General features: G+C 35.3%; 41 protein-coding genes, 3 tRNA genes and 1 other RNA gene. 21 read left to right on the forward strand and 24 right to left on the reverse strand.

The window, feature by feature from the left end; translation table 11 throughout:
• The 3 genes from NZ579_04705 to NZ579_04715 form a co-directional block, all read right to left on the reverse strand.
• Positions 1-206, reverse strand: a 206-nt coding sequence (locus tag NZ579_04705; protein ID MCS7299246.1) for a hypothetical protein, incomplete at its 3' end; no start/stop codon positions are given.
• Between the two features lie 10 nt (positions 207-216).
• The gene (locus tag NZ579_04710; protein MCS7299247.1) at positions 217-666 is read right to left on the reverse strand and encodes a hypothetical protein; all 450 of its coding nucleotides are present in this window, start codon (positions 664-666) and stop codon (positions 217-219) included.
• Between the two features lie 10 nt (positions 667-676).
• Entirely contained in the window at positions 677-1126 is a 450-nt protein-coding gene (locus NZ579_04715) for a hypothetical protein (GenBank protein ID MCS7299248.1), read from the reverse strand.
• A 186-nt stretch (positions 1127-1312) separates the two neighbouring features.
• Between NZ579_04715 and NZ579_04720 the strand changes: the two genes are divergently transcribed.
• Genes NZ579_04720 through NZ579_04735 form a run of 4 tightly spaced genes read left to right on the forward strand, consistent with a single transcriptional unit; the run spans position 1313 to position 5189 of the window.
• Positions 1313-2476 carry a hypothetical protein gene (locus NZ579_04720; GenBank protein MCS7299249.1) on the forward strand — a complete coding sequence of 388 codons (1164 nt, stop codon included), beginning with the start codon at positions 1313-1315 and terminating at the stop codon, positions 2474-2476.
• Between the two features lie 7 nt (positions 2477-2483).
• Positions 2484-3443 (forward strand): 1-(5-phosphoribosyl)-5-[(5-phosphoribosylamino)methylideneamino] imidazole-4-carboxamide isomerase, encoded by a 960-nt coding sequence (locus tag NZ579_04725; GenBank protein MCS7299250.1) that lies wholly within the window; start codon positions 2484-2486, stop codon positions 3441-3443.
• Complete coding sequence (locus tag NZ579_04730; GenBank protein ID MCS7299251.1) at positions 3412-4425, forward strand: bifunctional riboflavin kinase/FAD synthetase; 1014 nt, start codon at positions 3412-3414, stop codon at positions 4423-4425. The genes NZ579_04725 and NZ579_04730 overlap by 32 nt, the downstream gene beginning before the upstream one ends.
• Entirely contained in the window at positions 4422-5189 is a 768-nt protein-coding gene (locus NZ579_04735; GenBank protein ID MCS7299252.1) for a dihydroorotate dehydrogenase electron transfer subunit, read from the forward strand. Before NZ579_04730 ends, NZ579_04735 begins: the two co-directional genes overlap by 4 nt.
• A 99-nt stretch (positions 5190-5288) precedes the next feature.
• Here NZ579_04735 and NZ579_04740 read toward each other — a convergent pair whose 3' ends face one another.
• Positions 5289-6545, reverse strand: a complete 1257-nt coding sequence (locus tag NZ579_04740; GenBank protein ID MCS7299253.1) for an alpha-amylase family glycosyl hydrolase — start codon at positions 6543-6545, stop codon at positions 5289-5291.
• Positions 6546-6574: 29 nt separating this feature from the next.
• Complete coding sequence (gene tsf / locus NZ579_04745; GenBank protein MCS7299254.1) at positions 6575-7402, reverse strand: translation elongation factor Ts; 828 nt, start codon at positions 7400-7402, stop codon at positions 6575-6577.
• A gap of 142 nt (positions 7403-7544) precedes the next feature.
• Here tsf and prfA point away from each other — a divergent pair, with 142 nt between their 5' ends.
• On the forward strand, positions 7545-8645 hold the full coding sequence (gene prfA / locus NZ579_04750; GenBank protein MCS7299255.1) for a peptide chain release factor 1: 1101 nt from the start codon (positions 7545-7547) through the stop codon (positions 8643-8645).
• Here the strand turns inward: prfA and NZ579_04755 are convergent.
• From NZ579_04755 to NZ579_04765, 3 genes are all read right to left on the reverse strand, one after another.
• Complete coding sequence (locus NZ579_04755) at positions 8616-9263, reverse strand: hypothetical protein (protein ID MCS7299256.1); 648 nt, start codon at positions 9261-9263, stop codon at positions 8616-8618. The genes prfA and NZ579_04755 overlap by 30 nt on opposite strands.
• A gap of 24 nt (positions 9264-9287) precedes the next feature.
• Positions 9288-11717 (reverse strand): lytic transglycosylase domain-containing protein, encoded by a 2430-nt coding sequence (locus NZ579_04760; GenBank protein MCS7299257.1) that lies wholly within the window; start codon positions 11715-11717, stop codon positions 9288-9290.
• Positions 11718-11900: 183 nt separating this feature from the next.
• A complete protein-coding gene (locus NZ579_04765; protein MCS7299258.1) occupies positions 11901-12716 on the reverse strand; it encodes an SPFH/Band 7/PHB domain protein in 816 nt (271 codons plus the stop codon).
• Between the two features lie 238 nt (positions 12717-12954).
• Between NZ579_04765 and NZ579_04770 the strand changes: the two genes are divergently transcribed.
• Both NZ579_04770 and argC read left to right on the forward strand, forming a co-directional pair.
• A tRNA-Ser gene (locus NZ579_04770) sits at positions 12955-13042 on the forward strand.
• Positions 13043-13044: 2 nt separating this feature from the next.
• Entirely contained in the window at positions 13045-14073 is a 1029-nt protein-coding gene (argC, locus tag NZ579_04775) for an N-acetyl-gamma-glutamyl-phosphate reductase (GenBank protein ID MCS7299259.1), read from the forward strand.
• Positions 14074-14111: 38 nt separating this feature from the next.
• Here argC and NZ579_04780 read toward each other — a convergent pair whose 3' ends face one another.
• Complete coding sequence (locus NZ579_04780) at positions 14112-14696, reverse strand: hypothetical protein (GenBank protein MCS7299260.1); 585 nt, start codon at positions 14694-14696, stop codon at positions 14112-14114.
• Positions 14697-14780: 84 nt separating this feature from the next.
• Here NZ579_04780 and NZ579_04785 point away from each other — a divergent pair, with 84 nt between their 5' ends.
• Positions 14781-15470, forward strand: coding sequence for a lytic transglycosylase domain-containing protein (locus NZ579_04785; protein MCS7299261.1), 690 nt, complete (start codon positions 14781-14783; stop codon positions 15468-15470).
• A 281-nt stretch (positions 15471-15751) separates the two neighbouring features.
• On the opposite strand, the gene rnpB is transcribed toward NZ579_04785, so the two are convergent.
• The 4 genes from rnpB to NZ579_04805 all read right to left on the reverse strand — a co-directional run bounded on the left by rnpB (position 15752) and on the right by NZ579_04805 (position 19161).
• Positions 15752-16074, reverse strand: an RNA gene (gene rnpB, locus NZ579_04790) — RNase P RNA component class A.
• Positions 16068-17759, reverse strand: a complete 1692-nt coding sequence (gene ilvB, locus NZ579_04795) for a biosynthetic-type acetolactate synthase large subunit (GenBank protein ID MCS7299262.1) — start codon at positions 17757-17759, stop codon at positions 16068-16070. Before ilvB ends, rnpB begins: the two co-directional genes overlap by 7 nt.
• 293 nt (positions 17760-18052) lie before the next feature.
• Entirely contained in the window at positions 18053-18820 is a 768-nt protein-coding gene (locus NZ579_04800; protein ID MCS7299263.1) for an RsmE family RNA methyltransferase, read from the reverse strand.
• Positions 18817-19161 carry a P-II family nitrogen regulator gene (locus tag NZ579_04805; protein ID MCS7299264.1) on the reverse strand — a complete coding sequence of 115 codons (345 nt, stop codon included), beginning with the start codon at positions 19159-19161 and terminating at the stop codon, positions 18817-18819. The genes NZ579_04800 and NZ579_04805 overlap by 4 nt, the downstream gene beginning before the upstream one ends.
• A 514-nt stretch (positions 19162-19675) precedes the next feature.
• Here NZ579_04805 and NZ579_04810 point away from each other — a divergent pair.
• Positions 19676-22768: a DEAD/DEAH box helicase gene (locus NZ579_04810; GenBank protein ID MCS7299265.1), complete on the forward strand. Its 3093-nt coding sequence runs from the start codon at positions 19676-19678 to the stop codon at positions 22766-22768.
• A 79-nt stretch (positions 22769-22847) separates the two neighbouring features.
• Here the strand turns inward: NZ579_04810 and lepA are convergent, their stop codons facing one another.
• Positions 22848-24650, reverse strand: coding sequence for a translation elongation factor 4 (gene lepA / locus NZ579_04815; GenBank protein ID MCS7299266.1), 1803 nt, complete (start codon positions 24648-24650; stop codon positions 22848-22850).
• Positions 24651-24839: 189 nt separating this feature from the next.
• On the opposite strand from lepA, the gene NZ579_04820 reads away from it, so the two are divergent.
• Entirely contained in the window at positions 24840-27758 is a 2919-nt protein-coding gene (locus NZ579_04820) for a hypothetical protein (protein ID MCS7299267.1), read from the forward strand.
• Between the two features lie 11 nt (positions 27759-27769).
• Here the strand turns inward: NZ579_04820 and NZ579_04825 are convergent.
• From NZ579_04825 to rpsF, 4 genes are all read right to left on the reverse strand, one after another.
• A tRNA-Ser gene (locus NZ579_04825) sits at positions 27770-27857 on the reverse strand.
• A 10-nt stretch (positions 27858-27867) separates the two neighbouring features.
• On the reverse strand, positions 27868-28158 hold the full coding sequence (gene rpsR / locus NZ579_04830) for a 30S ribosomal protein S18 (protein ID MCS7299268.1): 291 nt from the start codon (positions 28156-28158) through the stop codon (positions 27868-27870).
• A 23-nt stretch (positions 28159-28181) separates the two neighbouring features.
• Positions 28182-28802, reverse strand: coding sequence for a single-stranded DNA-binding protein (ssb, locus tag NZ579_04835; protein MCS7299269.1), 621 nt, complete (start codon positions 28800-28802; stop codon positions 28182-28184).
• A gap of 9 nt (positions 28803-28811) precedes the next feature.
• On the reverse strand, positions 28812-29162 hold the full coding sequence (gene rpsF, locus NZ579_04840; GenBank protein ID MCS7299270.1) for a 30S ribosomal protein S6: 351 nt from the start codon (positions 29160-29162) through the stop codon (positions 28812-28814).
• A 434-nt stretch (positions 29163-29596) separates the two neighbouring features.
• Here rpsF and NZ579_04845 point away from each other — a divergent pair, with 434 nt between their 5' ends.
• Entirely contained in the window at positions 29597-30127 is a 531-nt protein-coding gene (locus NZ579_04845) for a uracil-DNA glycosylase (GenBank protein MCS7299271.1), read from the forward strand.
• A gap of 78 nt (positions 30128-30205) precedes the next feature.
• Here the strand turns inward: NZ579_04845 and lpxC are convergent, their stop codons facing one another.
• Entirely contained in the window at positions 30206-31027 is an 822-nt protein-coding gene (gene lpxC, locus NZ579_04850) for a UDP-3-O-acyl-N-acetylglucosamine deacetylase (GenBank protein MCS7299272.1), read from the reverse strand.
• A 158-nt stretch (positions 31028-31185) separates the two neighbouring features.
• Between lpxC and NZ579_04855 the strand changes: the two genes are divergently transcribed.
• From NZ579_04855 to NZ579_04885, 7 genes are all read left to right on the forward strand, one after another.
• Positions 31186-31269: transfer RNA gene (locus NZ579_04855), tRNA-Leu, on the forward strand.
• 25 nt (positions 31270-31294) lie between these two features.
• Positions 31295-33061: a hypothetical protein gene (locus NZ579_04860; protein MCS7299273.1), complete on the forward strand. Its 1767-nt coding sequence runs from the start codon at positions 31295-31297 to the stop codon at positions 33059-33061.
• Positions 33062-33065: 4 nt separating this feature from the next.
• Complete coding sequence (locus NZ579_04865; GenBank protein MCS7299274.1) at positions 33066-33797, forward strand: CBS domain-containing protein; 732 nt, start codon at positions 33066-33068, stop codon at positions 33795-33797.
• Between the two features lies 1 nt (position 33798).
• Positions 33799-34809 carry a tRNA (adenosine(37)-N6)-threonylcarbamoyltransferase complex transferase subunit TsaD gene (gene tsaD, locus NZ579_04870; protein ID MCS7299275.1) on the forward strand — a complete coding sequence of 337 codons (1011 nt, stop codon included), beginning with the start codon at positions 33799-33801 and terminating at the stop codon, positions 34807-34809.
• Between the two features lie 39 nt (positions 34810-34848).
• Complete coding sequence (locus NZ579_04875) at positions 34849-35328, forward strand: gamma-glutamylcyclotransferase (GenBank protein ID MCS7299276.1); 480 nt, start codon at positions 34849-34851, stop codon at positions 35326-35328.
• Positions 35329-35611: 283 nt separating this feature from the next.
• Positions 35612-38155 carry a pullulanase gene (locus NZ579_04880; GenBank protein ID MCS7299277.1) on the forward strand — a complete coding sequence of 848 codons (2544 nt, stop codon included), beginning with the start codon at positions 35612-35614 and terminating at the stop codon, positions 38153-38155.
• A gap of 78 nt (positions 38156-38233) precedes the next feature.
• Positions 38234-38917, forward strand: coding sequence for a DnaJ domain-containing protein (locus tag NZ579_04885; protein ID MCS7299278.1), 684 nt, complete (start codon positions 38234-38236; stop codon positions 38915-38917).
• Position 38918: 1 nt separating this feature from the next.
• On the opposite strand, the gene NZ579_04890 is transcribed toward NZ579_04885, so the two are convergent.
• Entirely contained in the window at positions 38919-40325 is a 1407-nt protein-coding gene (locus tag NZ579_04890) for a hypothetical protein (GenBank protein MCS7299279.1), read from the reverse strand.
• Between the two features lie 270 nt (positions 40326-40595).
• Positions 40596-43307 carry a DNA polymerase I gene (polA, locus tag NZ579_04895; GenBank protein ID MCS7299280.1) on the reverse strand — a complete coding sequence of 904 codons (2712 nt, stop codon included), beginning with the start codon at positions 43305-43307 and terminating at the stop codon, positions 40596-40598.
• A gap of 237 nt (positions 43308-43544) precedes the next feature.
• Between polA and NZ579_04900 the strand changes: the two genes are divergently transcribed.
• Positions 43545-44309 carry a pyridoxine 5'-phosphate synthase gene (locus tag NZ579_04900; protein MCS7299281.1) on the forward strand — a complete coding sequence of 255 codons (765 nt, stop codon included), beginning with the start codon at positions 43545-43547 and terminating at the stop codon, positions 44307-44309.
• Here NZ579_04900 and argJ read toward each other — a convergent pair.
• A complete protein-coding gene (argJ, locus tag NZ579_04905; protein MCS7299282.1) occupies positions 44306-45502 on the reverse strand; it encodes a bifunctional glutamate N-acetyltransferase/amino-acid acetyltransferase ArgJ in 1197 nt (398 codons plus the stop codon). The two genes, NZ579_04900 and argJ, sit on opposite strands and share 4 nt — an antisense overlap.
• A 73-nt stretch (positions 45503-45575) precedes the next feature.
• Here argJ and NZ579_04910 point away from each other — a divergent pair, with 73 nt between their 5' ends.
• Both NZ579_04910 and NZ579_04915 read left to right on the forward strand, forming a co-directional pair.
• Positions 45576-46601 carry a hypothetical protein gene (locus tag NZ579_04910; GenBank protein ID MCS7299283.1) on the forward strand — a complete coding sequence of 342 codons (1026 nt, stop codon included), beginning with the start codon at positions 45576-45578 and terminating at the stop codon, positions 46599-46601.
• A gap of 4 nt (positions 46602-46605) precedes the next feature.
• Positions 46606-47481 carry a hypothetical protein gene (locus NZ579_04915; protein ID MCS7299284.1) on the forward strand — a complete coding sequence of 292 codons (876 nt, stop codon included), beginning with the start codon at positions 46606-46608 and terminating at the stop codon, positions 47479-47481.
• A 167-nt stretch (positions 47482-47648) separates the two neighbouring features.
• On the opposite strand, the gene NZ579_04920 is transcribed toward NZ579_04915, so the two are convergent.
• Together NZ579_04920 and NZ579_04925 are read right to left on the reverse strand one after the other, a co-directional pair.
• Positions 47649-49007 (reverse strand): phosphoglucosamine mutase, encoded by a 1359-nt coding sequence (locus NZ579_04920; protein ID MCS7299285.1) that lies wholly within the window; start codon positions 49005-49007, stop codon positions 47649-47651.
• A 10-nt stretch (positions 49008-49017) separates the two neighbouring features.
• A partial coding sequence (locus tag NZ579_04925; protein ID MCS7299286.1) for a DUF3782 domain-containing protein occupies positions 49018-49437 on the reverse strand: 420 nt, incomplete at its 5' end.

Genomic DNA, 49437 nt, shown 5'->3' on the forward strand with positions numbered 1-49437 from the left:
AGTAGTTTTATTTCACTTTTCAGTTCCTGGAACTCTGATCTTACTTCGCTTTTATCCGCTTTGGTTTCTGTTTTATCGTCAAGAGTTTTGTAGACATCGTCATAGATAACTTCTGCTACAGTTTCAATCTGATCTTCTGAGAGAGTATCCTTGAGAGACTTCTTGAGTTTCTGCTTTATTTCTTCCTTTGTTATCACAACTGGCATATCCAACCTCCTAGGAGTTGAAGATTCTCAATAGAACTATGATAGTAGATAGAAACCCCATCCACGGAGAGACTATCCAGATAAGTAGGTTTATCTTCTTGTTCATATCCTCAAATCGCTTGTTCATATCCTCAAATCGCTTGTCAATGTAGTGAATGAGGTCTTCAAATCTTTTATCAATTGCTTCGAACCGCTTATCGACTGCTTCAAACCTTTTGTTTATCATCTCAAATCCAATCTTCATAGTTTCGGCGAGTAGTTTTATTTCACTTTTCAGTTCCTGGAACTCTGATCTTACTTCGCTTTTATCCGCTTTGGTTTCTGTTTTATCGTCAAGAGTTTTGTAGACATCGTCATAGATAACTTCTGCTACAGTTTCAATCTGATCTTCTGAGAGAGTATCCTTGAGAGACTTCTTGAGTTTCTGCTTTATTTCTTCCTTTGTTATCACAACTGGCATATCCAACCTCCTAGGAGTTGAATATTCTCAATAGAACTGTGATGGTTGATAGAAGCCCCATCCACAGAGAGACTATCCAGATAAGTAGGTTTATCTTCTTGTTCATATCTTCAAACCGCTTGTTCATATCCTCAAATCGCTTGTCAATGTAGTGAATGAGGTCTTCAAATCTTTTATCAATTGCTTCGAACCGCTTATCGACTGCTTCAAACCTTTTGTTTATCATCTCAAATCCAATTTTCATAGTTTCGGCGAGTAGTTTTATTTCACTTTTCAGTTCCTGGAACTCTGATCTTACTTCGCTTTTATCCGCTTTGGTTTCTGTTTTATCATCAAGGGTTCTATAGACATCGTCATAGACTACCTCAACTACTACCTCAATCTGGTCTTCTGAAAGAGTGTCTTTTAGTGACCTTTTGAGTTTATCTCTTATCTCCTCTTTGGTTATCGTTGCTGGCATTACCTTCTCCCTAAGAAAATATAACAAACGAATGTTGTTGTTTTCAACAAGTCCAGTTATAAATAGGTAATATGTGAAGTTAATGACGAAATAATCTCAGATTTTTGGACTTTAATTTACTAACACACAGACTTATCTATAGAGGTAATTGTCACTGTCAGAAATGTATTATTTATAATAACTACTATGCGAGATTGTGTTGTTATCACTATACCTCCTATTAACCTAGCAAATTTCTTGTCGTTATCAGAGGATAGAAGTTTTCACGAGATTTATGTTGCCGGCAGATTTAAGGTAATAGATTGGCTAATAGGTAATTTTGAAAGGTTAGGAATTGAAGATTTTGTTGTTATAACTAACAATCCATCAGTTAAAGAACACATAATCTTGTCTTGGGATAATATAAGGTTTGTCTTGCTTATAAAGGTTGAGGATTACTTCAAGTTTGATTATGCTAACTTCGGTGTAGGACAATATATTAGGCAGTTTTCAAACAGTGATAGGAATTACTTTGATTTAGAGAACTTTCTGTATCAAAACTACAAAAAAGTTTTCTGGGCTATCGGATACCCAATATGGTTTCCGCTTGATGATTACTATCACGATATAAGGAACTTGTCAGTTGGTCTTATGTATTCAAGGATAGGCAATATACAGTATTACCATACTGGTGTATTCTCACAGAGATACTTCTCTGAACTTTTTGAAGCGATAAAGAATGAAACCTTCAATACTTTCATTCAGTTATACAAGGAACACAACTCTTACGAGGTTAAGTATTTCATCTTCTACCCATTCTCAAATCTAAAGGAATACTTTAAGATGAACTTGAGTATATTGGATATTAAAATCATAAATGAGTTTGAAGTAATATTCGGTAAGTATCCGATAAGGTCTAAATCAAGATACCTTAACCCTGCTGTTATAGGAAGACATGGTAAGTTTATAAACTCTCTGATAGGTGATGAATCGTTTGTGGATGGCGTAGTAGAAAATAGTATAGTATGCCCAAATGTGAGGATTGAAAAGGATACTAAGGTTAGGAATGCGATAATATACCCTGGCAACTGGATAGGTAAAGGAGTGGAGATGAATAATGTAGTCATTGATGAGACTACGATATCTTTGAAGTTTGCTAACATATCTGATGAGTGCGTTCTGGGAGGTAAAGGATTAGGTGCTCCTAATACAAGATACCCTTCTATTATGAATTTTGATGCTACACTGATAGGTAAAAATGTCATACTTCCTAGAAAGACACAGGTTAGTTTGAATGCTTATATTCCATCAAACATTGATGTAAGCAAACTGAAACTAGGAAAACATATAAAGAGTAGCACAGTCTTTTGAGGTAGTTATGAAGTTAGTTATACCTGCGATTGACATATACGAAGGAAAGGTTGTAAGGCTTACAAAAGGGGACTTCTCTCAACAAACCGTGTATTCTGAAAATCCACTTGAATTTGTAAAATTCTTTGTATCAAAGGGCTTCAAGAGAATACACATTGTTGACTTGAACGCTGCTAAAACTGGTGAGATTAAAATACTAGGCTTGCTCAAGGAGATAAAGAAGGAACATCCAGAAACTATCATTCAGTTTGGTGGTGGCGTTAGGTCTTACAATACCGCACTAGAACTAGTAAATATAGGTGTGGATTTTGTTGTCATAGGGACGATGTTTGTTAAAAATCCAGAAGAGTTTAGAAGAGTTATAAAAGATTTTAGGCAAAAGGTAATACTGTCATTGGATGTTAATTCAGAAACAGTTGTGATACAAGGTTGGCAGTCGCAAACAAATGTCTCAATAAAAGAAGGGATTGAGAGAGCATTGAAAACAGGTGTTTTAAGAATAATGATTACTGATACAACTAGAGATGGAACTCTTTTAGGACCTGATATAAACTTCATAAAATCTCTTTTAGACACGGTTAAAAGTGTTTATATGAGTATCTTGATAGACGAAATTATTAATACTGAAACTTTCAGAAATACGCTAAATCAAGGTATTGATATGATCACTAGAAGTATAAACAGTTTTATGGATACTCTAAAGAGTAAGTATTCTGGGAGCTATGAGTTGAAACAGAAGATTGAGGAGTATGATAAAAGCCTAAGTGAATACAAAGAATCTCTAAAAGACTCCATTCCTTGGGGAGTGTTACTTAAAAAGTATCCAAAACCTTTAGTCATAGTTTCTGGCGGGATTTCTAGCGATGTTGATATTGAGGAGATAATGGAAATAGATAATGGTTTTCTTGAAGGAATAGTTGTGGGGAAGAGTATATATGAAGGGAGAATATCATCATTCAACAGATAGAAATATTCTTGATAGGACAGGTTTATTCTTCACTCCTACGAAAATGGAAGTAATTAGGGATATAAGAAAGATACCTAGAATGAAAAGGACTGCACTGTCAATAGGTGTTTTTGACGGAGTTCATATAGGTCATAGGAAGATAATTACTAGTTCAAAGGAGAAATCAATATGTTCAAAGAAAGATGATTCTGAGTGTTATGTATGTGTTTTAACATTCCAAAATCACCCTGACTGGTTAAGGACAAAAACAATATCACCTAGGCTTATATCGCCTCCTTACTACAAGCTTGAGGTCTTTGAAAAAGAATTTAACATTGATAAAACATTTTTCATAAAATTTTCACCTGCAATTCAGAGGATGGAACCTGAAGAGTTTATAGAACTTCTAGTCTCAAAAATAGACCAACTTGATATTTTCGTTGGATACAACTTTAGGTTTGGATATCAAGCAAAAGGTGATACTGATTTTCTAATAAGGAATGCAACGAAATTTGGATATAGACCATTCATAGCGGATGAGATAACATATAACGGGTTTAAGGTTAGTAGCACCAACATAAGGAGATTGATACACAGTGGTGATATAGATCTAGCAAACCAATTACTTCAAAGGAGGTTTTTCTTGGAGAGTAAAGTTATAAAAGGAAAGGGACTTGGCAAGGAAATAGGTTTTCCAACTGCAAACATAAGGAGTAGGGTTCAGATTTATCCGCCCTCTGGTGTCTATGGAACTGTAACTGAAGTTGACGGAAATAAGTATAAGAGTGTCACACATGTCGGAGAATCGTTTGCGTTCGGTGGAGATCCTGGTGATGTTGAGACACACATAATAGATTTTGAAGGAGATATTTATAACAAGAGAATAAGAGTCCACTTTTGTAAATTTCTAGGTGAAACTAAATTTGTAAGTTCTCTTAACGAACTAAGAAAAGTCATAAAAGAATATGTTGATATGTGGAGAAATGAGGAGGTTGAGATTTGATAATAAGAACACAAAAGATATTTGATGAAGAGTGCTTAATAACTAATATACAAACTCTTGGTGGGTATTTTGAGATTACCTTTGAGTCAGGTAACATATCAAGTAGCATTCTTCCTGGACAATTTGTAAATGTGAAATTGAGGGCTCCCCTTATAAGAAGACCATTTACACTATTTGACAAGACGAATGGAAAGTTTTCAATACTAGTTAAGGTTGTTGGTGTAGGAACAGAGGAACTTTCAAGGATGAAAGTAGGTCAGAGTTTAAGTATTCTTGGACCTTTAGGAAACTCTGTGTTTGATTTTGGGCTTCAAGAAGAGGATAGTATAGATCTCGTTGCAGGTGGGGTAGGGATAGCGAATATGCTCATAGTCGCTAAGTATTTGAGAAGCGAGGGTAGAAAAATTAGGTTATTCTGGGGTGTTAGAACAAAAGATGAGTATTTTGAAAAAGATTTTGAATACTTTGATGAAATCTTTATAAGTTCTAACGATGGTAGTATAGGTGAGAGGGGGTTTATAACGCAAGTCTTTGAAAGACATTACGAGGGTGGGGTAGTGTATGCTTGCGGTCCTATGCCTATGCTCAGTGCTCTTTCAAGATTACCTAAACTTGATGCAAGTAGAACCATACTCTCTCTTGAGACATTTATGGGATGTGGAATTGGTATATGTTACGGATGTAATGTGAGAACGAGAGATGATGGATATATACTAGTTTGTAAAGAAGGTCCTAATATCCTACTAAAAAACATACTGGTCTAACATCTTTGTGTTATCTATCAAGAATATAAATCTAAGAAAATCATTCAAGTGAAATTTATTGAGATATGTATTCTTTTGTTACAAGAAGACTTCAAGGTTTTAGTGTATTCTATTGACGAAGACTTTTATACCTGCTCTCGGTATCTCAACTTCGTAGAACCTTGGCACTACTATGTTATACATCACATCAATTACATCATAATAGCCCATAACCTGTGTGAAGTCAATGTATCTTTTCACTTTACGACTGGTGTTTCTATTCACTACGAACATAGCTACCTGATCCGTGTATTTACCTCGTTTTATGAACATACTTACATCATCATCTATACTGACGAATTCTACGGACTTACCTTCCTCTCTAAGAATCTGGTGTTTTGATTTAACATCTATAACATATCTTATAAACTTTGAGATATCGTAGGATGGTATCTCCCAGTCATTCGGTGTTGTTGAAACAACATCAAGTTTTTTCTTAAAACCAAATTCAAATCCAACGGGTATCATAACACCTTCATTTATGAAGGCTGTGAATATGAACCTCTGCTTTATTCTCATTAGATCCTCTTCATATTCTTCCGATATTCTTGGGGTATCGTGAGACTCTGGGAATGCTACTGATGATGAGTATCTAGCAAAGATAGGATACTGTTCTACAAACCATGATTCAGTATAGTTCCACCATTTTGCACTACTGAATACATAGTCAAACCCTGACTTCGTAACTTCAACATTCTTGTCAAAAGGACCTCCAAGTATTTCTGCCATAAACTTGACATCCGGCTTCTTTGACTTTGCAGATTTTATTACAAACTCCCATAGTTCAGTAGGAACATTGTATGCATAATCACACCTAAAACCATCAACTCCAAGTTCTATATACCACTCTACCAGATCCTTCCAATAATTCCAAAGGTTTATCTTATCAGGAGAACCTTCATTATCTATCTCCGCAAGATCTCCCCACTCAACCCAGATGCCATTATCCCAAGCGCCTGGTCTTTTTACATCTCCATCTTCTCTCAGTTTATACCAATTCTTGTGTTTCTCAATTAACACAGAGTCAATAGCAGTGTGATTGAGTATTAAGTCAACCATTACTTTCATACCTTTTATCTTGCATTCTTTTATAAAGTTTCTGAATTGGTTTTCCGGTGACTCTTTTGAATTCTTATCAACAAATAATGGATTAAACTTGTAATGGTCCTTTACTGAATACAAGCTACCAGAAAACCCAGGATAAGAGACAGGGTTTATGTATATCCAATCCACACCTAGTTCCTTTATTCTATCAAGGTCCTCTATCCACTTGCTAAAAGGTCCATAAATTCTAGGAAACAGATTATAGACAAACATTTATTATCCTCCCTATACAACAAGTTTTTCTACCCTCCAATTTGAAACCGATAAAACTTAACAATCTCAAAGTCCCGTGATTTTCTTTTCTTGTAGTCATTTATAAAATCCTTAACCTTTTTCTCACCTTTTTCATCTTTTATGAATGTTTGTTCATAGAGGCATATCTCGGAATATAGCTTTGATAGTTTACCTTGCGCTGCTTTTTCGGCTATGTTTTCAGGTTTGCCAAGTTCAACAAATTCTTTGATGTATTCTTTTTTCTTTTCCTCAACAAACGAAGGATCAAGATCTTCAACCTTGACAACCTGTGGTCCCATCGCAGCAACCTGTAAAGATATATCGTGTAGCAATGCTATAGCCTCGTTATCAGAAGTGTCAATCTTACCCTCAACAACAACACCAAGCTTATCTCCATGCTGGTAGGTGTCAAAAGTATTACCTTCCGTAAGTTTGAATATTTCCCATCTCTTCACGACTATGTTCTCTCCAAACTTCATAACTGCTTCTTTTCTACTATTCTCAATTTCATCATTTGTAGATGTTATGTTCTTTTGGAATATTGTTTTTGCTAGATTTTTAACGAATAGTCTAAACTCTTCGTTTCTTGCTACGAAGTCCGTTTCACAATTGACTTCTAATATGATACCCTTGTCTTCTTCTATATGTATGTAAATCAGACCTTCGTTCGCCTGTCTTTCTGATTTTTTCTCCGCTGCTGCGAAACCTTTCTCTCTAAGTATTTTCACTGCTCTCTCAATATCACCTTTACTCTCCTCTAGAGCTTTCTTACAGTCCATCAATCCTGCTCCTGTTCTATCTTTTAGTTGCTTTACCAGTTCCATATTTATAGCCATAAAGAGCCTCCTAAATTTTCAAAAGATTATAAAATATGAATAAAAGGTCTTTCAAAAAGGTTTATCTGAAGCTAATAAATTCCAAAATTTGAGAGTCATAGTATTTGAGAGTGAAATTTGAATTTGTATAATATTAATTGGTATGTCAAAGTTTCTTAAGACACTAGAGGCTTACTACAACAGACACAAAGAACTTGAAGAAAAGATATCATCAATGGATCCAACAAAAAAACTAGAAGAGTATTCAAAATCTCTTAAAGAGATGAAGAAACTTGAAGATTATGTTAATCTGTATAAGAGATTAAAGAAAGTGGTTGATATCATAAGCGAAGCAAAGAATGTAATTCAAACTTCTGATGATGAAGAACTGATAGAAATTGCTAAGGAGGAAGTTGCAAAGAATGAAGAAGAACTCAAACGCCTTGAGGAAGAAGCAGAAAACTTACTCCTCTCAACTGATGAGGATGCTAGGAATGTGATAGTTGAGATAAGGGCAGGTGCTGGAGGAGAAGAAGCAGCTCTTTTTGTAGCAGATCTATTTAGACTGTATTCAAAGTTTGCGGAGAAAAAAGGTTGGAAAGTTCAAGTTGCAGATTACAATGAGACTGGTCTTGGTGGATTTAAGGAGATAATATTCACAATCTCTGGTAAGATGGCTTATAAGTATATGAAGTTTGAGAGTGGTGTTCATAGGGTTCAGAGAGTTCCGATAACAGAAGCAAGCGGAAGAATACATACATCAACTGCAACAGTGGCAGTTCTACCTGAAGCAGAAGAGACAGACATATCCATAGACCCAAAAGATATTGAAATTCAGACTTTCAGAGCAGGAGGTAAAGGAGGACAACACGTCAATAAGACTGAGTCAGCAGTCAGAGTAATACATAAGCCAACAGGTATAGTTGTTCAGTGTCAAGATGAGAGATCCCAAATTCAAAACAGAGAGAGAGCGTTAAGTATCTTAAGGTCAAAACTCCTACAACTAGAGAAGGATAAGCAGAAACAACAGGAGGACTCCCAAAGAAGAGCCCAAATAGGAACAGGTGAAAGAGCAGAGAAGATAAGAACTTACAACTTCCCCCAAAACAGAGTAACAGACCATAGGATAAATATGACAATCTATAACCTATCAAGTTTTATGGAAGGAGAAATAGATGAGATGATAGAACAACTTATAGCAGAAGAAAAGAGAAGAATGCTTGATGAAAAATCTCTAAAGACACAAGTTGAGGATAACTCTTAAACCGGTCGGTTGGAATACTGGTGATCCTTCTAAATTAACTCCTTCGTAAGAGTAAGAGTTAGGAAATGCGTAAGAGAAATAACTTTTGATGAAAACATTTCTAAAAGCAATTAGATTAAATCCTACACCTAATGATACAGTCCTAGAATGGATATCTTTAACATAACCTACTGTTATGAAATTCTGAAAATTAAATTGATTGTAGAATTTTAAGGTAGAATTATCTACGGATACTACAATTGAAGGTCCTAAGTAGAAATAATCTCTTACTATGGTGAATACATAAGATATGGAGAAAACATACATATCTACATAATCCATAACTTTGTTGTTATTAAAGTTAATCTCATTTCTAGGTAAAATTTTTGAGAGATAGTCAAACATTAGGACAACTCCTCTTGATGCGAAACCTATATTGAAACCGATCAGAAATCTATTGTTGTCTATATTCGGGCCTATGCTATTTTCAGGACCAAAGTGGTATGTATAGCCTCCAGAAATACCTAAAATAGCCTTTGAAAAAGCTTCCTCATCTCTCAAGGATTGAACATCTTCGTCCTGAGCAAAGCAGAAAGAAGCGAACAGTAAGATAAGAAAAGCAACAATAATGTTTTTCATAGTAGGAAAGTATGATTAAGGTTTTTAGTCATTTTCAACATCGTCGTAGGTATCTTCTTTTTCTTCAATGCCGAGCCTTTCTTGAAGGGATTGTATTTTTAACTTGAGTTCCTCAAGGTTTTTGGTGTCGTTTACGTCAAATTCCTTCTTTACTATATCAAAATTGTATATTGATGAATAGACATTGTAATACTTGACAACTCTCTTTATATAATTCCTTGTCTCTCTAAACGCTAGGAATTCTGAAAATATGATGCTATCGTCTTCTGAAAGTCTATACTTTCGTTTAGTTTTCGTAAACACTCTTGGACCTCCGTTATATGCGGAAATAGCATGGTTTAGATCACCATACGACTCAAGCAACATTGACAGATAGGCGGTTCCAAGAAGTATATTTAGGTCAGTTCGGAATAAATCAACTCTACTGGATAAAACTTCTTTCATTTCAAGTTTTCTAGCAACTAGCTTACCGGTGCTATATAGAACTTGCATAAGCCCTATTGCTCCTGCTCTTGAGTATGCGCCTTCTTGGAAAAAGCTCTCTTGTTTCATAACAGCGTATATCAAGTTAGGATCGACCCCGAACCTTTCGGCAGAGTATATCACATCCGATACATAAGGTATAGGATACAGAACTTCTTGAATGCTAAAAGGTAAGAACTTTGAGTATCCGTCTACAAATTTATTTGCTGTTATGTTATTCCCCTCGTTGTAGATACCTCTTGTTATCTTCATCTCAAGTCTGTTTCTCATAACAACAACATAGGAGAATATATTGGAGAACCCCTTATACACGAGTTTATTTCTTATCATTCTGCTAATCACTATATAGTCATCAGAAAGTCTATAGAATATGTCTCTCAGTTTGGATTTTTCAATTCTGTCAATACTATCAATGATCTGATATGGTATATCTAAAAGAAATGGATTTAAATCCTTCGTATTGTGAAACACGAATGATTTATAGGTTTCCGTATTCTCTCTGTCAAAGTCAAATAATATCTTGGCAATATTTACTTTCTCCGTATTTTGAACTGTAGGATACACAAAATTATTGTAGTAAGACTTTATGTGTCTATCCGAAGCAATTTCACTTATCCTTCTAGTGGATAGAAAGTTGTAATATCCAGATGGTACAGAGTAAGATGACTTCTCGTAGAACAGGATAGCATTATTTGTATCACCTAACGTTTCATGAGCATATCCTCTGAAAAAGAAGAACCTATCAACATCCCTTAATGTAAATTCCGATGGATCTATAACTTGGTTTTCTGAACCAGGGTATATTTCAGATATTGTCTTGTAATTTTTGTTTAGTATTAACTTGTCAATGACCTTGGATGCTATGAAATATCTTCTAGTATCGTTGTATGGACCTAACATGTTCAAAAACTCAACTGCTTTATCTAAATTATGGTTCATATAATGTATTACTAATGATTTTAATAGAGCTTTTCTATCATCACCTACAGATTCATCAATTTGTTTTTCATATCTGTATGGTTCAAAGACAATACTTTCAAATCTTCCAGATAGATAGGATCTAGCCAATGTTTTCCAACCTTTTACTTTAAGCATCTTTAGTTCAAGCAAAACCTCGGCGATAAATGAAGGTCCAAGTCCTGAAAGATGTGCTACTTTGACTGCTTCTTCGTAGAACTTGTAGTCAACAAGTTCAAAAACTATCTCTCTAATTGCTTTCTTCTCTTCATCGCTCAAGTTGTCCATGCTATACTTATTTAAATGAACAAAATAATCAACTACATATCTTATGTAGTCATACTTGTGTGTAAAGTCAAAAATTACAAGGTTTCTTATGAGTTTAATAGAACCAGTTCTGTCTCCGCTATCCAATTGAAGAATAGCTTTTGATACTGTGTATATAGGGCTATATACATTAGCTTTTAGGTTCTCGTAAATTTTTATGTATTCCCTTGCCATCTGGATATTCCCTGAACTTATGTTAGCCTCTACTATCTTTAGTAGAACTTCGTCATAAATGCTAGTGTTTGAAATGGAGTAGAGTAATTTCAGTGCCTCGCCATACCTGCCAAGTTTCATAAGTATATCAGCGTAGACAAGGCCAATATCTGCTTTGTATGGAGATGAGAATGGTGTTGAGTTGTATGCTTTAGAAACACTTGCTAAAGACGATACCTTTACATCTTTTCTAGGAACTAGTATAGACATCCTTTTATATACTCTTCGTCCCCTGAAATCTCTCATTCTTTTAGCGACTCTCTTGGTATCAAAGTAAGCATTTTTATAGACTTGAACTAGTTTATCAAGGTCTTCAATATTATTTAGGGGTTCGTATTTCTGAAATGAGAACTTGCTTAGATTTACAGCATAGTCATATGTGCTTTTAGTAACTACCTTATCGGGAAGGTTCATCTGCGAGAATAGAAATACAAAAACAAAAGCCCCCAAACCTCTCTTAAAGTAGTCAGCCATATTCAAAACCTCTTAGAAATTTTCGGTAATAACAACTTGACCTCAATATTTACCAAGGATAGCATAAACGAACAAGATAAGTTTGTATAAGTACATATACCTGATCCTATTCCTACTTGCGTTATTCTTGAGGCTACTTGAATAACTTCTTTCATTTCAGTTCCAAAAATATAGATCCAAGCGTTAATTTTTGGAACCTAGTAGTTTCTTTACAGTATCCTGTATGTCTGTAGGTATAAAAAGTATAGTTGTATTATTTGACTTGGCTATTTCCTTGATAGCGTTTACATACTCCTTCGCTATGAAATACATCATGGATGCCATTCCACCTTCTATTATAGCTTGTGTAACAAATCTTATTGAGTTCGCATCTGCTTGTGCTAGTCTCTCCCTTGCTTCAGCTTCTCTTTGAGCTGCTTCCTTCAAAGCCTCTGCTTGAAGTATGGTAGCACGCTTCTCCCTTTCTGCTTTCATCTGAAGCGTCATAGCATTTTGTATATCCGCCGGTGGTGATATATCCTTTATCTCAACTCTTGTTATTTTTGTTCCCCACTCATCTGTAGCCATGTCTAACTCTCTTCCTAGTTCCTCGTTTATTTGGGCTCTTGAAGATAAACTCTCATCCAAGGTTAGCTTACCCATTATTGACCTTAGATTAGTCATAGTAAGTTGTTCAATAGCTCTATTAAGGTTTGTAACACCATAAGCTGCTTTTTTGGGGTCTATTACTTTGTAGAATACAACAGCATCAACCTCAACAGTAGCATTGTCCTTGGTAATTATTGTCTGTTTTGGTAAGTCTAAAACCTGTTCCATAACATTTATTTTGTAAGAAATTTGATCAAAAACAGGCATTATTAGGTTTAAACCAGGTTGCAAAACCTTGTTGAATCTACCAAATCTTTCAACCACGTAATTGTACCCCTGCGGAACTGTTTTCAAGCCAGTTATCACTATTATTGCAACTGCAGAAAGTATTACTATTATGAATATCTCCATAATATACTTGACCTCCTTGAGTATAAAAAATAAATCCCTGTATGCTCTTATTTCAACTAGACACAGAAAATGTTAGTAAATACTAATCCCCATTAGGTGAGAAGTTATTCTAGGCTTTTTGCTTGCCACTTCAGTTCTGGATAGCGTTCATAATTACAAAATTTAGACTTTGATTACTATATTCTAACTGACTTTGCCTTGGTAGAAAGTAGTAGTTTATAATCTTATTTGAAAAATCGGAGAGGTGCCAGAGCGGACGATTGGGACAGACTCGAAATCTGTTGTCCTCCTTCGGGGGACCGCGGGTTCAAATCCCGCCCTCTCCAATATGGATAAAATAAGGGTAGGTATAGTTGGTGCTAGTGGATATACTGGTTCAGAACTCATCAGAATCCTACAAAGGCACAGATATGTAGAGATTTCATTCATTACCTCAAGAACACTCGTAGGAGAGAGAATATCAAAGGTATTTCCAGAGTTTCAAGGTCTGAACCTAACATTTTCCAATACCGAAGAAGTCTCAAAAAGGTTGTCTTCAAGCGATGCAGACATTGTATTCCTTACACTACCTCACGAACCAGCTATTGAATTTGTAAATATCATCCATTCAAATAACATTAAAGTCATTGACTTAAGTGCATCTTATAGGTTTAAGAACAAAGGTATTTTTGAAGACACATATAAGATTCATCATCCTTATCCAAATTTACTTGAGAAGTCTGTCTGGGGACTTACTGAAATGTTTAGGAATGAAATAAAGAATACTAGCATAGTTGGAAATCCTGGTTGCTACCCGACGAGTGTCTCACTTGGACTGATGCCGTTAAAAGAGATAAAAGATAAGATAAATCTGAATGATATAGTTATAGACGCAAAGTCTGGTATCTCCGGTAAAGGTAAGAAGGTATCGGAAGATTCAATATTCGTTGAACACAATGAAAACTTCTACGCATACGGGCTACCATTTCATAGACACACACCTGAAATTGAGCAGTTTATAGATTTCAATTTTGGAATGAAGGTAAAAGTAACATTCATTCCTCAAGTTGTTCCTATGGATAGGGGAATATTTTCAACAATATACATCCAAGCAGAAGGAGTAAATCAAAAGATGTTAAATGACCTCTATGTTTCATATTATGAAAACGAGTATTTCGTTAAGGTTATTGAAGACATACCTCAAACTAAATGGGTTTCAAACACAAACAATTGTTTCATAAATGTTAGATACCTCGATAGGACTGGAAAGATTGTGATATTTTCAGTGATAGACAACCTCGTCAAGGGAGCGTCAGGACAGGCAGTTCAGAATATGAATGTAATCTTCGGATTTGACGAAAAAGAAGGACTAGTGTAGTAGATTTTTCTCAATCTTAACTATTCAAAAACATAGGTTTAATACTTAGTTCTAACTTGTTTGTTTGTGTTTGTTATGACTGATATTCTATAGAACTGTTTTCTATAAACACTGTTTGCGTAATCAACCAGTTGCTTTGCCTTTGAGTAGTCGGACTTAAAGAGTATGAGTTTAGACAGATTTGATATTGCCTCTTGTAAGTTTTCATACGACATAACTTCGTTATTCAGCAACGAATATGAGACAGAGAGAGAGGTTAAGAGTTCTATGTAGTTCAGCGTGTAAATGTTCTTTTTATCGGACTTTTTATACACTTTCAAGGCATTTGTGCCATAATATAGTGATAATTCAGGAATGCCTCTTAAGGAGTATATGAGAGACATTCTAGCGAGTGACACAAAATCTTCGGGGAACTTTTCTAGGACGATCTCATAATATTTCATAGATGCAACCTTTGAACTTTCAAAGACCATGTCTGCTATTGCTCTGTACCTAATATGCTCCTCGTATTCACTAACTTTGTCCTCGTCAATTGGAATACCGTTTATGTAAATTTTTTTTGCCAGAGAGATAGAGACGATTAGGAAGACAAAAAGGAAAACTAGGACTATTTTTTTCATCATAATTATTGTCGTCATATTTTTGGGATCCATAATTTTAAGACAGTAAAAATTTGAATTTTTTTAAGTAATTACGATACTTAAGGTATGGTGGAAGGTGTATCTTCTATTTACTCAAGAATTAGGTCAATATACGATAGGATTAACGAGATACAAAGACAAATAGGTTCTGTTTATTCCACCATAAATTTAAACAGCGTTCAGAGAACATATAATTATCAGGTACAGCAAGAGAGTAGTCAAGCGAATCAAGGTAAAACATTTCAGGATGTTTTAAACGAAGTTATTCTTGAGAGTAAGAGTTCCGATAGTGATAACAAGGTTAATATTCTTTCAAAGACAGAAAGTTCTTGGAAGGAAGTTTTACTGAGTACATCGGAAAGTAGAGATAACAAGTTTGATGAAATAATAGAAGAAGCGTCAAAAAGATATGATCTTCCTAAAGAGTTGATAAAAGCCGTTATAAAAGCAGAGTCAAACTTTAATCCGATAGCGATATCACCAAAAAATGCAATGGGACTTATGCAACTTATACCTTCAACTGCGATGGAGATGGGAGTTGAAGATGTTTTTGATCCATTCCAAAACATTATGGGAGGAACGAAGTATTTAAGAAAAATGCTTGATAGATTTAACGGAAATCTATTCTTAGCACTTTCTGCCTATAATGCTGGTCCTGAAAGAGTTTCTAGGTCAGGAGGGATACCAGATATTGAAGAAACGAAGGATTATGTTGATAGAGTTATAAGATTTTACAAAGAGTATTCTACTAGGTAGTATCAAATATTTGACTCTAACTTCCATTATTTATTAAAGTGATGTCATATTCTTCCTATTTTCAGTAGGATTAGAGTTGGTTATTACAAAAGGTTTTGATTTGCTTAACTACCTTGAAGAGTTAGCAAGGTATGAATATGTTTATTATTTTGTATTTTTAAAGCAGTGATGGTAAATCTATTAAAAATCTGTAAATAATGGTTTATGAGGTTATTGAAAAGTTAGGAATTTAGTTAATCCTATTAGTAAATATAGTTCAGAGTCTTGTAGTTTTGAAGATTAAGTGGCGTAGGGATATACCCCGGATTCTGTTATTGAGGTCATCTATCTCTAGCACCGACTTGCGAAGGTGCTTCTGCCTTCTACCCGTGGTATAGGTGTAGCATATCCTACTACCACTGCTTGAAGTTGTATCTTTAGAGGCAGCCAGACACTTAACCTCACGGCTAAGCCGGTGAGCTCTTACCTCACCCTTTCACCCTTACCAGTAGAGACTGGCGGTCTAGTTTCTGTGACTAACCTCTACAATACTGGTTCTTCACCAGTAAAGATGCTACATCTATCCGGAAGTTCCTCTCCGAAGAGCGACCTCTATCCCTACGCCATTGCTTCTATCATCTCCATAAGTCCTCTTCCAGCAGGAACCATAGGCAATACATTCTCTTCTTTCTCAACCCATACATCTAGAAGGAAAGGACCTTTGTGTTGAAGCATCGTTGATATTGCACTCTTTAATTCGCTAGGCTTTTCAACTCTCAAACCTTTGATGTTATAAGCATCAGCGAGCTTGACAAGGTCAGGTAAATATTGGTTTTCAGATAAACCGAGAAACACGGATGAGTATCTTTTACCATAAAACAGTTCTTGCCATTGTCTAACCATTCCTAGATAGAAGTTATTCATTATGATGATTTTGACTGCTAGGTTGTATTCAGAAACCGAAGCTAGGTCCTGTAGAGACATTTGGAAAGCACCATCTCCAACGACTGCAATCACCTCGGCGTCAGGTTTAGCAACTTTAGCTCCTATACCAGCAGGGAATGCATATCCCATAGCTCCAAGACCACCAGAACACAGCCATGTTCTTGGGTACTTGAACTTGTAATACTGGGCTACCCACATAAGATGCTGACCAACATCCGCAGTTACTATTGCATTACCATAAGTCATATCTGAAAGCACTTCAACAAGGTATTGCGGTTTTATAACACTTTCACTACTATTATACCTCAATGGATGCTCTCTCTGCCATTCGCTTATCTGTCTGAGCCAATCTTCGGTATCTAACCTATCAACTAAAGGTATGAGATCCTTTAGAACTTCTTTAACATCACCTACGATAGGAACATCAACAACAACATTCTTACTTATAGAAGAAGGGTCAATGTCTATATGTATTTTAACAGCGTTTGGAGCGAATGTTTCAACTTTTCCTGTAACTCTATCGTCAAACCTAGCACCTATCGCTATCAAAACATCGCAATTGCTTACAGCATAATTCGTAGCAACACTTCCATGCATTCCTAGCATACCAAGGTTAAGTGGATGTTTTGAATCTATAGCTCCAAGTGCCATGAGAGTGGTTGTAACAGGAGCATTCAACTTTTCTGCTAATTCTACCAACTCTTTTGATGCATTTGAAGTGATAACTCCTCCACCACAGTATATTATTGGTCTTTTTGATCTCTTTATAACTTCTACTGCTTTCTTTATCTGTATCGGATGTCCTTTGTATTGGGGTTTGTAGCTCTTTATATCAACCTGATCTGGATAGTTGAATTCGGTCTCCATTACTTGAACATCTTTAGGCAGGTCAATCACGACAGGTCCAGGTCTTCCTGAATTCGCTATATAATATGCTGCTTTCACCGTCCATGCTAAATCTTCAACTCTCTTTACTATTCTATTCCATTTTGTTATAGGTCTCGTTATACCGGTTGTATCAACTTCTTGAAAAGCATCACTACCTATCATAGAAGTAGACACCTGACCGGATATGACAACAATAGGTATAGAATCCATGTACGCACTAGCAATACCAGTAACGGTGTTGGTAGCTCCCGGGCCGCTTGTAACAATTGCTGTTCCGGGATGGCCAGTTACTCTAGCATAACCATCCGCAGCAAAAGCTGCATTCTGTTCATGTCTTACAAGATATACTCTTATATCTTTTTCTTTGTAAAGTTCATCAAACGTAGGTAATATAGCACCACCAGGATAACCAAAGACTATATTCACACCCTCTTTTTTGAGAGACTCAAGGAGTATCTTCGCACCAGAAAGTTTCATACAATTCCTCTCTTTGATAGAAAAATATAAGAAAATCCATACGAAAATCAAATTAACATTATCTAACTAGGGTTTGTTTAGTGATAAACTATCAAATCACTCTACTGTTTGGAAAACCAACTCCTTAACTTCTTGCTTTATTTAGGTTCAACACAAGTAGTCTTAAAACCATATCTCGTATCTTTCATTGAAAGAGATAACTTCGTCATAGTATAAAACTAGATTGGCACACTGAGTGTCTAAACTCAAATACTATCCTTGTTCTAGGATGCTTCTTAACATATATCTCCCTACTATAGGTTTGGTTTTAGAAGTCTTAAAACAAACGAAACACCAACGCAGACAGTATCTGAACGAAGTAGTATTCTTTTACCAAGATTTACAGGCTTGAACCCTAAAGAAATGATACTATCCTCTTCCTCATCGGTGAATCCCCCCTCACTACCAACACAAATAACGATCCTCTCAAAACCTTTCAAGGCAGGTATAATATCTAGAAAGTCAAACGAGACATTATTGATTACTCTGTTTGTAAGCAATAGAAATTCTGTTTTACCATCAAAGTTACTGATGAATTTCTTGAAGTCATTCAGGTTCTTGGTTATGCTAAAGGGTTTTAGAACTGTTGTTGGAAATGGGTTACCTACGGTCTTTGCACCTTCGTAGGATATGCGTCTAAGTCTATCCATATACTTATCGTCAAAGCCGAAGTTTTGGGAATGCCTTGATATTATGGGCTGTAGGTAGTCGACGCCAAGTTCAGAGAGTCTATTAAGTTCATCCTCAAAAGTTCCCTTCTGAACGAGTGCTTGAACGATGAAGATCTCTGGCTTACTTCTTACTAGTCTTTCACTTGATAGAACCCTTAAGATTATACTATCCTTACCGAAATCAACAACCTTTGCCTTGTATTGTGTCTCTTCTTCAACTTGGTAGAAGAGTATTTCCTCACCAATCTTTATTCTTTGAACCTTTTTAAGATGCTTAAAGTCTTTCTGGTCCTCTATCGTAATCTTATCTCCGAAAATTCTGTTCTTTTCGCTAGAAAAGACGATCTTCATATAGCCTCTCTTCCTCTCTCACCAGTCCTTATCCTTATCACCTCTTCAAGAGGTAGAATGAATATTTTACCATCACCAATTCTGCCATCTTCGCTTCTTGCTACTTTAAGTAGAGTGTTTATCGTAGGTTCAACAAATTCGTCATTGACTGCAATTTCAAGTTTGACTTTTCTAACAAACCTTATTCCCTTGTCTATCCCCATGGTCTCATCAAGATACCCTCTTTGTCTTCCATATCCTTGAACTTCTGTAACGGTCATTCTAGAAACATCTATCTCTCTTAATGCCTCCTTGACTTCATCAAGTTTTTCGGGTCTTATAACTGCTATTATATACTTCATACCTCTATTTTGAAAATCGTAGTTATTGACATTCCAACTAGCACAGTTCAAGTTCAGTGAAGTCTGAAAAGGCAAGGTAAGTCTATAAGTTTGTCATTGCTTTTTGGTTTTGTATCTGTAGTTTTGTTAGTTCATTACTTCCTTAACTAGACTCCTCAATAGTTGTAAAAGTTTTCAATAAAATTCTAGGCTTTACTAACTGATGAAAAATAACAATTCTGAATTACAAAACTTAGTTATACTAAAGTTTGTGCTAGAGTTTGGTAAAGATTAGGGTGAAGAAGTATAACAAATAGAGAAACTATTAGAGAAACTATAGACACTTTATCAAAGTATATTCTTCTGCCTTCTAGGCGGGTTTAGCGGTGTTAGGGGAAGAAGGTTTTAAAAGGTACTTCGGTAAGTTATAGAAATGGGTATTCAGAGTACTTCCAACAAAAGACTCTTAACTAAACTTCGTGAGATAGTTATAGAAAACAAAGTTTTATGACATACATAATACTCTAGGTAGCGAATGGATGAAAAACTAAAACTACAGTTTGACATATACTCAAAGTTTGATATAGTTCATGTAAAGCCCTACACGCATCCAGAATACGAGGAAGGTGTTGAATTGTGTGAATATTCAAAAACACTACTTGAGAAACTCGGTATCAAACTTTACAAACATCAAGCAGAAGCAATTAATAAATTTTCAGAAGGTAATAATGTTGCTCTTGTCACACCAACTGCTTCTGGTAAAACATTAGCGTATTTGATATCATATCTAGAAGAACTCTACAAAGACCAAAACGCAGTAGCACTGTATATTGCTCCTACAAATGCACTCATAAATGATCAGGCAAAGAAGGTTGATAGTTACATAGGGAATGTAGTTCCATTCGTTGAAGTATATCCTCTAACTTCAGGTACCAGTGATAGCGTAAGAGCTAGAATAAAAAGTAGAGGAGGATTTGTCTTAACAAATCCTGAGATGCTTGTATATTCGCTCATACTATACAACCGAAGTTGGGAGAGGTTTTGGAAAAATTTAAAGGTAATAATCGTTGATGAGATACATGAAATGTCTGGGATAAAAGGTTCTCACTTCGGGAACATAATACGGTTAGTTAATATGCTTAATCATGTTTATGGAAACAACGCTAGATACTTCGCACTTTCTGGAACGATAGGAAATCCGAAGAGTTTTATAGAAAATCTATTTGGTAAAAAGTTCGTAATTATTGACAAAAGCACATCAGGCAACAAGAAAGTTGAATTTTTACTGCCTAACAGAATCTACCTATCAACTACCAGTAGTAGTGGAAGAATCGTTGATACTCTCAGAACCTTTGTAGATACACTTTCTAAAAAAACTATTGTCTTTGTTAACTCTAGAAGGATGGTAGAGAGGATAACAAAGATTATTAAAAATTCAAAACTATCTCATATCATAAGTCCTTACAGATCAGGGTATAATCATAAGGATAGAGTTGCAATTGAAAACATGTTCAAAGACGGGAAAATCAAAGGACTTATCACTACTTCTGCTTTTGAGATGGGAATTGATATTGGGGATCTTGATGTTGTATGTGCTATTGGCTTTCCATTTTCAAAGATTTCATTGAGACAGAGGTTCGGGAGAACAGGAAGAATAAGGGATGGAACTGTCGTATTCTTTCCTACTGAAAACATTCTAGACAACTACTACTACAACAATCCTCAAGAATTGTTTTCTGATGAAGTTGAAAACTTAAGTGCAAACGTACTAAATGACAGAATCATAGGATACTACATTGCGACATCCATAATTGCGTATAATGAGGCTACAGAGAGTACTAGTAACTACATAACTGATACTCTAATAGAAAAATACTGGGGGCAGGACAGTATATATACCATTGAAAAGTTCATAAAGAATCTTTCAGATAAGCAGAAGGGAGTCCTTTTCGGTGGTGCAAACCATAATAATGAAAAATATTTCTTTACGCAACTCACAAAAAACGATATAAGAAGGATGGTAAATATCCGCGGAATAGGAGTCTCATTTGACATATACGACGTTACAAAAAACAAAAGAATAGGAGAAATAAGTATTGAACGTATCTTCTGGGAGTGTCATCCGGGAGGAATATACATACACATGGGAGACAGTTATGAAGTAGTTAGTCTAGATTTTGACAATAAGATTGTCAGAGTAAAGCCTACTGAAAAAGATTTTTCAACAGAAGTTATAAACGACAAAGACATTGAAATACTAGGTGTTATCAAGACAAAAAAGTATAAAAATCTTTCACTTAACTACTGTAAGTTGAGAGTAAAGGAGATTTACACAGGCTATATCAAGTTTGAATATAGACCTAAAAACGTTAATGGCGAGATTATAAACGAAAAGGTTGTAATAAGCTACACTGAATATCCATCACCATATACTCTTGAATATGAAACTGAAGGAGTAGTTATCCTGTTTGACGGAAGGGAGATTAGAAAGATTATAAAGTATGATGAGGATATAAAATTTGTTAGGAGCAACAGATCAATGCAGAACTACAAGATTAATGAAGAGAATATTCTCAGGGCAGGTCTTCACTCTGCTGAGCACTCCATAATAGGTATGTATCCGTCGGAAATACTATGTAGTAGGAGTGAGATAGGCGGTCTTTCGTATGTAAGCGAAGGTGAAATGCCTGCGATCTTCATATACGAAGGTGTTGAAGGAGGGGTGGGATATTCTGAAATAGCATTTGAAAAGTTTGATAGGATAGTAAGAAGAGCATTCCTAGGTGTTAAATCCTGTTCATGTAAAGAAGATAGTGGATGTCCTGCTTGCATCCAATCACCTAAATGCGGAAATGCAAATAATTTACTATCAAAAAGAATAGGGTTAAAAGTTTTGAGTTTCATACTTGACTCTCTTGAAAGTTCAGTTGTAGAAAACAAAGAGGTTCTAACACCAAGACTCGTAAAATATTCAATAACTCATCTTAGAAAAGATATTCCAGAAGTTGAAGAAAATGAAAAGTATGGTTATTACAACCTCCTTGAGTATCCACTTGAAAATTTTAGAAAACCATTAGTTTTTGATGTTGAGACACAGATGTATTCCTACGAAGTAGGTGGTTGGGATAACGCAAAAGATATGCGTCTATCAATAGCGGTAGTTTATGATATAAAAGAGGACAATTTTCTCATATTCAACGAAAATAATGTCAGAGCACTCATAGATTTACTTTTTTCTTCAGATATAGTAATAGGTTATAACACAAGGAATTTTGACTACAAGGTCCTGTCTAGGTATGATAAACGTTTTGAAGTGAGCGACAATGTAAAAACTTTTGATATTCTTAATGACCTGATCAAGAGATATGTAGGAGAAACAAGAATTTCACTTAACAACCTTGTAAAGAATAATATCAACAAAGTTGGTAAGACGATGCATAGTAAGGATATGCCAAACTTCTTCAGAGAAGGGAAAATAGACCTAGTGATAAAACATTGTGAAGAAGATGTCATTTTCACTTACGAAATAATGAAGAAGATACTCAAAGATAGGTGTCTGAAGTATGAGAATAAAAATCAGGTCTTCACGATAGAATTTGACGAAGTTATTTTCAGGTTCAAACTATAAAACCCAAATTATATCTCCGATGAAACAAACGGAAAATTGTTGATGTTACATATATAGAAAGTATAATTCATTTGTAAATCTACTGATTTATTTTCATCACTTCTAGAAAAGCCTCTTGGGGGATGCTTACAGTCCCTACCATCTTAAGGCGTTTCTTACCTTCTTTTTGCTTTTCTAGTAGTTTTCTCTTTCTTGTTACATCTCCCCCGTAGCATTTTGCTGTTACATCTTTTCTCAAGGCAGATATATCCTCTCTTGCTATCACCTTGCTGCCTATTGCTGCCTGGATAGCGATCGGGAAAAGATGCTTTGGTATAAGTTTTTGAAGTTTCTTAACAAGTTCTCTACCTCTTATCTGGGCGGAGTCCCTATGAACTAGAAATGATAATGCATCAACAGGCTTACCATTAACAAGTATATCAAGTTTCACTATGTCTGACTCTCTGTATCCTATGAATTCATAGTCCATTGAGGCATATCCAGAACTTACACTCTTCAGTCTATCAAAAAAACCGTATATTACCTCTGACAAAGGCATTTCATATTTTAGTTCCACTCTTTTTGTATCTATGTAGTGCATACTTTTTTGCTCACCTCTTTTGTTTCTGATTATTTCCATAACTGAACCTATATACTCCTCAGGCGTTATTACTGAAACCAATGTGAAAGGTTCTTCAATACTATCTATTCTTGAGAGTTCGGGCATCTCCATAGTATTCTCTACATACAATGTGCTACCATCCTTCATATTGATTTTGTATTTCACTGTTGGTATGGTGCTGACAACGGAAACACCAAACTCAGTATCAAGGCGTTCCATAACAATCTGCATGTGTAGCAATCCGAGAAAACCACATTTAAACCCCATTCCCATAGAAGCAGAGTTTATCGGCTCAAATGTTATAGAAGCATCAGTGAGTTTGAGTTTATACATAACTTCCTTAAGTTCATTGAAGTCCTCATTTTCAGTTGGAAATATACAAGCATAGACCATAGGCTTTGGTTCTCTATATCCTGGAAGTGGTTCAGCGGTAGGATTGCTAGCAGAAGTTATAGTATCGCCTACTGTGAAGTCCGATATGGATTTTATATTACCTATTAGATATCCAACTTCACCTGCGGTAAGTTCATCCTTCTTGATAAACTTGAGAGCCATAGTTCCAACTTCTTCTACCTTATATTTTTTCTGTCCTCCCATGAAGAGTATTTCATCACCGGGCTTAACACTACCGTCAAATACTCTTATTTTTGCAACTACACCTTTGTAGTTGTCGTAGAAAGAGTCAAAAACTAGTGCTTTTAGGGGAGCGTTGATGTTTCCTTTCGGCGGTGGTATCCTTCTTATTATCTCCTCCATAAGCGTTTCTATTCCGATACCTTCTTTAGCACTTACGAGTATAGCATCATCGGAAGGAATACCGAGTTCTTTTTCAATCTCTCTTTTAGTTGCTTCAATGTCTGCACTTGGAAGGTCTATTTTGTTTATTACTGGAACTATCTCAAGCCCTTCCTCAAACGCAAGTAGAAAGTTAGTAAGCGTTTGAGCCTGAACACCTTGAGTTGCATCAACGAGTAGCAAAACTCCTTCACAAGCCTTTAGAGACCTTCTTACTTCAAAGTTGAAATCAACATGTCCAGGAGTGTCTATCAGATTGAATATGTAAGTATTTCCATCCTTTGATGTGTATAAGAATGTTGCTGACTGTGCTTTAACTGTTATGCCGTGTTCTCTCTCCACAGGCATAAAATCAAGAGCTGGAGCATCGTCGTTAGTCCTCTCCTTAACACCACCTATTTCAAGCAGTCTATCCGCAAGTGTTGATTTTCCGTGGTCTATGTGAGCGATTATTGAGAAATTCCTTATTTTCTTAAGGTCTATCATGCTATTAATTCTATATGTTTCCAAACAAGTCTATCAAAAACGAAAATTTGTAGTTTGATAGCATAAATACATTACTACTCTAAATGTTTAGATACTGGACACTTTTGGTTTTTTGAACATCTTAAACACTACTTAAGTAGTTTATCATCTATTTGATTAGAATGTTTAGTTTTATTATAATATTTACCAATGAGTATAAAAAAATTTTTGTATTCAGCATTGATAATACTTTTTTTCACTCCGTCTCATGATCTGTTTGGTTTCGGCAAGAACAAGATAACATACCGAAATCACGATTGGTATATTTATGATCTCGGGAACTATAAACTTTTCCTTGATACGAGTCAAACCAATGTTTTAGGTATAGTTATAAGAGCATTAAAGGATTCTGATGAGGATTTGAGAAGTCTTACTCAAAAGGAACTAGGTGAGGTTTTCCCAGTTATACTCTTTCCAAACCAGATTGACTTTCAAGCGAATAATGTAGTAGATGAGTTTATAAGCGAGGATACTGGAGGCTTCACTGAAGGTGTTAAGAACAGACTAGTTATGCCAATAAATGGTAACTGGGGATTTTTCAAGAGAGTCTTGAAACATGAGATGGTACATGTTTATCAGTTTGATGCACTTAAATCACCACAGTTCAGAAGAATCTTGAGGACTAGTGATGTAATAATTCCTCTTTGGTTTATAGAAGGTATGGCTGAATACTACTCCGTTGAATGGGATTTCTCGACTGAAGAGATAATAAGAGATATATCAGTAAATAATAACATTGTCCCTATAAGCAGATTGTCTGACCTAAACCGACTATATCCAAGTGAGTATATACTGATATATAAACAGAGTCAAGCATTTTTAAAATACATCGGCGATAGGTTTGGAAAGCCAACAATATATAAGATATTCAAATCATACCTTACAGGTGCTAAGGAACCTTTCAAGTCTGAAACAGGGATGTCACTTGAGGACCTGGAGAAAAACTTCGTGTATGAAACTAGGAAGAAATATCTCTCTATGCTATCTGAATACGAAGAGGCTGAAGCTTTTGCTAGGTCAATTACTGACGAACCGTATGGTTCTTCAACATACAGCAAGTTTATACCAACATTTGTATCATCAAACCTTGTAGCATTTTTGACATACAAAGACATTTACCCAAAAGTTGTCCTGTATGACACAAAAGACAAGAAGATAGTTAAAACACTAGTGATAGGAGGCTTTAATGAAAACTATCTGGAATTCCATATAACAAGAAACAACATATCTGCATCGGACAATGGTATTCTGGTCTTTGTGTCAAGGTCAGGTGGAAGAGACGCTATAAATGTGTATAGCATAACAAATGACTATACATACCAAATAACATTTGAGAATATAAGAATAATATCTTCTCCCGATATATCTCCTGATGGAGAGATTATAGTTTTTTCTGGATTTGATGGTAAGAGAGAAGATATATATCTATACTATTTAGGTACAAAGAATCTGGTCAGGCTCACGGATGACATTTTTTACGACTCAGAGCCGAGAATATCTCCTGACAAAAAGTATGTTTATTTCATCTCTACTAGGAATAAATCAAGTATATTCTCAACGGATACTGACATATACAGAGTAAGTCTGGAGGATAAAAGTATTGAAAAATTTATAGACCTAGGTGGTGAAGAACAGAATCCGTTTTTATCAAGAGATGGTAAATACTTGCTTTTTGTTTCAACGATTGACGGTGTAAGGAATATATTTGTGTATAACTTTGAGAACAACACCATAAGGAGATTTTCTAGGATCATAAGCGGTGCTTTCTCACCAAAACTGGATTTTACGTCTTCTAACATTATATTCTCATCAATTAACAATTTTACCTATAATCTGTATCAAAAAGAATTTGATATATCAAAGGTCTATACTAACGAAATAAAAAACCAAAAGGAGATACTACTATCAGATATAAGCAACTTTAACTTTGAAAATGAAAGAATATCAGGAATACAGCCAAGAGATGTGAATAGATATACACTAATACCGACTGTTGATTATATAACCGGTGCGTTTTCATTAAGCACTGATATAGGTTTCATAATTCTTCTAGGAGCAGGTTTCAGTGATATTCTCGGGGATCAGAGACTCTCTATACTATTCAATAACGCATATATTACAGGTCCTACATCATTCAGTCTATCCGAAATCAATTTTATAGCGTCATACTATAACTACAAATACTACTTTGACTTCGGTTTTCAGGCATATAACACTAGAGACTATATTTCGTCACTGATGAACTTTTTCTACCTACCATCTATGTTCTACGAAGTTGAGGGATATTACTATTCTAAAGCAGGTTTTGGTGGTATTCTGTCTTATCCTTTCTCAACATTCTCAAGGTTGGATCTATTTCTAGAAAGAACAGAGTATTTTGATATTCCAAGGATAGACTATCAGAACAATACTGTTGTTCCAAGCAGGATGTATTCTCTCAACAATGTTTCACTAAATTATTCATACGACTCTACACTATGGACAGCAGTAGGTCCTGTAAATGGTATAAGAACACAATTTAGGGCATCTTATTATCCTCCACTCTTTGATGGTGATAAGACATTATTTTCTCTCATAGGAGATTTTAGGGGATACTTAATGATAACGCTTATTGACACTGTGGCTTTTAGGATCGTTGGAGGCTTGAAGGAAGGTAAGGATGCAAGAACTATAAAGTTTGCTTTAGGTGGTGTTGGAACAATAAGGGGATACAGATTCAGAGAGTTTGAAGGAACTTATTTCCTTCTATCTAACCTAGAGATAAGGGTAGCACTCATAAGAGCTTTGCTTGGACCTTTTGGTTTTCCACTTCCACCCGTGTTTGCTAGCCTATTCTTTGATGCAGGAATGATAGGAGATAATCCGACACTATGGCAGATAACATACTTTGACGAAAATGAAAATGCTTTTAAACTCAAGGACCTGAAAATAGGTCTAGGAGTAGGTTTTGGTATTCTTTTGGGAACAGGTTTTAAATTAAGGTTAGATTTTGCATCACCGTTTGATGGTAGGAGAGTGCTTGACTACCAAAACTGGAAAGGATATCTGCAGATAGGATATGAATTCTAGAAAAGATCGTTCGGAGAGGGAGGGATTTGAACCCTCGGTAGGGGATACCCCTACACAGCATTTCCAGTGCTGCTCCTTAGGCCGCTCGGACACCTCTCCAAAAAATTATCTACCTGTCAGTGAAAGGTAATAAAGCCATTATCCTAGCAATCTTTATCTCTCTAGTTATTCTTTTTTGAACTTTTTTACAGAGTCTAGTTATCTTTGAGGATCTTATCTTGCCTGTTATCGTGATAAACTGTGATAGGATATCAACATCTTTGTAGGTTACATTAAGAAGTTTCTCAGGACAAGTTCTCTTTTTCTTCCTAACAGAAAAGCCCTTCTGAGTCTCTTGAGTTTTATCTTCAACACTCTGTTTCTCCTCAAAAGACTGATTATCAATCTTTTCTTCCAACATCTCAAACCTCCTCTTGAAATGTTTTAAAATTTTTTATTAGTATCCATATCTTCTACATCATCATCATGATTTCTATTATTATTTTCATCTGACTCATCAAGTCCTTCGTAATCATCCGTTTGATCTTCAATATCTTCAGGGAAACTATCATCAAGAGTATCCCCTTCACTACTTGAATCATCATAAGAATTGTCAATGTGGGGCTGATACTGTACTTCTCTAGACTGTATATCAGACTGAGCTACTTGTTTGCTAGTATCAATATTATGTTTTAAATTGCTGTTTTCTTGAATACTCACTTCTTCTTGAGGCTTTGGAGAAAGCAAAATTAGATCTTCTGCAACTACTTCTGTCTTAACACTTACGACCTTATTACCGTTTTGGTCTTTTTTTTCTCTCCTTATCTGTATTAACCTACCTTCAACTAGTATCTTCGTTCCTTTCTTTGTATATTTTCTGACAACATCACTTATAGGTTCCCAGAAGTTCACATCAAAGTAAAAAGTATTCTTTTTATCTCTATATGTGTCATCAATTGCTAACGTAACTTTAATTAGTTTTTTACCACTTTGTGCCAATAATATTTCCTCAGGGTCTTTCGTCAAGTTCCCGACAAGTATTACTTTATTAAAACTTCTAGCCATAAATATCCTCTAATTAGTGTGTTTTATCTTCAGTATTATATGCCTTATGATGTTCTCGTTTATTCTAACTAGTCTATCTAGGTTTTCTACTGTAGAGTATGTTCCTTCAAATACGATGAATTTGTAGATACCTTCTAGATACTTTTTCCTGTTCTTCCTTATAGGATATGCTAGTGTTCTTCTACCGAGCTCAGACTCATTCAGAACTTTACCGCCATATTGTGTTATTATTCCTTTTACCTTATCCATTACTGTGCCGACAATTTGCTCAATAGGCTCTAGTATAAGACCAATCTCATATGTCTTCAGCTGATTCTGTTTTGACTGTGATATAAGACTTCTTATCTCTTTTACATCCATATATTCACAATTACAGTCTTGATCAAGACTGTAAAACCGAGAATTTTTTTGCCCCCTCGGTCATAGGACATGTTTTTGCAGACTACAATTCTATATAAGAAGTTCGGTATCTTTCAATCTGGTAACATTCTTGTCAGGATGTCTAAAAATTGTTAGGACCTTTCAATGAATTACCTTAATCTAACTAAATCTTAACTTCCGAAATCAACCAAAAATTGCGAAGGATAGTAACGCGATTTTAAACTTGATGCAAATCAATGGAGAAAATAGATTTGGATGGTTTAATAAGAAGGTTAGAACTCCTTGCTAAAGACGAACCATTCTACTCAGGATTATTTTCCAATAGTGGTGATAAAAAAACTAATCAAACAACCATCAAATCAACTACAACATATAATCAAAAGTCAGATGAAAAACTCAAACAGCTTAAGCAGATAGATAAAGAGATAATATCGTGTAAGAATTGTAATCTGCATACTGGTAGGACCAAAGCAGTTCCCGGCGAAGGTAGTTACTACGCGAAGGTTATGATAATAGGTGAAGCACCAGGTAGAGAAGAAGATATACAAGGAAGACCATTTGTTGGAAGAGCAGGGCAATTGCTAACAAAACTCCTTTCAGAGATAGGTTTAAGTAGGAATGAAGTATATATAACAAATATTGTAAAGTGCAGACCTCCTGAAAATAGACAACCATCACAGGAAGAAGCAATTGCTTGTAATCCATTCCTTAAACGACAGCTGGAACTAATATCTCCAAGGGTTGTAGTCCTTCTAGGTGCTACCGCTTCAAAGTATGTAATAGGTGAAGACAAGATAACAAAGATAAGAGGTAGGATTTTTGAGATAGACAACATTATATTTCTACCAACCCTACATCCTGCAGCGGTTCTGAGAAATGAATCGCAATTACCTCTTATAAGAGAGGATTTTGAAAAACTTAGAGAAATACTTAAGAATGTTTAGATGTTATAATTTGGTAAAGATCTACTTAAAAAATACTTTAACTTTCTTCAATTTAGTTATGCAGGTTGTCTATGGGATTTACATATACTCATCGTATATCATAGATATTAATTTGCAGTCAACGAAGTGACCACTTTTTCTTGCTATAAACTCACCTACTATTCTTGGATAAAACAGTGCAATAGCACCAAGAAGGTCCAATACCTTGTGTCTAACACTCTCATTAGAATACCTACTCTCATTCAGAGACCTTCTTTCAGTCCTACTATACACATGTACATTATCTAACCCTGCTCCAAGTGCTAACCCCGACTTTCTCAAAATTTCAGCATCCTCAATAAAACCAAAAGTTCTTGCATTACATATTTCTCTCAAGAAACTATCCTCATTGATTTCAATTCTCATATGTTCCCTGCCTATCACATCAAATTCTATCTCATAATCAATAACAAGCCTATCATTTGGCTTGAATTTGATATACTGGTCTTCATTCTTATGAAAGTAAAATTCAATATCGGGATAGAAATAATTTTTCTTATCCTTTTGCTTAACTATACCCGCTTCCAGCATTCGTTCAACGAAGACCTTTGAACTACCGTCAAGGATAGGTATCTCGCTTCCTCTAACTATTCTTACGATTACATTATCAATCCCTAGACCAAACAGAGATGCTAACAAGTGCTCAACAGTCATGATCTTATAATCACCAAAGCACAACGAAATGTTGTGCAGAGTATCGCATACACTTTTTATACTACATTCAAAAGTTTTATCCTCTACTTGGAACAATATACCACTATTTTCTTCAGCAGGCAGTAGTTCAATGGCGGAGTATTCCCCAGTGTGTAGTCCAATTCCCTCAAAAAATACAGGTCTTGACAAAGTTTTTTGATAATCCATAGACTTATTAACATTAAAAATCTAATAAAAACTGACGAGTATGTAAAATCTTACTTTAGGTTCAACATCCATTTAGCCATTGAATAAACTAGAATTTTTTTGTATCCGAGTGAATTTGATAAAGATTTATACAGGCTTATATACTTTGTATAGGTCCAGCCGAGATGGCGGAACTGGCAGACGCGCCTGACTCAAAATCAGGTGGTGGCAACACCGTGCGGGTTCGACTCCCGCTCTCGGCAATGTAAATGAGAAAGAGGTAGTATTGTGAAAAAAACATTAAAATTCCTTCTATACACTCTAGTCACTATCATCACAATAGCGTTTATAGTAGTTATATCAGCATTCTCAAATTTCTATAACAACTTATCATCACTTGGTATAAGTTCCATAGTGCTATCAAATATATCCATAATAACTATAATAACTGTTCTAGTCTTCTTATTCACACTTATTCCTTTCACTACCAGAACAAGTATATCCTTCTCAAGATACCAACTCAAAACTGACCTTAAGCAAGGTCAAAAAAAGTTTTTTATAGCCCTAGATGTTATAGTATCTCTAATACTAACAGTAATAGTTATACTGAATTACAAAAACATCTATGCGTATGTGAGTCTAGTAAAATCTATGGATAACATACTTGATTTCTATAACTATCCATTCATACTGCAGATTCTAAAGACAATTATAATATACATCTGCTTGTTTGTCATCTATCTCATCCTGCCTATACTATACTTTTCACATAAATCCTACAACATCAGGTTTTTATTTTCGGGAATAGTTCCTCACAAATTCTCACCTTTCATATCACTGTACCTATTCATATCACTCATATTCATTTCTTTGTCAATATTGCTGTTGTCTCTAATCTTTTCCGTTGAGGTATATCCAGACTATTCAATTATTCTAACAACAGGTTTCGTAGCATCCTTGGTAGTTTTACTCTATTCCTTACTACTTTTCACAAACTTATTAAGGAATGTTTCTATACCATGGTATATAAACGTAATACCAGTATTCTTCGTAGTTTTATTTATTGTTGTTAGCACATTCTCAAAAAACATACCTTCAGTGAGTCTTTTGAAACTTGAATTAATAGACACTATACACGAAGAACAATCCTCTTCAAAGTTTATTGTAAAAGTCAGAGAATCTAGTGTAGAAGAACTTTTTGAAAAGATTGACTTGAAGAAACTAGAATACCTAAACACAATTCAGATAACAGATTACTCGCTGCCCAAAAACGAAGATGCTTTCGTTAAGGTTATAAGGAAGTCAAAAATACTTGAGAGATTGTTTTTATTCATAAGTTCAGGAGTTTTAGATTATTTAGTCAAACAAAACCTTACAATCACAAACTACCTAAACCTCTCCGATGTGTTTGAGATTTTAATACCATATTCATTTTCCTTATATTCAAAACTTGGCAATACTAACTTTCTAGAAGTTTCAATACCTTATGAGTTTAACGAGCAAATATTCTTCTATAAGCTTTACTTGCTACTGTGGTATAACAGCGATATGGAGATACAAACCAAAACAACACCAGAAATCCAGAGTGATCTACAACTATTTACTTCCAAAGACTACTATATCATTACCAAGAAACTTAGGATAAGAAAAGGTAATGAATTTGTGTTCTACACGAAGGGCACTAATTATTACTACTACATCTTAAGTGGAGTAGGTTTCTGCGTCATACTTTCAAATGAAAACTACCTCAACTATAAGGTTAAAGATTATGTGAGTGGTGAGAACTTTGTATTTGTTGAGGGAGTTCCATTGTTTATAAGCAATATTTCATTAGGTAGCAAGGTTGTAGGATTAAAAGTAAGATATTTTGATGTTGAAGGAAGGGGTGAAAATATTCAAAGTAGTATTTCAAACCTTATCGGCAACGCAAATTATTACTATAAAGTTATTGAACTTACCAATAGGATTGGAGCTCTAAAGAGATATCTGAAAGACAACGAAGATAAGATACCACCTGATATCCTTGATAAGATAAGATCATTTATACCAGAATAACGCTATGCCAAAGCGTAGAAGTTTTCAAAATCTTCAGAGAACGGTTTCCAAATATTTATCAAATATCTATGCTGGTGAGATGGTTCTTCCTAGACCACATGCAGTTGTTTGCTATAGTGATGATACAATTGACGAAGTGTTAGACAAATTCAAGAAATACATGTATTCAAGACTCCCTCTGATTGATAGAAACACTGACAAGATAGTTGGCTACATTTTCTACAAAGACTTCTTCGGCAAATATATTGAAACGAACGGCAAGTTTGATCTGAATGGAATAAGAAGGAATATCATATTTGTTCCTGAAAATATGAATGCTAGTAATATTCTTTCTCTTATGAAGCAAAAGTTCACAAATATAGCTGTTGTCGTTGATGAGTATGGAAACCACATTGGTATCATAACACTAGAGGACATAGTAGAGAAAGTTATGGGGGAGATGCTTGATGAGACTGATAACAAAGAGGATGAAGATTTTGAGATACAGAAGTTGTCACAAGATGAGTATCTTGTTAGTGCATGGGCACCTATTGAGCAAGTATCTATTGAAATTGGGCTTGATATTGATGATGAACTGCTTGACAAACTTGATGTCAGAACGCTTATGGGCTTCATAATGTTTATAACTGGTAATATTCCAAAATATAACAATGTTTGTGAATATAAAAACTTTATATTCAAGGTTGTTGAGATTGAAAACAACAGACCTTCAAAAATACTAGTAAAGAGAAAGTGATATGCTCGTTCTTGGCATAGAAACTTCGTGTGATGAAACATCAGTAGCAATAGTCAAAAATGGTAAGGAAGTATTGTCAAATGTAGTAATCTCACAAATAGATTTTCATAAGGAATTTCATGGAGTTCTACCGGAGATTGCTTCAAGAAAACACCTTGAGTTTATAAATATAGCACTACAGAGGTCTCTTGAGGAGTCAAGAGTAAGACTTGAGGAGATTGATAGTGTTGCAGTAACATTTGGTCCAGGATTACTATCATCGCTTCTCATAGGAGTGAATGTTGCAAAAACTATTTCGTTCTTTCATAACAAACCACTCATTAAGGTTGATCACGTTGAAGCACATCTTTTTTCACCATTCATTGAATATGATGTAGAATTCCCTTTTATTGGTCTTGTTGTCTCAGGGGCACACACAAACCTTTTCATTGTCAGAGACTTTTATAACATTGAAATGGTTGGATATACCGTTGATGATGCGGTTGGTGAAGCGTTTGATAAGGTTGCTAAGATGCTAGGACTTGGTTATCCGGGAGGTCCAATCATTGACAAACTCTCAAAAGAAGGTAATCCCGAGAAGTTCAACTTCCCTCTAGGAGCAATTGATAAGCATTATGATAGGTATAACTTCAGCTATAGTGGTCTTAAAACGAGTGTTCTTTACACTATGAGAAAGATTGGTAGTCTGGATGAACAAACAGTCAAAGATATATGTGCTTCATTTCAGAAGTCAGCAATTGATGTTTTGCATATCAAAACCAAGTGGCTTTCGGATGAAGTTGGTATAAGAAATATCGTTGTAGCAGGCGGAGTATCTGCAAATTCGTATTTGAGAAAAAAGTTTCTAGAAGACAGAGATATTAAGTGCTATATACCTTCTGTAAAATACTCAACTGACAACGCTGCTATGGTGGCATCGCTCGGATACTTTAAGCCTACTCCTGCAAGATATGAAGATGAACCATACCCCAGAATACAACAGATTGTAAAAGGAAAAAGAAAAGTTAGATAACATTTTTCAATAAGCTCTTGTTATGTTATATTTATATCTATGAAAAAGGAAAACTATGTTTTTGTCTATGGGACTCTAAGAAAAGGTTTAGGAAACCACTATCTCCTTAAGGAAGCGAAATTCATCGGCTTTGCCAAAACTAAAGAGAGATACACCATGTACGCAAGAACAATACCATTCGTAAATAAGAACATAAAAACAAGTCAGATAATAGGGGAAGTTTATTTGGTTGATGATGAAACATTATCCAAGTTAGATTACCTAGAGGGTCATCCCAGTTGGTATTATAGAGAGATGATTGATGTAATTTTGGATAAAGGACAATACGATACTATTCCAGAAAATATCCATGATTACAGTGAAGAACTAAAAGCGTGGATCTACTTTAACGATACAGAAGAGGGTAGAATTGTCACTAGTGGCGATTATCTAGATATATTTAGACTAGAGTTTAAAAAAGTTAGACCTTCTAGAAGACTGAAGTCTAGTCAAGAGGTTGGTATTTTTATAGCATTTTGAATGCCTGATTTACATAACTCACATACACAATTCCTAAATCTTCTTCTAACCTTAGCAATACCTAATCTGCTTGGAAGGTAGAAAAATACAAAAATTCCAGAATACCTCACTTACACATTTACACTCAAACGCACACACGTACTCTCTCCTTATCAGCCTAACATTTAACGCTATAATCAAAAAATAACGACTTCACAAAGTTCCTAAAATCCTTAATCTGTTGAATTGTTATTACGCTTTTGTTCAAAATAAGTATCTGATAACATTAGACAGGAGGTATATTATGTATCGTTTGATGCTTATTCTGATGAGTGTAACCTTTTCTATAGGGATTTTACTGAGTAGTTGTGTTCCACCGGAGGAGGAGACGGCAGAGGTAAAAGAACAACCAGAATATAAGTTGCAAGTAGTTGTTGCTTCTGCGATAGATGAAACCAATGTTAGTGTAACTTTAAAGTACACTCCCCCTCAAGGATTTGAGTTTAAACCTGATATGTTTGTCATAAGGTCAGACGCTGATACTAACAAACAGATAAAGGTAATTGATGTAAAGCCTCTCAAGAAAAAGGAGGTTAGGCTTACTCTGGGTTCTCCTATAACTGTTGATGATGTTTGGGCTATCTCAACTAGTGATGATACTACCTTTAGAAACAAGAGGTTTATAAACTACGAGAAGATACTATATAAATTCTACTCGGACAAGCCATTAGGACATAATATAGAAGGAGGTGTTAATGTTTTTAGAGTTTTCTCATCAAGGGCTACTAAGATAACGCTTGTGATTGCAGATGACCCGATTGAGATGAAGAACAAAAAAGAGTATGATATGACAAGGGATCCAAACGGTGTATGGGAAGCTAAAGTTGAAGGAAACTTGTTTGGAAAGTATTATGGATATAGAGTTAGTGGTCCAAAACACTTTACTGAGGCTTTTGACCCAGACCTTGTAATATTTGACCCTTACGCAAAAGCAATAGCAGTTGAGAATTCATACAAACAGAAAGGTATGGGAGTTATAATAGATACTTCAAAGTATAACTGGGAAGGAACTGACTGGGTAAGACTGAAAGCAGAGGATGCAATAATATATGAGTCACACTTGAGAGATTTTACAGCACATCCCTCTTCAGGTGTTCCTGAAAACATAAGAGGAACATATAAAGGCTTTATCTACACTGGTAAAGGTGTTATCGGTGGGATAACCTGGCTTAAGGAACTAGGAGTTAATGCTGTTGAGTTTCTACCTATACATGAGTCTGGAACTTACGAGCCACCATTTGGTCAGCAAGTAGAACACGCAGGTGCTGAAAAAGGTGGAACAATAGTCAATACCTGGAATGCTCACTCTAGAAATCACTGGGGGTATATGACAACTTCTTTCTTCTCTCCAGAATCATACTATTCTTCAGGTGATTTGACACCCGGGAAGTATAGTGGTTTAGGTGGTGTTCAGGTTAATGAGTTTAAAGATGTTGTCAAGGCTTTACATAAAGAAAAGATTGCAGTGATGCTTGATGTTGTGTATAACCATGTATCGCAATATGACTACAATCCTCTTAAGAGGCTTGACAAGAAATACTACTTCTTTATGAACGACTTCCACGGTTATGATGCAAGAAGTGGATGTGGTAATGATGTTGATACAGCAAAACCTATGGCTAGTAGATTGGTTGTTGATAGCGTCAAATACTGGATGGTAGAGTATAAGATTGACGGATACAGATTTGACCTTGCGACTATAATTGACTGGAAAACGCACGAGAAAATTATAGCTGAAACTAAGAAACTTAATCCTGAAGTTATACTAGTTGCTGAACCTTGGGGTGGTGGTAGAGGAGAACCAAGAGATGGTGGTGGATACACACTAGTAGGCTTCTCAAAGAGAGGAATGGGTGCTTGGAATGATAGAGTGAGAAACTTCATAAGGGGTAGTGCTTCTGCTTCTTCAAAGCCTGGAGCTGGTATAGTATTTGGCAAAGGTAGTAATGATGATATGAGAAGGTTTGTGCTAGGGTTCTTAAGGGATGTTGGAGGAGAGTTCTACGAGAAGGGACATAACATAAATTATGGCGAATCGCACGATAACGAAACACTTGGAGACTTTATAAGGATAGGGAACGGTGATTATAAGACGCATCAGGTTGTAAATGTTAGTAAAGCCGAGTTTGTCAAACTTACACCAAAACAACTCGCTCAAAACAAGATTGCTGCACTTTTCCTATTTACAATACAAGGTGGTATAATGATCCATCAGGGTCAAGAATTTGCTAGAACCAAGATTGTTGATCCCAACAGTCCTTGGTTAAAGGATTTCAAAAAGGATGAAAAGGGTAACTGGTATAAGGAAATTATTCTACCTAATGGAAAGACCAACAGGGTGAATTGGCCTGGTGGTAAAGCAAAACCTCTAACCGTTGACCACGATAGTTATGAAAAAGATGATGATACGAACTGGATAAATTACGAAGAAGCACTTAAAATTGAACCTAACAGAGAACTTCTAGAATACTACAAAGGATTGATTGCGATAAGAAAGAAGTTCAATCCATTTAGAAAAGCAGATATTAAGGCTATCAAGTTTATAAACGCTAAAGAAAATATAAGTCCAACCTTGGGGTGGATATTACCCGGTGATGCTACTACTGGTGGTAAAGATATTGTAGTTCTCGTTAATGCAAACCACAATAGTTCAGCAACATTTACTTTACCTGAAGGTGAATGGGATGTTCTAGCAAACGAGAAGGTCGCAGGCTTGAAGCCTGTTGGAACAGTCTCTGGTGAAGTGGTCATTCAGCCTATAGCAGGTATGATACTGATAAAGAAATAATAACTAATCAAAGGGGGGTATCCCCCTCGTATTCAATTAACTTTGATTAAACTTGAGTTCGTTGAGTAAAATTTATGTATGGATGAAAGTGATTTTAAAGACTACTACGAGATACTTGAAGTTGAGTATGGAGCACCAGTTGAGAAAATAAAAACAAACTTTAGAAAACTTGCTAAAAAGTATCATCCTGATGTGATTGGTAGTAGTGATGGAAGTATTGATTTCAAGATAATATTGGAGGCTTATAAAGTTTTAACTGATGAGAAGTTAAGAGAGAGTTATAATAAAGAATACCTAACCAAGAAAAACAAGGTAGTTTCAAAAAATTCTGATGCTATTAAAAACGTAATTGATCCAAGCAGAGTTGAGTATAAGCTTTCGCTACTTAACATATCAAAAGCAGGATTTGACCTTTCAAAGGGTTTTTCTAGACAAGAATTTCTTGAGGAGCTGGGTGAGGACCTTGTTGTCTATCTTACAGACAAGGAAATTGAGGAAGGTGCCGTTCTTGTTATTCAACTTCCTGCTAGGTCGGTGTGTAATGTATGCTATGGAGCTAATAGGAACTGTTATAGGTGTGACGGTACAGGTTATATAACTACATTGGAGGATGTCAAGGTAGTTATACCTCCAGGAGTTAAACATTCTGAGGTTATGTTTGTTGATCTGAAGAAAATAAAGAAAAGAAGAGGAGTAACAAAATTTTCACCTAATGATCTAAAAATAAAGGTTATGTGGTTGTCAGTTATGGATATAAAATGAACTATAGTTCTTTTGCGAACTTTGATATATCCTTTATCTTCACATCACCGCTTCTCTCTATCATCTTACTCCAATCCGAGAATATTGCTTCCTGATACAGAAACTGATAAGCAGAGAAGATTTTGTCCGCAACTTCTGAAACTTTTGACGGTATCCTGTCTCTAGAGATTATTTTATAAATTACCTTAGTCTGGTTGTCTATGTCTTGGATACCAACCTCTCCCGCAGGTTTCTTGAAAAATGATACCATAATTGAAATATCGTAAATACCTCTTGGTAAAGATAATGCTTCACCCTTAGTATCGGGAACGTACTCTGTCAAGGCTTTAACTATGCTAAATTTACCAGTTCTATAAGTTTTAACTCCATACAATCTACTTATGCCTGTAATGTCGTTCTTTGATAGAAGTTCCTTTATATTATTGAGTGCTTCCTTTATCTTGTCCGAATACTTGCCTTGTAGCGATGAATATTTATCAAGCACATACTTCAGAGATACATAATTTTTTACTTTCTCTTCAAGTGATGAGAATGGAGTTATACTACTAACCCTGTATATCACATATTTTCTGTTCTCAAAAAATGGTTTGGATATTTTGTTTATATCATCTGGTAATCCTGTTATTATGTTTTTGTTCTTTTCAGGGTCTAGTTTTACTAGGGTTTTCTCCTCGTAGTTCTCAACTTGGTTTGATATGAATGAGTATGCTGATTTTCTATCGCTGAAGATCAGTTTCTCAACTGTGATGGGTATCTTCGCATTGAGCGACATATCCTTGTAGTTTGATATGTAAAAAGCCTCAATATCTTTAGGGTTGGAGTTTATTTCACTTTTTCTTATGAACTCTACTTCATCAAACTCAACTATGTCCATTGAGACTTTTAGGTCATCAAGTGTCTTGAAGAGGTAGAAACTTGTTTGTGATCTCTTCGGTATTCTACTTATGAATGTGTTTATCTTTGTTGGTAGGTATGAAGATTTAAGCAGTGATTCAACATTTAATCTTGCTACCTTTATGTCTGATGATGTGATATCCGTTTTTCTTGCTATGTTGTAGACATTGTCTGCAGTTACTTTGTCTATAAAGTCCTCTGGTAGTGAGAAACCATTGTTTTTGGCGAACTCCTCTGTGAGCATACTAACAACAACATTCTGAACTGCTTTGTTAAGAATCTCTTCTTTGGTTCTGGTTTTATACATTTCACGGAGTCTCTCATACTCTCTTATAACAGGAGAGTTTCCGTAGAATTCAACACGCTTTCCATTTACTTCTGCTATATATTCCATATCTTGAGGTATAGCAGTTTGACCACTATAGGATAGAAATATAGAAACAGTGAATATGAAGGCTATGAATACAATAACCACAGTCGCCCAAAACCGCTTCCAGTTAAATTCCTTCTTCATACTTACCTCCAGTGTTGGAATATATTATATTTCATCTAGGATACTAGATAGAAGTTTTTGAATATTCTTTCATTAAACTTTGATGTTTTCTTGAGAATTTTTAGGACTGTTAAGGGAGTAATTTACAGTAAAGTCGGAGAGCATAACTTCAATATTGAAGATTAACCATATGCGAGTTTTAGGATTGAAAACCAAGAAAAATTTAGGTCAAAGAAATGCTTTAAACTCGTAATATAGATAAATTCCTAATTATCATCATAGTCTAAAGGACTATAAGTCCCCCCAGCTTTTACCAAAACTGTAATCAACTACTAGAGGAACTTTCAGTTTAACTGCATTCTCTAGGATTTGCTTTATTTTTGGGGACCATTCTTCCTCACTACCAGAAGGTATCTCAACGAGTATCTCGTCATGAACTTGTAGTAGCATCCTCACAGGTTTGTTCTTAAGAAATTCATAGAGTTTAGTCATAGCAATCTTGACTATTTCGGCAGCACTACCTTGTATAGGTGTGTTTATGGCTATTCTTTCTGGCTTTCCGAAGTTTAACTTGCTTCTGTCAAAGTTTTTGCCGAGTAGTTCTGGAATATTCCTTCTTCTTCCAAACATCGTCTCAACATACCCATTTGCAGAAGCAAACTCAAGTGTGTTGAAGATATAATCCTTTACTCCAATGTAGGTTTCGAAATATTTTTCTATTATCTCGCTCGCTTCTGAAGGAGAGATACCAAGTTGCTTTGATAACCCATACGGGCTTATACCATAGACTATACCAAAATTGATAGTTTTACCTAGTCTTCTATGCTCTGGTGTAATATCTTCAGGCTTAATCTTTAGAACTTTTGAAGCGGTTTCGGTATGAATATCTTTGTTTTGAATAAAATGTTCTATAAGTTCCTTGTCTTGCGATACGTCTGCTAGTACCCTAAGTTCTATCTGTGAGTAGTCAAAACTACCAAGCGAAAAACCATCCTCTGCTACAAAGGCTTTTCTAATTTTCTTTCCCACTTCATCCCTTACGGGAATGTTCTGTAGGTTCGGATTGCTTGAAGATAATCTACCTGTTGCGGTTATCGTCTGATTGAAGGATGTATGAACTCTACCTGTTTTAGGTATCACCATATTCGGAAGTTCATCAACATATCCACTCTTGAGTTTCATCAGTATCCTGTATCTTAAAATATGTCCAACAATCTCGTGTTCTCCAATAAGTTCTTCCAAAACTTCTTCGTCTGTTGAGTAGCCAGTCTTCGTTTTCTTAACAGGTTTCAGTCTGAGTTTTTCAAACAGAATAGAGGAGAGTTGCTTCGGTGAGTTAAGGTTAAACTTCTCACCCGCGAGTTCAAATATCCTATCAACAGTTTGATTAATCTCTCTATCAAGTTCAACACCTAAGTGTCTTATGTATTCAATATCAAGTTTTATACCGTTATACTCCATATTACCAAGAACTTCTACAACTGGCATCTCAATATCGTAGAATAATCTCTTAAGTCTATGCTCACTTTCTATCTTCTTGGAAAGTTCTTCGTATAGTCTCAAAATTATCTCTGCTTCTCTAGAAACCTTCTTCACAGTCTCTTCAAGGTTTGCTTCTGCAAAGATTGATATCTGATTATCCTCATCTTGCATCTTGTGTATCTCTATTCCCAAGTATTCACTAGCAAGTCTTTCTAAAGTAGGATTTGTCAGTTCAGGTCTTAAGACATACGACGAGATAGTACTATCAAAATGTATACTCTTTAACTCTACACTATATCTTTTCAAAACTACATACGCAAGTTTAAGATTATGCCCGACTTTTCTAATATTCTCATTCTCACATACTCTACGAAGAAAATCAGTTATTTGGTTGTAACTTAGTTCTGAAGGAATGTTGAAAGGAAGATAGTATCCAAACCCCTTATTCGTTGATAAACCAATACCTTCAAGGTTTGACTGCATAAAGTGTCTATCATCTGTTTTAATAACTATTGAGACAAGACCTTTACTTTCTATCTCCTTTTCCAATTTTTCTAGTTCTGAAGGTTTTGTAATCAGTTTGTATTCAAACATTTCTTCAACCTCGTTTAGAGGTTGCGGGGTAAATAATGACAAATCTGCGTCGGATTTAGTAGATAATTTGAGTTCTTTGATTATGGAGTTGAATTCGTAATATCTCAAAAATTCCATAACTTTGGGTGTTTTGATGTTATCAAGTGAAAACTTTTTTACAGGTATCTCAGTATCACTTGAAGAAAATAGTTTTAATAGAGTTTTGCTTAAGAATACATCTTCTTTACTTTCAGATAGTTTCTTCTTTATGGTTTCACTTAGTTCATCAAGGTTCTGGTAAATATTTTCTATCGTTTTATACTTCTGTATAAGTGGTAATGCTGTTTTCTCGCCGATTCCTTTTGCGCCGGGGATATTATCAACGTCGTCACCAATTAGTGATAAGTAATCAACTATGTATTCAGGTTCAAAGCCATTCTCTTCTATAAATGAACTTCTAGTTATCAACTTATAGTCTGTCTTTGAAGGTGAGAAAGAAATTATCCTAATGTTGTCTGATGTAAGGAGTTGTATCAAATCCTTGTCTCCGGAAACAATGTAAATTTCGTATATGTCTTTGTAATTATTGACTGCTACAGATATTATGTCATCTGACTCGTATCCCGGTATTTCAACGCACTCAATCTCGGCGGCTTTGAGGAATTCTATGGTTTTTCTAATCTGTAGTTTGAGGTCGTCTGGTGTTTTTTCTCTATTCATTTTGTATTCTTTGAATAAATCATACCTTTTGGTTTTCTCTCTCGGGCCATCAAGTGAGAAGATGACATTTTCAAACCGAAAGTCGTTGTATAGCTTTATGAGTGTTCTTATAGTTCCAAACACACCTGATGTGATTTCACCTCTTGATGTGGTTAAATGTCTTCCTGAAAATCCAAAAAATGACCTATAGACTATATTGCTTGTGTCAAAGATGAAAAGTTTTTCCATATATGTTATCTTAAAAAGATGTAGAAATTCGTATCAACTATGAATTTGATTGAAGTTTTGTAAGAGGAATTTAAGTGTTGTTTTTACTTCATTATTTAGTCAGTATTACTTGTAGAAGACTTAGACTTGTTAAGGGTTTTTATTTGACTTTCTTGGTGTGAAAAACCAATCTCTGTAATTTGAGGACAAACCTTTTTGGATTTGAATAAAAGCTGGATTAACCTAAATAATGTTGGTATGGAGAGAATAATTAGGAAAAAGAAGTTGGGTGTTAACATAGACCATATAGCAACTTTGCGACAGGCTAGGATGGGTATAGAACCGGATCCTGTGGCAATAATACCGATAGCTGAACTTGCTGGAGCAGATAGTATTACGATGCATTTGAGGGAGGATAGAAGGCATATTCAGGATAGAGACTTGTATCTAGCAAAGCATATTGTAAAAACCTCTCTTAACCTTGAGATGTCAATAAATGATGAAATCGTCAAGATTGCCCTTGATGTCGTTCCAAATGAAGTTTGTATAGTTCCCGAGAGGAGGGAGGAGATAACTACCGAAGGAGGACTTCAGATTAAACCTATAAAATCAAGACTTGAAGATGTTATCGTTGAACTTAAGAAGAAAAATATAATAGTAAGTTTGTTTGTAGAACCTGATAGGGAAGCGATCGAACTGTCAAAGGAGGTTGGTGCTGATTATATTGAAATACATACGGGTAAATATTCAAACGCTTATGGGAAAGAGCAAGAAAATGAACTTGAGAAGATAAGACGGTCTGCAGAGTATGCCTGTAGTATTGGACTTGGTGTCAATGCTGGGCATGGTCTTAATTACAAGAATACTTACGATATAGCAAGTATTCCTGAAGTGGAGACTCTAAACATAGGACATAGCATAATTAGCAGGTCTGTTTATGTTGGTATAAGACAGGCAGTTGTTGAGATGAAGGATATTATATTGAGAGCGTATTACGATTTGATTTCTGTTACAAATCGTTAGGTATATTCTGCGTTTATCTTGATATAGTCATAACTTAAGTCATTAGTATATAATGTAAATGTCTCTTTGCCTATTCCGAGATCTACTATCAGGTTTATATATCTTTCTTTCAATATGTCATTGCTTGGATATCCTATGTAGCTTCCTTTGTCGTATATCTTTTTTTGGTTTATAACTACTTTGAGTTTGTAAGGATCTATATTTTCTTTTGTTGAACCTATTGCAGATATTATTCGTCCCCAGTTGGGGTTTTCACCAAAAAACATTGTTTTGACAAGTAGAGAGTTAGCAATCTTTCTTGCTATGTTTTCTGCGGATTGTTTCTTTCGTGCGTTTATAACCTCTATTTTTATAACTTTTGTTATCCCCTCACCATCTTCAACTATCATAAGTGCCATACTATTCATCACTTCTTTCAAGTATGAAACGAATATCTTATACTTCTCATCCTTCTTATTGACCGTAAATTCCGAGAGACCACTTGCCAGTATGAATACGGTATCATTTGTGCTCATATCACCGTCAACGGATATTGAATTAAAAGTATCTTTAACTGTCTCACTTAGCGCGCTTTGTAGTAATTCCTTTGATATTTTGACATCAGTCGTTATGAAGCATAGCATAGTTGCCATAGATGGGTTTATCATACCACTTCCCTTTCCTATCGCTCCTATCTTGAATGTTTCAAGACCGGATATATACTGAACTGCAACTTCTTTAGGTCTTGTATCGGTTGTCATTATCCCCTCGGCAGCAGAGATTGATGAGCTTTCCTGTTTTATTTTATCGCAGGCTTTTGCTATACCATACTCAACAACTTCCATAGGTAAGAACTTTCCAATAATCCCCGTTGATGCAACAAGTACAGTATTTTTAGCAAAACCCATTTTTTCTTCGACGATCATACCCATAACCCTCGCATCATTAATCCCTTTCTCGCCAGTAAGACAATTAGCATTACCACTGTTTGCAACAATACCTCTTATATCTGTTGGATTTTTCTCCAGTATCTCTTGGCTTACTATAACAGGAGCAGCCTTGAAAATGTTTGTTGTGAAAACACCTGCAGCAACACAACTAACATCGGATATTATCAAGGATATATCCTTCCTACCAGATAATTTTATCCCTCCTGCAACTCCAATTGCTCTAAACCCCTTTGGAGCAATTACACCCCCCGAAATCTTTTGCATACTTACCTCACAATAAATCCAAGTATAAAACTTTACTATTATGTTATCAAATTACGATAATATTTACAAGACTATGAAACTTAATATAAACATAAACCCAGCGCAGATAATTATGGACCTAAAAGCACTCCTAAGGTTCATTTACATTCTGTTCGTATCTCTTCTAATTTTTTTAGTTTTCTCAATACTCTACGGTGTAGAAAATCTCATAAAGATAACATACATTCTAACGAAACCTAAATTCATTGACCTTGTTGCTATACACTTTCTTGGAAACATCGTTGATATTTTGCCGTTTGTTGTGATATTTTCTTTGGCGTATTTCACATATAAACTCAACTACGGTAAAACTTCGGATGTAATAAGATTATCGGTTATAATAGGAATATTTGTATATTTAGTTTTTTTTATAGTAATACTATTATCCCCTCGCATAGATGAGTTGGTTTTAAAGGCGTATAAGAATTTCTCAACATCTGATTCTTCTCCAAAGTATCTTTTCAATAAAACAAAGATAAATTTTGTAGGTAATGAGAAAATAATTCCAACAAGAATTTATAAAAATACATTCGACGGAGTAATTGTGAAAGATGGTAGGTTCAGAAATTACAGTAATCTTAAAGTTGTTCCATACGACAGTGGTATAAAAGTCAAAAGTTTTGGTAAAGATGTAGTTGTGATACCTTATGAGAAGATAATACCATCTAGTTTTGGAAAACTGTATGAATACATATATAGAGGTTTTCTCAAAGTAGCAACACAGTTCCCACTTACAAGGTATGTTCAGAAGTTTGGTTTTTCAGATTTTTTAAACCTTATGCTTTATGTTCAGGCATTGGCGATAGGTATAATGTATGTTGTTTGGCTATTCAGAGATTACTCAACTACTAAGGTCATTCTTCTATCGGTTTTTGTCTCTGTGATGGGCATAACAGTTATAGGTTTCTTATCAGGTGTGTTTGAGTTTATGAAACTATCATCATACCTTGAGTTCGTGAAGGACATAGTATCTGGGTTGTTAGCAATTGCACTCGCAATACTGGTTGTTATGGGGTCATATAAAGTTGACCAGATCTTGAAGGGTAGGGTAGGGGGTTAAGTTTATGTATTCGTATGTGAGTATTAGACTTCTTGGAATCTTTGTTCTCATACTCTCACTACTCATAGTTGTATCCTATTTACTAACAGGAACAACTGATGAGAATGGAATATCTTGGTTTCTTAAGTTGTTTCTGTTTGAACTTCCTGTCGCTTCAACTTCTAGTATAGTTATTACATACACATTCTTTATGACAGAAAACAGGTTAGCTAAACTACCAACTAGAAATATGTTGTCTGCCTTTACTCCGTCACTTTTCTTCACAGTTGCGATAGTTTTGTTGATAATTCTTCTTCAAGACATTGTCCTTCCTAGTTTAACAAAGCAAGAACTACAAAGCAAGGGGGTTAAAGATATTGTATTTGCTGTTGATAAAAACAGGTATTTGGTCGTTGATAAAGTTGAATATGATAAGAAGAGAAGTGTTTATGTTCTTAAGGGGGCTGATCTTGTAAATAAAAACTTCTCAGTTGTAGGAAGTTATAGAAATATTACATACACCCCTAGTAAGAATACACTCGCTATGGGCGGAAGAGAAATTGAGTTAGATAAGAATTTAGAAACTGTTTTGATGTTCTATACCGACAGAAACTACTTCTTCAGTATTTGGCAGTTTAATGATGTAAAGGATGCTTTTCTTGTTTTTGATATCAAAACATCTTTCATAAATTTTGTGATGTATGAGAAAATATTTATACCTGTAATAACTTTTGTGGTTATGGTTTTTGCAATCACTTTTGGATGGCGTTGGCGAATGAGTAGAGATACTAAACTAATGCCACTTTACATAGTAGTTGGTATTGTGATAATAACCGTAGGGATCAAGATGACATACTATCTATCAATAAGAGTATTTGAATATCTAGTTTTCCCGTTTTAGGAATGCTCACATCTAGGATTAGTAGTGTCTAATGTTGCTTTAAATTTCCTCAAGGTATTCCATTGTATTTAAGGTATATTACTATGGTTATTTTGAAATGCTTTAGAATAGTGGTTTTCACATCTGTTTGTTATGGGGTAGCATCTGCAACCTCTAGATATTAGAGACTACAAATTCTCAATCACTTTTTTAGTGTATTCAACGAATTCCTTGTCGCCTTCAAATATTATTCTTGTAATTGGTTCGGTGTTTGATGGTCTTATGTGTAGCCAACCTTTGTCAAACCTAAACCAGTTGCCATCAATGTCTGTAGATTCAACGAGTTTGTAGTTATTTTGGATTTTATCCAATATATCTTTAATCATCTCTTTACTTATAACACTGTTTGTTTTAGTTTTTACCATCTCCAATGTTGGGAGTTTTGAAACAACTTCTGAAACTTTCACATTTTCCTTTGCTAGAAGGAGTAGTATTAGAATCATTCCTACTAAACTGTCTCTTGCGGGATTGATAGGAGGGAATATAACACCACCATTACCTTCGCCACCTATGAAACCATTAACTTCTTTTAGGGTGCTTACTACATTAGCTTCTCCAACCTTGCTTCTTATAATCTCAAAGCCAAATTTACTGGCAATGTGTTCGGTTAATGAAGAAGTTGAAAGGTTTATTACAATCTTTTTTGAATAGGAACCTATACTAACATACTTCAGTGCAGAGAATACGGAAATAGGTAATGTAAATTCTTCTCCAGGTATTTCTCCATCGTTTGAGACAACTGCAAGCCTATCACCGTCAGGGTCAAGTGCAAACCCTATATCACAACCATTTTCAACTACAGTCTTTGATAAGTCTTTCAAAGTGGATTGAGTAGGTTCTGTCCCTCTTTGAGGGAATTTTGAGATATCGTCGTTTATACTAAAAACCTTACAACCGAGGTATTCAAGAATTTCTCTGCCAACAATGCTTCCTGCTCCATTGACAGGGTCAAAGCCTACTCTGAATTTCTTGTTCTTTATCAGTTCAGTATCTATTACTTTTTCAACTTCGTTTATGAATCTTCTTAAAATATTATCCGGTCTTACTTCTTCCTCTTCTCCTACCTGGTCCCATTCAGAAACTCTTGGTTTTTCAAAGGAAGATATAATATTAACAACATCTTGAGATATGAAAACACCACCTCTATCAACGAACTTCAGTGCGTTCCATTCAGGTGGATTATGACTTGCTGTAATTATTACACCACCGTCGGCTTTTGTTTCTCTTATTGCGAAAAGTGTAAGAGGGGTCGTTAGCACTCCAAGGTTTATAACCCTAATGCCGTATGATCTCAAGACAGATGATACAAAGTCTAGTATTAAGGGACTAGTTTTCCTAGTGTCTCTGGCAACTACAACTGTGTTGCTAGAATCATTCTTGGATTTGAGGTAATGTATAAAGGATGATAAGTAGTCATTTATTATCTCAAGGTCTAATCCCTTGCCCCAAACACCTCTCAAACCAGATACAGTAAATTTTAAAGTCATAAGGTAAATCCTAAACTGTTATAATGTTTACTCCGTTTTGTAAAGCAACCTGTTTTGCTTCTTTAGTGATGTAAAAGGTGACTATTATTTTTTCTATCCCTTTTACACCTGTTTCTTCTTCGTAGAAATTCACAGCCTTGAGAAATCTGATTACGTCCTGTGTGCCACAACTTGATTTCACTTCAACAAGCCTTTGTTCTCCATTAGTTATTACAATGTCTATTTCGTAGGTGTCAATGATTTTACTGTTTCCTATCTCAATCAATATTTCCTTCCTCCATTTTGTAACTTTTCCTCCCCACTTTTTTACGAGTTCTCTTGCGAAGTTTGATATAGATTTTTCTGCTCTTATTCCCCACCTCTGACCAAGCGAACCAATTTGAGCACTTATGTAATCTTTTAAATCCCTTGATTGTTTAAGAAGTTTTTT

The sequence above is a fragment of the Spirochaetota bacterium genome (assembly GCA_025061835.1).
Lineage (GTDB): Bacteria > Spirochaetota > Brevinematia > DTOW01 > DTOW01 > SKYB106.

Excerpts from the sequence above, each read along its gene's own strand:
- NZ579_04740 (MCS7299253.1), bottom strand. The coding sequence starts at position 6,545 with ATGTTTGTCTATAATCTGTTTCCTAGAATTTATGGACCTTTTAGCAAG.
- prfA (MCS7299255.1), top strand. The coding sequence starts at position 7,545 with ATGTCAAAGTTTCTTAAGACACTAGAGGCTTACTACAACAGACACAAA.
- NZ579_04920 (MCS7299285.1), bottom strand. The coding sequence starts at position 49,007 with ATGACTTTAAAATTTACTGTATCTGGTTTGAGAGGTGTTTGGGGCAAG.
- NZ579_04710 (MCS7299247.1), bottom strand. The coding sequence starts at position 666 with ATGCCAGTTGTGATAACAAAGGAAGAAATAAAGCAGAAACTCAAGAAG.
- argJ (MCS7299282.1), bottom strand. The coding sequence starts at position 45,502 with ATGCAAAAGATTTCGGGGGGTGTAATTGCTCCAAAGGGGTTTAGAGCA.
- lepA (MCS7299266.1), bottom strand. The coding sequence starts at position 24,650 with ATGATAGACCTTAAGAAAATAAGGAATTTCTCAATAATCGCTCACATA.
- lpxC (MCS7299272.1), bottom strand. The coding sequence starts at position 31,027 with ATGGATTATCAAAAAACTTTGTCAAGACCTGTATTTTTTGAGGGAATT.
- NZ579_04865 (MCS7299274.1), top strand. The coding sequence starts at position 33,066 with ATGCCAAAGCGTAGAAGTTTTCAAAATCTTCAGAGAACGGTTTCCAAA.
- NZ579_04765 (MCS7299258.1), bottom strand. The coding sequence starts at position 12,716 with ATGGAGATATTCATAATAGTAATACTTTCTGCAGTTGCAATAATAGTG.
- NZ579_04820 (MCS7299267.1), top strand. The coding sequence starts at position 24,840 with ATGAGTATAAAAAAATTTTTGTATTCAGCATTGATAATACTTTTTTTC.
- NZ579_04910 (MCS7299283.1), top strand. The coding sequence starts at position 45,576 with ATGAAACTTAATATAAACATAAACCCAGCGCAGATAATTATGGACCTA.
- ssb (MCS7299269.1), bottom strand. The coding sequence starts at position 28,802 with ATGGCTAGAAGTTTTAATAAAGTAATACTTGTCGGGAACTTGACGAAA.
- NZ579_04880 (MCS7299277.1), top strand. The coding sequence starts at position 35,612 with ATGTATCGTTTGATGCTTATTCTGATGAGTGTAACCTTTTCTATAGGG.
- tsf (MCS7299254.1), bottom strand. The coding sequence starts at position 7,402 with ATGGCTATAAATATGGAACTGGTAAAGCAACTAAAAGATAGAACAGGA.
- ilvB (MCS7299262.1), bottom strand. The coding sequence starts at position 17,759 with ATGAAACTTTCTGGTGCGAAGATACTCCTTGAGTCTCTCAAAAAAGAG.
- NZ579_04810 (MCS7299265.1), top strand. The coding sequence starts at position 19,676 with ATGGATGAAAAACTAAAACTACAGTTTGACATATACTCAAAGTTTGAT.
- NZ579_04720 (MCS7299249.1), top strand. The coding sequence starts at position 1,313 with ATGCGAGATTGTGTTGTTATCACTATACCTCCTATTAACCTAGCAAAT.
- NZ579_04885 (MCS7299278.1), top strand. The coding sequence starts at position 38,234 with ATGGATGAAAGTGATTTTAAAGACTACTACGAGATACTTGAAGTTGAG.
- NZ579_04760 (MCS7299257.1), bottom strand. The coding sequence starts at position 11,717 with ATGGCTGACTACTTTAAGAGAGGTTTGGGGGCTTTTGTTTTTGTATTT.
- NZ579_04900 (MCS7299281.1), top strand. The coding sequence starts at position 43,545 with ATGGAGAGAATAATTAGGAAAAAGAAGTTGGGTGTTAACATAGACCAT.
- NZ579_04780 (MCS7299260.1), bottom strand. The coding sequence starts at position 14,696 with ATGATGAAAAAAATAGTCCTAGTTTTCCTTTTTGTCTTCCTAATCGTC.
- NZ579_04730 (MCS7299251.1), top strand. The coding sequence starts at position 3,412 with ATGAAGGGAGAATATCATCATTCAACAGATAGAAATATTCTTGATAGG.
- NZ579_04725 (MCS7299250.1), top strand. The coding sequence starts at position 2,484 with ATGAAGTTAGTTATACCTGCGATTGACATATACGAAGGAAAGGTTGTA.
- rpsF (MCS7299270.1), bottom strand. The coding sequence starts at position 29,162 with ATGGATGTAAAAGAGATAAGAAGTCTTATATCACAGTCAAAACAGAAT.
- NZ579_04805 (MCS7299264.1), bottom strand. The coding sequence starts at position 19,161 with ATGAAGTATATAATAGCAGTTATAAGACCCGAAAAACTTGATGAAGTC.
- NZ579_04715 (MCS7299248.1), bottom strand. The coding sequence starts at position 1,126 with ATGCCAGCAACGATAACCAAAGAGGAGATAAGAGATAAACTCAAAAGG.
- NZ579_04785 (MCS7299261.1), top strand. The coding sequence starts at position 14,781 with ATGGTGGAAGGTGTATCTTCTATTTACTCAAGAATTAGGTCAATATAC.
- rpsR (MCS7299268.1), bottom strand. The coding sequence starts at position 28,158 with ATGTTGGAAGAAAAGATTGATAATCAGTCTTTTGAGGAGAAACAGAGT.
- polA (MCS7299280.1), bottom strand. The coding sequence starts at position 43,307 with ATGGAAAAACTTTTCATCTTTGACACAAGCAATATAGTCTATAGGTCA.
- NZ579_04800 (MCS7299263.1), bottom strand. The coding sequence starts at position 18,820 with ATGAAGATCGTCTTTTCTAGCGAAAAGAACAGAATTTTCGGAGATAAG.
- argC (MCS7299259.1), top strand. The coding sequence starts at position 13,045 with ATGGATAAAATAAGGGTAGGTATAGTTGGTGCTAGTGGATATACTGGT.
- tsaD (MCS7299275.1), top strand. The coding sequence starts at position 33,799 with ATGCTCGTTCTTGGCATAGAAACTTCGTGTGATGAAACATCAGTAGCA.
- NZ579_04915 (MCS7299284.1), top strand. The coding sequence starts at position 46,606 with ATGTATTCGTATGTGAGTATTAGACTTCTTGGAATCTTTGTTCTCATA.
- NZ579_04875 (MCS7299276.1), top strand. The coding sequence starts at position 34,849 with ATGAAAAAGGAAAACTATGTTTTTGTCTATGGGACTCTAAGAAAAGGT.
- NZ579_04890 (MCS7299279.1), bottom strand. The coding sequence starts at position 40,325 with ATGAAGAAGGAATTTAACTGGAAGCGGTTTTGGGCGACTGTGGTTATT.
- NZ579_04755 (MCS7299256.1), bottom strand. The coding sequence starts at position 9,263 with ATGAAAAACATTATTGTTGCTTTTCTTATCTTACTGTTCGCTTCTTTC.